Source organism: Sphingobium sp. GW456-12-10-14-TSB1 (assembly GCF_059424385.1).
In genome coordinates this window covers 2,032,470-2,086,242 of the sequence record NZ_JBWKZI010000001.1, presented here as the reverse complement: position 1 = coordinate 2,086,242, position 53,773 = coordinate 2,032,470, and the positions used below count along the sequence as shown (strand labels likewise).

At 63.6% G+C, this 53,773-nt stretch carries 63 protein-coding genes and 1 tRNA gene (2 of these 64 only partly in view); 32 read left to right on the top strand and 32 right to left on the bottom strand.

Annotation, left to right across the window (positions count from 1 at the left end; all coding sequences use genetic code 11):
- Positions 1-241: the 3' end of a type 1 glutamine amidotransferase domain-containing protein gene (locus AC07X9_RS10200; RefSeq protein ID WP_017181474.1), read on the top strand. 314 nt of this gene lie to the left of the window's left edge; the window shows 241 of its 555 coding nt (coding positions 315-555); its start codon lies off the left edge, out of view; it ends in the stop codon at positions 239-241.
- On the opposite strand, the gene AC07X9_RS10195 is transcribed toward AC07X9_RS10200, so the two are convergent.
- From AC07X9_RS10195 to AC07X9_RS10185, 3 genes are read right to left on the bottom strand one after another with little or no spacing between them, the layout of a single operon-like run.
- A complete protein-coding gene (locus AC07X9_RS10195; protein WP_017181473.1) occupies positions 231-911 on the bottom strand; it encodes a hypothetical protein in 681 nt (226 codons plus the stop codon). The genes AC07X9_RS10200 and AC07X9_RS10195 overlap by 11 nt on opposite strands.
- Positions 908-2,275 carry a putative O-glycosylation ligase, exosortase A system-associated gene (locus AC07X9_RS10190; protein WP_086485760.1) on the bottom strand — a complete coding sequence of 456 codons (1,368 nt, stop codon included), beginning with the start codon at positions 2,273-2,275 and terminating at the stop codon, positions 908-910. The genes AC07X9_RS10195 and AC07X9_RS10190 overlap by 4 nt, the downstream gene beginning before the upstream one ends.
- On the bottom strand, positions 2,268-2,390 hold the full coding sequence (locus AC07X9_RS10185; protein WP_017181471.1) for a hypothetical protein: 123 nt from the start codon (positions 2,388-2,390) through the stop codon (positions 2,268-2,270). Before AC07X9_RS10185 ends, AC07X9_RS10190 begins: the two co-directional genes overlap by 8 nt.
- Positions 2,391-2,480: 90 nt before the next feature.
- Here AC07X9_RS10185 and AC07X9_RS10180 point away from each other — a divergent pair, with 90 nt between their 5' ends.
- Both AC07X9_RS10180 and AC07X9_RS10175 read left to right on the top strand, forming a co-directional pair.
- On the top strand, positions 2,481-3,707 hold the full coding sequence (locus AC07X9_RS10180) for a TIGR04063 family PEP-CTERM/XrtA system glycosyltransferase (protein ID WP_017181470.1): 1,227 nt from the start codon (positions 2,481-2,483) through the stop codon (positions 3,705-3,707).
- A gap of 59 nt (positions 3,708-3,766) precedes the next feature.
- Complete coding sequence (locus tag AC07X9_RS10175; RefSeq protein ID WP_017181469.1) at positions 3,767-4,630, top strand: hypothetical protein; 864 nt, start codon at positions 3,767-3,769, stop codon at positions 4,628-4,630.
- A 4-nt stretch (positions 4,631-4,634) separates the two neighbouring features.
- Here AC07X9_RS10175 and AC07X9_RS10170 read toward each other — a convergent pair whose 3' ends face one another.
- Complete coding sequence (locus tag AC07X9_RS10170; RefSeq protein WP_017181468.1) at positions 4,635-5,006, bottom strand: hypothetical protein; 372 nt, start codon at positions 5,004-5,006, stop codon at positions 4,635-4,637.
- A complete protein-coding gene (locus AC07X9_RS10165; protein ID WP_026002103.1) occupies positions 5,003-5,188 on the bottom strand; it encodes a hypothetical protein in 186 nt (61 codons plus the stop codon). The genes AC07X9_RS10170 and AC07X9_RS10165 overlap by 4 nt, the downstream gene beginning before the upstream one ends.
- 115 nt (positions 5,189-5,303) lie before the next feature.
- Between AC07X9_RS10165 and AC07X9_RS10160 the strand changes: the two genes are divergently transcribed.
- Together AC07X9_RS10160 and AC07X9_RS10155 are read left to right on the top strand one after the other, a co-directional pair.
- Positions 5,304-5,972, top strand: coding sequence for a S24 family peptidase (locus AC07X9_RS10160; protein ID WP_017181467.1), 669 nt, complete (start codon positions 5,304-5,306; stop codon positions 5,970-5,972).
- 41 nt (positions 5,973-6,013) lie between these two features.
- Positions 6,014-6,931, top strand: coding sequence for an XdhC family protein (locus tag AC07X9_RS10155; RefSeq protein ID WP_017181466.1), 918 nt, complete (start codon positions 6,014-6,016; stop codon positions 6,929-6,931).
- Between the two features lie 171 nt (positions 6,932-7,102).
- Here AC07X9_RS10155 and AC07X9_RS10150 read toward each other — a convergent pair whose 3' ends face one another.
- The 12 genes from AC07X9_RS10150 to AC07X9_RS10095 form a co-directional block, all read right to left on the bottom strand.
- On the bottom strand, positions 7,103-7,288 hold the full coding sequence (locus tag AC07X9_RS10150; protein WP_017181465.1) for a YbdD/YjiX family protein: 186 nt from the start codon (positions 7,286-7,288) through the stop codon (positions 7,103-7,105).
- Entirely contained in the window at positions 7,285-9,333 is a 2,049-nt protein-coding gene (locus AC07X9_RS10145) for a carbon starvation CstA family protein (protein WP_026002102.1), read from the bottom strand. The genes AC07X9_RS10150 and AC07X9_RS10145 overlap by 4 nt, the downstream gene beginning before the upstream one ends.
- A gap of 69 nt (positions 9,334-9,402) precedes the next feature.
- Complete coding sequence (locus AC07X9_RS10140; RefSeq protein ID WP_017181463.1) at positions 9,403-9,807, bottom strand: DoxX family protein; 405 nt, start codon at positions 9,805-9,807, stop codon at positions 9,403-9,405.
- Entirely contained in the window at positions 9,804-10,106 is a 303-nt protein-coding gene (locus AC07X9_RS10135) for an alkylphosphonate utilization protein (RefSeq protein ID WP_026002101.1), read from the bottom strand. The genes AC07X9_RS10140 and AC07X9_RS10135 overlap by 4 nt, the downstream gene beginning before the upstream one ends.
- Before the next feature lie 60 nt (positions 10,107-10,166).
- The gene (gene yihA / locus AC07X9_RS10130; protein WP_017181461.1) at positions 10,167-10,805 is read right to left on the bottom strand and encodes a ribosome biogenesis GTP-binding protein YihA/YsxC; all 639 of its coding nucleotides are present in this window, start codon (positions 10,803-10,805) and stop codon (positions 10,167-10,169) included.
- Positions 10,806-10,950: 145 nt separating this feature from the next.
- The gene (yidC, locus tag AC07X9_RS10125) at positions 10,951-12,654 is read right to left on the bottom strand and encodes a membrane protein insertase YidC (RefSeq protein WP_017181460.1); all 1,704 of its coding nucleotides are present in this window, start codon (positions 12,652-12,654) and stop codon (positions 10,951-10,953) included.
- Positions 12,655-12,684: 30 nt separating this feature from the next.
- Positions 12,685-12,897 carry a membrane protein insertion efficiency factor YidD gene (gene yidD, locus AC07X9_RS10120; protein WP_017181459.1) on the bottom strand — a complete coding sequence of 71 codons (213 nt, stop codon included), beginning with the start codon at positions 12,895-12,897 and terminating at the stop codon, positions 12,685-12,687.
- Positions 12,894-13,289: a ribonuclease P protein component gene (rnpA, locus tag AC07X9_RS10115; RefSeq protein WP_017181458.1), complete on the bottom strand. Its 396-nt coding sequence runs from the start codon at positions 13,287-13,289 to the stop codon at positions 12,894-12,896. Before rnpA ends, yidD begins: the two co-directional genes overlap by 4 nt.
- 32 nt (positions 13,290-13,321) lie before the next feature.
- Positions 13,322-13,456 (bottom strand): 50S ribosomal protein L34, encoded by a 135-nt coding sequence (gene rpmH, locus AC07X9_RS10110; RefSeq protein WP_006959075.1) that lies wholly within the window; start codon positions 13,454-13,456, stop codon positions 13,322-13,324.
- Positions 13,457-13,728: 272 nt separating this feature from the next.
- Complete coding sequence (locus AC07X9_RS10105; RefSeq protein ID WP_017181457.1) at positions 13,729-14,496, bottom strand: DsbA family protein; 768 nt, start codon at positions 14,494-14,496, stop codon at positions 13,729-13,731.
- Position 14,497: 1 nt separating this feature from the next.
- Entirely contained in the window at positions 14,498-15,847 is a 1,350-nt protein-coding gene (locus tag AC07X9_RS10100) for a M48 family metalloprotease (RefSeq protein WP_017181456.1), read from the bottom strand.
- A gap of 128 nt (positions 15,848-15,975) precedes the next feature.
- Positions 15,976-18,681 carry an Rne/Rng family ribonuclease gene (locus tag AC07X9_RS10095; protein ID WP_037513987.1) on the bottom strand — a complete coding sequence of 902 codons (2,706 nt, stop codon included), beginning with the start codon at positions 18,679-18,681 and terminating at the stop codon, positions 15,976-15,978.
- 552 nt (positions 18,682-19,233) lie between these two features.
- Between AC07X9_RS10095 and AC07X9_RS10090 the strand changes: the two genes are divergently transcribed.
- Both AC07X9_RS10090 and AC07X9_RS10085 read left to right on the top strand, forming a co-directional pair.
- Positions 19,234-20,514, top strand: coding sequence for an N-acetylmuramoyl-L-alanine amidase (locus AC07X9_RS10090; RefSeq protein WP_017181453.1), 1,281 nt, complete (start codon positions 19,234-19,236; stop codon positions 20,512-20,514).
- A gap of 93 nt (positions 20,515-20,607) precedes the next feature.
- On the top strand, positions 20,608-23,142 hold the full coding sequence (locus AC07X9_RS10085; RefSeq protein ID WP_017181452.1) for a penicillin-binding protein 1A: 2,535 nt from the start codon (positions 20,608-20,610) through the stop codon (positions 23,140-23,142).
- 48 nt (positions 23,143-23,190) lie between these two features.
- On the opposite strand, the gene AC07X9_RS10080 is transcribed toward AC07X9_RS10085, so the two are convergent.
- Positions 23,191-23,826: a hypothetical protein gene (locus tag AC07X9_RS10080; RefSeq protein ID WP_140159586.1), complete on the bottom strand. Its 636-nt coding sequence runs from the start codon at positions 23,824-23,826 to the stop codon at positions 23,191-23,193.
- A 240-nt stretch (positions 23,827-24,066) separates the two neighbouring features.
- Here AC07X9_RS10080 and prfB point away from each other — a divergent pair, with 240 nt between their 5' ends.
- From prfB to AC07X9_RS10065, 3 genes are all read left to right on the top strand, one after another.
- Positions 24,067-25,194: a peptide chain release factor 2 gene (gene prfB / locus AC07X9_RS10075; RefSeq protein WP_017181450.1), complete on the top strand. Its 1,128-nt coding sequence runs from the start codon at positions 24,067-24,069 to the stop codon at positions 25,192-25,194.
- 1 nt (position 25,195) lies between these two features.
- A complete protein-coding gene (locus AC07X9_RS10070; protein ID WP_037513978.1) occupies positions 25,196-25,924 on the top strand; it encodes a class I SAM-dependent methyltransferase in 729 nt (242 codons plus the stop codon).
- A gap of 80 nt (positions 25,925-26,004) precedes the next feature.
- A complete protein-coding gene (locus tag AC07X9_RS10065) occupies positions 26,005-26,313 on the top strand; it encodes a PilZ domain-containing protein (RefSeq protein WP_017181448.1) in 309 nt (102 codons plus the stop codon).
- Here AC07X9_RS10065 and AC07X9_RS10060 read toward each other — a convergent pair.
- From AC07X9_RS10060 to AC07X9_RS10050, 3 genes are read right to left on the bottom strand one after another with little or no spacing between them, the layout of a single operon-like run.
- A complete protein-coding gene (locus AC07X9_RS10060; RefSeq protein WP_017181447.1) occupies positions 26,310-26,465 on the bottom strand; it encodes a hypothetical protein in 156 nt (51 codons plus the stop codon). The genes AC07X9_RS10065 and AC07X9_RS10060 overlap by 4 nt on opposite strands.
- 16 nt (positions 26,466-26,481) lie before the next feature.
- Complete coding sequence (locus AC07X9_RS10055) at positions 26,482-27,192, bottom strand: hypothetical protein (RefSeq protein ID WP_017181446.1); 711 nt, start codon at positions 27,190-27,192, stop codon at positions 26,482-26,484.
- Between the two features lie 31 nt (positions 27,193-27,223).
- On the bottom strand, positions 27,224-28,444 hold the full coding sequence (locus AC07X9_RS10050; protein ID WP_017181445.1) for a toxic anion resistance protein: 1,221 nt from the start codon (positions 28,442-28,444) through the stop codon (positions 27,224-27,226).
- A gap of 216 nt (positions 28,445-28,660) precedes the next feature.
- On the opposite strand from AC07X9_RS10050, the gene typA reads away from it, so the two are divergent.
- The 8 genes from typA (at position 28,661) to AC07X9_RS10010 (ending at position 35,345) form a co-directional block, all read left to right on the top strand.
- Entirely contained in the window at positions 28,661-30,478 is a 1,818-nt protein-coding gene (typA, locus tag AC07X9_RS10045) for a translational GTPase TypA (protein WP_017181444.1), read from the top strand.
- A 93-nt stretch (positions 30,479-30,571) separates the two neighbouring features.
- The gene (locus tag AC07X9_RS10040; RefSeq protein WP_017181443.1) at positions 30,572-30,739 is read left to right on the top strand and encodes a hypothetical protein; all 168 of its coding nucleotides are present in this window, start codon (positions 30,572-30,574) and stop codon (positions 30,737-30,739) included.
- A gap of 178 nt (positions 30,740-30,917) precedes the next feature.
- Positions 30,918-31,409, top strand: coding sequence for a response regulator transcription factor (locus AC07X9_RS10035; RefSeq protein ID WP_017181442.1), 492 nt, complete (start codon positions 30,918-30,920; stop codon positions 31,407-31,409).
- A gap of 65 nt (positions 31,410-31,474) precedes the next feature.
- Positions 31,475-31,822, top strand: a complete 348-nt coding sequence (locus AC07X9_RS10030) for a hypothetical protein (RefSeq protein WP_017181441.1) — start codon at positions 31,475-31,477, stop codon at positions 31,820-31,822.
- Positions 31,823-31,884: 62 nt separating this feature from the next.
- The gene (locus tag AC07X9_RS10025; RefSeq protein WP_100215182.1) at positions 31,885-32,304 is read left to right on the top strand and encodes a hypothetical protein; all 420 of its coding nucleotides are present in this window, start codon (positions 31,885-31,887) and stop codon (positions 32,302-32,304) included.
- The gene (locus AC07X9_RS10020) at positions 32,282-32,755 is read left to right on the top strand and encodes a winged helix DNA-binding protein (protein WP_017181439.1); all 474 of its coding nucleotides are present in this window, start codon (positions 32,282-32,284) and stop codon (positions 32,753-32,755) included. The genes AC07X9_RS10025 and AC07X9_RS10020 overlap by 23 nt, the downstream gene beginning before the upstream one ends.
- Positions 32,756-32,905: 150 nt before the next feature.
- The gene (locus tag AC07X9_RS10015; RefSeq protein WP_017181438.1) at positions 32,906-34,231 is read left to right on the top strand and encodes a NupC/NupG family nucleoside CNT transporter; all 1,326 of its coding nucleotides are present in this window, start codon (positions 32,906-32,908) and stop codon (positions 34,229-34,231) included.
- 67 nt (positions 34,232-34,298) lie between these two features.
- The gene (locus AC07X9_RS10010; RefSeq protein WP_017181437.1) at positions 34,299-35,345 is read left to right on the top strand and encodes a DUF1176 domain-containing protein; all 1,047 of its coding nucleotides are present in this window, start codon (positions 34,299-34,301) and stop codon (positions 35,343-35,345) included.
- A gap of 6 nt (positions 35,346-35,351) precedes the next feature.
- On the opposite strand, the gene AC07X9_RS10005 is transcribed toward AC07X9_RS10010, so the two are convergent.
- From AC07X9_RS10005 to gluQRS, 4 genes are all read right to left on the bottom strand, one after another.
- Complete coding sequence (locus AC07X9_RS10005) at positions 35,352-36,200, bottom strand: GGDEF domain-containing protein (protein WP_017181436.1); 849 nt, start codon at positions 36,198-36,200, stop codon at positions 35,352-35,354.
- A gap of 127 nt (positions 36,201-36,327) precedes the next feature.
- Positions 36,328-36,897 (bottom strand): cob(I)yrinic acid a,c-diamide adenosyltransferase, encoded by a 570-nt coding sequence (locus tag AC07X9_RS10000; RefSeq protein ID WP_017181435.1) that lies wholly within the window; start codon positions 36,895-36,897, stop codon positions 36,328-36,330.
- An 8-nt stretch (positions 36,898-36,905) separates the two neighbouring features.
- A complete protein-coding gene (locus AC07X9_RS09995) occupies positions 36,906-37,139 on the bottom strand; it encodes a twin transmembrane helix small protein (RefSeq protein ID WP_017181434.1) in 234 nt (77 codons plus the stop codon).
- Between the two features lie 10 nt (positions 37,140-37,149).
- Positions 37,150-38,064 carry a tRNA glutamyl-Q(34) synthetase GluQRS gene (gene gluQRS / locus AC07X9_RS09990; protein ID WP_017181433.1) on the bottom strand — a complete coding sequence of 305 codons (915 nt, stop codon included), beginning with the start codon at positions 38,062-38,064 and terminating at the stop codon, positions 37,150-37,152.
- A 94-nt stretch (positions 38,065-38,158) separates the two neighbouring features.
- Here gluQRS and AC07X9_RS09985 point away from each other — a divergent pair, with 94 nt between their 5' ends.
- Entirely contained in the window at positions 38,159-38,725 is a 567-nt protein-coding gene (locus tag AC07X9_RS09985) for an HNH endonuclease (protein WP_017181432.1), read from the top strand.
- Positions 38,726-38,757: 32 nt separating this feature from the next.
- On the opposite strand, the gene AC07X9_RS09980 is transcribed toward AC07X9_RS09985, so the two are convergent.
- Entirely contained in the window at positions 38,758-39,489 is a 732-nt protein-coding gene (locus AC07X9_RS09980) for a Crp/Fnr family transcriptional regulator (protein ID WP_026002098.1), read from the bottom strand.
- Between the two features lie 184 nt (positions 39,490-39,673).
- On the opposite strand from AC07X9_RS09980, the gene murA reads away from it, so the two are divergent.
- Together murA and AC07X9_RS09970 are read left to right on the top strand one after the other, a co-directional pair.
- Positions 39,674-40,957: a UDP-N-acetylglucosamine 1-carboxyvinyltransferase gene (gene murA / locus AC07X9_RS09975; protein WP_017181430.1), complete on the top strand. Its 1,284-nt coding sequence runs from the start codon at positions 39,674-39,676 to the stop codon at positions 40,955-40,957.
- Positions 40,950-42,476 (top strand): PAS domain-containing protein, encoded by a 1,527-nt coding sequence (locus AC07X9_RS09970; protein ID WP_017181429.1) that lies wholly within the window; start codon positions 40,950-40,952, stop codon positions 42,474-42,476. The genes murA and AC07X9_RS09970 overlap by 8 nt, the downstream gene beginning before the upstream one ends.
- Here the strand turns inward: AC07X9_RS09970 and AC07X9_RS09965 are convergent.
- The 3 genes from AC07X9_RS09965 to AC07X9_RS09955 form a co-directional block, all read right to left on the bottom strand.
- Entirely contained in the window at positions 42,424-42,858 is a 435-nt protein-coding gene (locus AC07X9_RS09965; protein ID WP_019053507.1) for a response regulator, read from the bottom strand. The genes AC07X9_RS09970 and AC07X9_RS09965 overlap by 53 nt on opposite strands.
- Positions 42,859-42,956: 98 nt before the next feature.
- Positions 42,957-43,184, bottom strand: coding sequence for a DUF2188 domain-containing protein (locus AC07X9_RS09960; RefSeq protein ID WP_017181427.1), 228 nt, complete (start codon positions 43,182-43,184; stop codon positions 42,957-42,959).
- A 3-nt stretch (positions 43,185-43,187) separates the two neighbouring features.
- Positions 43,188-43,805 (bottom strand): DNA-3-methyladenine glycosylase family protein, encoded by a 618-nt coding sequence (locus tag AC07X9_RS09955; RefSeq protein ID WP_017181426.1) that lies wholly within the window; start codon positions 43,803-43,805, stop codon positions 43,188-43,190.
- A 77-nt stretch (positions 43,806-43,882) separates the two neighbouring features.
- Here AC07X9_RS09955 and AC07X9_RS09950 point away from each other — a divergent pair, with 77 nt between their 5' ends.
- A complete protein-coding gene (locus tag AC07X9_RS09950) occupies positions 43,883-44,200 on the top strand; it encodes a 2Fe-2S iron-sulfur cluster-binding protein (RefSeq protein WP_017181425.1) in 318 nt (105 codons plus the stop codon).
- A gap of 103 nt (positions 44,201-44,303) precedes the next feature.
- Here AC07X9_RS09950 and AC07X9_RS09945 read toward each other — a convergent pair whose 3' ends face one another.
- Together AC07X9_RS09945 and AC07X9_RS09940 are read right to left on the bottom strand one after the other, a co-directional pair.
- A complete protein-coding gene (locus AC07X9_RS09945) occupies positions 44,304-45,023 on the bottom strand; it encodes a hypothetical protein (RefSeq protein WP_017181424.1) in 720 nt (239 codons plus the stop codon).
- Positions 45,024-45,057: 34 nt separating this feature from the next.
- On the bottom strand, positions 45,058-45,798 hold the full coding sequence (locus AC07X9_RS09940; protein ID WP_017181423.1) for a TrmH family RNA methyltransferase: 741 nt from the start codon (positions 45,796-45,798) through the stop codon (positions 45,058-45,060).
- A 103-nt stretch (positions 45,799-45,901) separates the two neighbouring features.
- Between AC07X9_RS09940 and AC07X9_RS09935 the strand changes: the two genes are divergently transcribed.
- Positions 45,902-45,988 (top strand) — tRNA-Tyr (locus AC07X9_RS09935).
- A 45-nt stretch (positions 45,989-46,033) separates the two neighbouring features.
- Here the strand turns inward: AC07X9_RS09935 and ubiG are convergent.
- A complete protein-coding gene (ubiG, locus tag AC07X9_RS09930) occupies positions 46,034-46,768 on the bottom strand; it encodes a bifunctional 2-polyprenyl-6-hydroxyphenol methylase/3-demethylubiquinol 3-O-methyltransferase UbiG (protein WP_017181422.1) in 735 nt (244 codons plus the stop codon).
- 94 nt (positions 46,769-46,862) lie between these two features.
- Here ubiG and AC07X9_RS09925 point away from each other — a divergent pair, with 94 nt between their 5' ends.
- The 9 genes from AC07X9_RS09925 to AC07X9_RS09885 all read left to right on the top strand — a co-directional run.
- Positions 46,863-48,128, top strand: a complete 1,266-nt coding sequence (locus AC07X9_RS09925; RefSeq protein WP_017181421.1) for an aspartate kinase — start codon at positions 46,863-46,865, stop codon at positions 48,126-48,128.
- Positions 48,129-48,241: 113 nt separating this feature from the next.
- Positions 48,242-49,255 (top strand): NAD(P)H-dependent flavin oxidoreductase, encoded by a 1,014-nt coding sequence (locus AC07X9_RS09920; RefSeq protein WP_017181420.1) that lies wholly within the window; start codon positions 48,242-48,244, stop codon positions 49,253-49,255.
- A 45-nt stretch (positions 49,256-49,300) separates the two neighbouring features.
- Positions 49,301-50,215 carry a hypothetical protein gene (locus AC07X9_RS09915; protein ID WP_017181419.1) on the top strand — a complete coding sequence of 305 codons (915 nt, stop codon included), beginning with the start codon at positions 49,301-49,303 and terminating at the stop codon, positions 50,213-50,215.
- 110 nt (positions 50,216-50,325) lie between these two features.
- On the top strand, positions 50,326-50,688 hold the full coding sequence (locus AC07X9_RS09910; RefSeq protein ID WP_017181418.1) for a DUF1428 domain-containing protein: 363 nt from the start codon (positions 50,326-50,328) through the stop codon (positions 50,686-50,688).
- Positions 50,689-50,710: 22 nt separating this feature from the next.
- On the top strand, positions 50,711-51,508 hold the full coding sequence (locus AC07X9_RS09905) for a VOC family protein (protein ID WP_017181417.1): 798 nt from the start codon (positions 50,711-50,713) through the stop codon (positions 51,506-51,508).
- Complete coding sequence (locus tag AC07X9_RS09900; RefSeq protein WP_017181416.1) at positions 51,505-51,996, top strand: VOC family protein; 492 nt, start codon at positions 51,505-51,507, stop codon at positions 51,994-51,996. Before AC07X9_RS09905 ends, AC07X9_RS09900 begins: the two co-directional genes overlap by 4 nt.
- The gene (locus AC07X9_RS09895) at positions 51,993-52,454 is read left to right on the top strand and encodes an SRPBCC domain-containing protein (RefSeq protein ID WP_017181415.1); all 462 of its coding nucleotides are present in this window, start codon (positions 51,993-51,995) and stop codon (positions 52,452-52,454) included. The genes AC07X9_RS09900 and AC07X9_RS09895 overlap by 4 nt, the downstream gene beginning before the upstream one ends.
- A gap of 136 nt (positions 52,455-52,590) precedes the next feature.
- Positions 52,591-53,529 (top strand): right-handed parallel beta-helix repeat-containing protein, encoded by a 939-nt coding sequence (locus AC07X9_RS09890; protein ID WP_026002097.1) that lies wholly within the window; start codon positions 52,591-52,593, stop codon positions 53,527-53,529.
- A gap of 137 nt (positions 53,530-53,666) precedes the next feature.
- Positions 53,667-53,773 carry the 5' portion of a hypothetical protein gene (locus AC07X9_RS09885; RefSeq protein WP_026002096.1) on the top strand. Its footprint extends 88 nt past the window's final position, so the window shows 107 of its 195 coding nt (coding positions 1-107); it begins with the start codon at positions 53,667-53,669; its stop codon lies off the right edge, out of view.

Below are 53,773 nucleotides of genomic sequence, written 5' to 3'. Positions count from 1 at the left end.
GCCGGTCGCGGCCATCTGTCACGGCCCATGGCTGCTGGTGGAGGCCGACGTCGTCAACGGACGGACGGTCACGTCCTGGCCATCGGTACGTACGGACCTGCGCAACGCGGGTGCCGAGGTCGTCGATCATACGGTCGTGGTGGACGGCAATATCATCACCAGCCGCAAGCCCGACGACATTCCCGCCTTTGTTGAAGCCTTGATCAAGGCCGTTGTGGAAACCGAAGCCGTTACGGCCTGACCCGCAAGCCGCCGCCCACCCGCCACGGGATCGGGCGGCGGCGAAGCGTTGAAATGTGCGCCAGCGCCAGCGTCGCGCAGACGATGGCGGCGGGCAAGGCTACCGGCATAGCGGCAGGTAGCAGAACAGCCGTGACAGCCGCCGCGACCAGTCCGGTCAGCGCCAGTCCCAACGCATGTGCCTCCCCATCGGGACCGCGCAACCAGAATAGACACGCGCTGATGCCGGTCATGAAGCCGATCATGTAACGGATCGCCTCCCCCGCAGCGCCAAGGCCGAGCATCACCAGCAGCACAAGCACCGCGCCAGCCGAGCGCCGCGACAGCCCCGCCAATATGTGGGTGCAAACCGGATATATCAGCAATTCGCTCAGCGACGCGGCGACCAGGATCGCCTGCGCCCGCGCGCCATCGCCTGCGATCAGAGCCACCGCCGCCGCCGCTGCCCATGGGATCAGCCGCGCCGGCGCCATGCGGATATGGCTTATCCAGTTGCTCCAGCCGTTGCGCATGGCCCATCGCCGGTCCGCCAGCCTTAGCTGAAAACCGCCGAGGATGAACAGGGCTTCGACCCCCCATGGCATAAGGCTGGGGGCAATCAGTGGCGACGCCAGCAGCAGGCCCAGCAACAACCCATGGACCAGCCCCAATGCGCGCAGCTCGCCGCTCATGCCAGCGCCCCGCGCGGCCGGTTCATCGCCGCGTTCAGGTCCGCTCGCGCCGCGGCCTTGCGCCTCCGGCTCAGATAGGTGTCGAGGCCGATCTGGAGCGCCAGCATCATGAAGATGAAGGGCTGATAAGCGATGCCCACGAACAGCGATCCGACCATGTAGACGATATGCCCTTGTTGCAGCGCCAGAGCGAACGGTGCGATCCAGGCTTCGTCCGGTCCCGCCCGTTTGCGATACAGGCGGCGGATCATTTCGGTGCGGATGAAACAGATGCCGTGGATCAACGCCCAGAGCAGGAATCCGAAATAGCCCTGCTCGCCCAGCATCTCGAAATAGGCGCTGTGATAGGCGCGGCCCTTGTCGGTCACCAATCGCCGCTCGATCCGCTTCGTGTCGCCGTCACCCACTTCGCTCTGGGCGAAATAGGTAAAGCTGTTCTGCAGATAATTGTCGAAGCCGCCGCCGCCCGGATGGGTTTTCACATAGTCGAGCGTCCACATCCACACCGCCACGCGGGTCGATGCGCTCTCGTCGCCCTGATGATTCTCGATCGTCTGCATCCGCTGGGTGAAACTGGCGGGCAGGAAGGGGATGGATATGAGCGCCGCCAGCAGCATCAGCGGCCCATAGACGAAGCGGCGCGGCGAACGCACCAGCATCAATCCCGCCAGGATGACGATGCAGACCAGGCCGGTGCGCGCTTCGGTGCCGATCGGCATCAGCATGCAGGCGAGGCACAGGCAGTAGCAAAAGGCTTTCACCCGCCAGTCGTCCGGCGCGAATATGGTGCCATGCCTGGACAGCCACAGGATCAGCGGGATCAGCGAAATGGCGACGCAGCTGATGATCGATCCTTCATACAGGCCGCTATTATTCTCGACCATCAGGTTCAGCACGCCATAGCCACCGCCCGACAGGGCGGTTTTCATGCCGCCATTGATGATGATCGTGCTGGCGCACAGGATCATGAAAACGGTCATCGCCTCGATTCGCAGGCGCGTGCGCAGGGTGAGCGGCAGGAAGATGCCCGCAATGATCGCCTTCCACACCCAGTTCCATTTGGTCATCGCCTCGACCGGGAAATCGGCGGTCGCGGTGGTATAGCCGCACCAGAGCAGCAGGATCAGCAGCAGCGCCTGCCGCGCGGAAAAGCGGCAATCCTTCTTGTCGTCGACGACCAGCCAGGCGCCCACCATCGCGGCGAAGGCAATGGCGGAGATCGGGATCGAATTGAGCAGGAAATAGGACAGGCGCTGGGGCGAGACGATGTCGATATAGGCGTAGACGGCGACCAGCAGAAACGGGCGCTTCAGCCCCATCAGGAAAAAGACGCCCAGAAAGGCGACGAAGAACAGGTCACGCATCGCGCGCGCGCTCCTCTGCTGGCGGATCGCGATCCAGATCCGCGCGCGGCAACAGCCGCCACGCGGCGAGCAGGATCACGCCATGGCTGATCAGCAGGGACAGGGTGTCGATCATTGGGTCTTGGTGGTTCCACTGGCTACCGCTCCTCCCTAACGCGACACAGTTGACGGGCCGTTAAACCTTTTGCGCCTAAGTCTATGGGCTATGACCCATATTCTTCATGTGCTGGATCACAGCCTGCCGCTGCACAGTGGCTACACCTTCCGCACGCGCGCCATCCTGCGCGCGCAGATGGCCAGGGGTTGGGAGGTGCGCGGCATAACCGGGCATCGCCACAGCGCATCGGGTCCGCTGGAGGAACTGGTCGACGGCCTTCACTTCCACCGCACCCCCGGCAAGCCCGCAACGGGTAATCCGGTGCTGCGCGAGTGGCGCGACATTGCCGCCCATGCCGACGCGATCGAGGCGCTGGTGCAGCAATGGCGGCCAGACATCATCCACGCCCATTCGCCGGTGCTCAACGCCATCGCCGCGCAGCGCGTGGCCAAACGCCACGCCATTCCCCTGGTCTATGAAATCCGGGCCTTCTGGGAAGATGCAGCGGTCGGCAACGGCACCGGGACGGAGGGCAGTCCGCGGTATTGGCTCACCCGCCAGCTCGAAACCCACGCCGTGCGCAATGCCGATGCGGTAGCGGTCATCTGCGAAGGTCTGCGCGCCGATCTGGCCACGCGCGGGATTGATCCGTCCAAGATCATCGTGTCGCCCAATGGCGTCGATATGGACCAGTTCGGTACGCCCGTGCCACGCGACCCCGCGCTCACGGCGCAACTCGGTCTTGAAGGGGCCGATGTCGTCGGCTTCATCGGCAGCTTCTACGATTATGAAGGGCTGGACGATCTGATCGCAGCCATGCCGCGACTCGTCCGCGCCCGGCCCAGGGCCAAGCTGCTGCTGGTTGGCGGCGGCCCGCGCGAACAGGCGCTGCGCGATCAGGCGCTCGCTTCGCCCTTTGCCGACCATATCGTCTTTGTGGGCCGGGTGCCGCACGATCAGGTCGAACATTATTACGCCCAGATCGACATATTGGCCTATCCGCGCAAGGCGATGCGGCTGACGGATCTCGTAACGCCATTGAAGCCGCTCGAAGCCATGGCGCAAGGTCAACTGGTCGCCGCCTCCAGCGTGGGCGGCCATCGTGAACTGATAGAGGATAGCGTCACCGGAACCTTGTTCCCGCCCGACGATCCGGCAGGCATGGCCGCCGCGCTCGCGGGCTTGTTTGCCGATCGCGGCATCTGGGAAGAACGGCGCGCGGTTGCCCGCGCCTTTGTCGAGCGTGAGCGTAACTGGTCGTCAAACATTTTGCGTTACGAACCTGTTTACCAGCGGCTGCTGGCGCGTCCCGCCCGGACGCGCGCGGCCGCCTGAGGCAAGGTTGGACAATCGAAGTGGCCATCAGGGCAGCACGAACAAGAGGGATCGCCATCATGGCGCTGGTCGGCCTGGCCGCAGCGCTGCTGGTGTTGTGGATTCCGGTCGGGCTGATCGAAATGGTCGTGGCGTCGAGCGGCCTGTCGGAAACCTTGCCCGCCGCCGCCCCGCCGCTGGGGCTCAAAGCCCGGCTGCTGCTGGCCGGTTTTACCGCGCTGATGGCCGTGGGCTTTGTGGGAATGATGCGTCGGCAGGACCGGCAGGCTGAACAGGAAGGACGCATGGTGCGCGTCCAGGGAGCAAGAAAAATGGGTTTCGCTTTTTCAAAACTGACCGCGCTGGCGCGGGGACGTATTGCCCCAGTCGATGACGCCACGCCGTCGCTGCGTCGCGCCGATGCCCATCCCGATGCACCCGCCCGCGCGCCCATTTTTGCGAGTCGCGATTTCAACGGCCTCGACATTTTCGGCCGTACCGATGCATTGCGCAGGCCATTGGCGACGCGCTCCGAACCTGAACAGGATGCTGTCGTCCCGTCCGAAGGTCTGGTCATGCCCAGTGCGCCCTTGCCGATGGCCGATGAAGATTTGCCCCAGCCGACCTTTCAGCGCCTGGCCGCCCCTGCCGTCGAGCCGGATGTCGCCAAGGAAGCATCGCAGGACACCGCGCCGGTCATGCCCGCGCGGCTTGATCCCATCCCGACCCAGGGCTTGTCGATCACCGAATTGACCCAGCGGCTGGAGCGCGGCCTTGCCCTGCGCAGCCGCGCGCCGGCGGCGGATGCCGGCACGGTGCGGGTTATCGCCGATATGCCGGTTGCGCCCGCCGTGCCGGTGCGGGACATGGTGGCGCAGGATGCCGACGATGCCCTGCGCGCGGCCCTGGGCGCGTTGCGCAGCATGGCTGGCCAGGGGCGTTAAGCCCCTACCAGTCCTCGATCGTCAGCGCCGACAGTTCCACCCACCATTCATCTGCTTCCTGTCGCGAATCGTCGATCGTGATGTCGGCGACGAAATGGCCCGGTACCTGCCATTCCGCGCTCTCTATCCCCTCGGCAAAGGCGCGGAAGCGCGTCGTCGCTCTGGCGCCGGACAGGCGTAGAGTGACGATGTGGCGGCGTCCTTCGAACAGGGCGCTCGCCCAGGGGCGACTCACCGCACGCTCGATCACCGTCGGCGCGCCCGCCCGCTGGAGCAGCTGCTCCAGCAGCCGGGGTAGGGGATCGCGATGGGATTTTCCTATCGGTTTGTTTTGGACCAGATTCTTGATGCCAAATCCATGATGGACGCTTGTCATTGGCTGATGCTCCTGCGATATGTGTTCATGAAATGTTCTACTCGTCTCCTTACGCGGTCGCCCGGCTCGCGCCCCTGGCGCAGGTCGAAAACCAGCCGTGGATCGCGCGTGCTGGCGCGACCAAAGGTGGTTGGCGGCATGTCATGTTGGCGAAGGAATCGTTCGATCGCGTGCAACAGCATCGGCTTCTTTCTCCTCTTTCGGTCCGACTCACCCGCTGCAAGTCGATAGGCATATTCCTATCTCTAAGCCATTTTCCTACTTGTCTAGGAAAATTCCTATCATTATGGATTGGATATGGATGAATCGCAGAACGCCCGGATTGCGCTGGATCGGCTGATTGCCGAACGGGGGGAAAATTATGCCGATCTGTCCCGGCTGATCGGTCGCAACCCCGCCTATATCCAGCAGTTCATCAAACGTGGCACACCGCGTAAACTGGATGAGGCGGACCGGCATGTGCTGGCCCGCTATTTCGGTGTCGCTGAACAGATGTTGGGTGGCAGCGCCGCGCCGGTGACGGTCCCCGCCCGCACGCGCGGCATGCCTGCCGTCGTGGCAGTGCCGCGCCTGGCGCTGGGCGCGTCGGCAGGCGTCGGCACGCTGGACGAAGATGAGCGCACAGCCGGTGTGATGGCGTTCGACGCGCATTGGCTGCGTCATCTGGGGGTGCGGCCGCAGCGCGTTTCGATCATCCGGGTCGATGGCGAATCGATGGCGCCCACGCTTAGCGATGGCGATGACATCATGGTCGATCATGACGATGACGCCACCCGGTTGCGCGATGGCGTGTACGTCTTGCGGCTCGACGGCGTGCTGATGGTCAAACGGATCGCGATGGGGCCGTTGCGTGGCCGCTTCAGCGTCGTCAGCGACAATCTCCATTATCCCGACTGGACTGACATTGATCCGGCGCTGGTGGATATTGTCGGTCGCGTCGTCTGGACTGGCAGGCGTCTGGTCTAGCGCGGGCAGCCTACCTATCTTGGCGCCAAAGGAGTCCCGATTTGAACGACAATGGCGCGGTGATCCGCAAGGGCGTCGAATGGCGCGGTGCAAAGCTGGCGCTGGCGACGGTGGTATCGACCTGGGGGTCCGCGCCGCGCCCGCGCGGCAGCCATATGATCGTGCATCAGGATGGCCGCTTTGAAGGCAGCATTTCCGGCGGCTGCGTCGAAAGCGATGTGCTGCACCGCGCTGCCGAGGTGATTGCCGGGCGCGCCGCCCATGTCGCCACCTATGGCGTGGCCGATGGCGATGCCTGGGACGTCGGTTTGCCCTGCGGCGGCGAGATCGCGGTCCTGATCCAACCGGTGGGCGCAGACGGTTTTGCGCCCGACCTGTTCGACCGGATCGAGGCCGCCAGCGCGCGGGGCCGGGCGCTGACTTTGGCGACCGACCTTGCGACCGGGGTCACCCGCGAACAGGCAGGCGAGGGCGATTTCCTCAACCGCTATGACCCGCCCCGCCGCCTGCTGATCGTCGGCGCGGTCCAGATCGCCCAGTCGCTGGTGCCGCTGGCGCAGGCGATCGGCGTGACGCCGGTGGTGATCGACCCGCGCGGGCGGTTCCTGACGGCCGAGCGTTTCCCCGGCGTCGAACTGGACGATCGCTGGCCCGACGAAGCCATCACCGCCCGCTTCCCCGGCGAATCGACTGCCGTTGTGACGCTCAGCCACGACATCAAGATTGACGATCCGGCGCTGGAAGCGGCGCTCCGCGCATCAACTGGCTATGTCGCGGCGCTCGGATCGCGCAAGAGCCACGCCGCGCGGCTGGAACGGTTGGCGGCGCAGGGTTTTGATGCAGGCGATCTGGCGCGCATTGACGGTCCGGCGGGGCTGGACATCGGTGCCATCGGCGCGGCGGAAATCGCGCTGTCGATTACCGCTGGCATGGTCGCGGGCTTTAACGCGCGCCGCTAAAACAGAATGCCCCCTGCCGCAAGGGATGGGGCAGGGGGCATATCCCTCAAGCTGTCGGGCACAAAGGACGTCGCGCCCTAGCAAGCTGACCGTACAGATCAATCATAATATATAATCAAACGGTAACTTTATGTCCCATATTGAAATTTTACAATAGTATTATTACTCGCCCTAGCAGCATTTTCCGCCATTTTTGCCGCCATATCGCGCTTCCTGCCGATCGCGAAAAAACTGCGTCCGGTCCATCGCCGGCTGGTCGGGATGGTGGGTCAGCATGTGGCGCAGATAGGCGTCATAGTCGGGCATGCCGACCATCAGCCGCGCGGTCTGTCGCAACAGGCTCAAAAACCCGCTCATTCCGCAGGCACCAGTTGTGCCGGGATTTCGCGCGCCGTCGGCGCCGCGATTCGCCGCGCGGCGATGCAGGTGCGGATGGTGAAGAACAGCAGCGCCAGCACCACCGCCAGGAACAGCGCGACCAGCGCCGCATCGACCCGGTCATTGAAGATGATTCGCTGCATTTCCGGCATCGATTTGGCCGGGGCCAGCACTTCGCCCGCCTGCACCGCTGCGCTGAACTTGGCGGCATGGGCCAGAAAGCCGACCTTGGCGTCAGCGGAAAATAGCTTCAGCCACCCCGCCGACAGGGTGCAGACCAGCAGCCAGGCGGTCGGGATCATCGTGACCCAGGCGAACCGGTCGCGCTTCATGCGGAACAGCACCACCGTCCCCAGCATCAGCGCGATGGCGGCCAGCATCTGATTGGAAATGCCGAACACCGGCCAGAGCGTATTCACCCCGCCCAGCGGATCGGTGACCCCCTGATACAGGAAGAAGCCCCAGGCAGCGACCGTCAGCGCGGTGGCGACGATGCCGGGGACCATGCTCTTGCTTTCCTTGAAGCTCGGTGCCGCCAGCGCGATCAGATCCTGCAACATGAAGCGCCCGGCGCGGGTGCCTGCGTCCACGGCGGTCAGGATGAACAGCGCCTCGAACAATATCGCGAAATGATACCAAAAGGCCTTCATCGCCGGACCGCCGACGACATGGCTGAATATCTCCGCCATGGCGACGGCCAGCGTCGGCGCGCCGCCCGCGCGGCTGATGATGCTATGTTCGCCGACATCCTTGGCCGTCTGGGTGATCAGGTCGGGCGAGATCGGAAAGCCCATCGCTGTCACGGCGGCGGACGCGCTGGCGGCGTCGGTGCCGATCAGCGCGGCCGGGCTGTTCATCGTGAAATAGATGCCGGGGTCCAGGATCGACGCGCCCACCAGCGCCATGATTGCCACAAAGGCTTCCATCAGCATCGCGCCATAGCCGATCATCGGCGCATGCCCTTCGCTGGCGATCAGCTTGGGCGTCGTGCCGCTGGAAATCAGCGCATGGAAACCCGACACCGCGCCGCAAGCGATGGTGATGAACAGGAAGGGGAAAAGGCCGCCTGACCAGACCGGCCCGCCGCCCTCCACAAACTGCGTCAGCGCCGGCATCTTCAGCGGCGGCGCCATGATGACGATGCCGACCGCCAGCGCCGCGATCGCCCCGATCTTGAGGAAGGTGGACAGATAGTCGCGTGGCGCCAGCAACAGCCATACGGGCAATATGGAGGCTACCGCACCATAGCCGATCAATATCCAGCAGAGCGTCAGCGGCGTGAAGGTGAAGATCGGCCCCCAGAAGGGCGACGCTGCCACCGACTGGCCATAGACGATCGCGGCCAGCAGCCCGACCAGCCCCAGCAGCGACACTTCACCGATCCGCCCCGGCCTGATCCAGCGTGTATAGGCGCCCATCATCATGGCCAGCGGCACGGTCGCCGCGACCGTGAACATGCCCCAGGGACTTTCCGCCAGCGCCTTGACCACGATCAGCGCCAGCACCGCCAGGATGATGACCATGATCATGAACGCGCCGAACAGCGCGATCGTCCCGGCCCATTGCCCCATTTCCATGCGGATCAACTCGCCCAGCGATTTGCCGTCGCGGCGCATCGACACGAACAGGATCATGAAATCCTGCACAGCCCCTGCCAGCACGACGCCGACGATGATCCATAATGTGCCGGGCAGATAGCCCATCTGCGCCGCGAGCACCGGCCCGACCAGCGGTCCCGCGCCCGCAATCGCTGCGAAATGATGACCGAACAGGACCGTGCGGTCGGTCGCGACATAGTCCAGCCCGTCGGCGCGGCGCAGCGCCGGGGTAGGGCGCGAAGGATCGAGCCGCATCACCTTGCTGGCGATGAACAGCGCATAATAGCGATAGGCGACCAGAAAGCAGCTGACCGCCGCGACGACGATCCACAGCGCATTGACGGCTTCGCCCCGCGACACCGCGACGACGCTCAGCGCTACCGCGCCGATCACGGCCATCGCTATCCAGGGAAGATGCCGGTTCATCATGCTCTCTCACGCTCGTCTGCAGGAAAAGACGACAGTAGGGCGCTGGACCGGAAAGACAATCTTTCGCTAATGCCGCCGGGCAAAGGGCCAGTCGATGATATGGGCCGCCCACAGCGCCCACCAGATGATGACCGGCTGCAACGCCAGGCGCGGGGCATGATAGGCCCAGCCCAGATGCACGCCGCCAATGGCTATATCATGGACGGCATGGTTGATATTGGCAGGCCAGACGCACAGCGCATAGAGCGCCAGGCCGATCCCCGCCGCCTTGCGCAACGCCGGCACCATCAATCCGGCGGCTCCCGCCAGTTCAGCCAGTCCCGTCAGGAAAATCACCGTGGCGGGGAAGGGCACCCAACTCGGCGTGATCGCGATGAAGCCGCCGGGCGACCGCAAATGCGCGATCCCCGCGACCAGATAGGCCAGCGCCAGCACCCATCGCGCGATCCGCCGGGGGCGGCTTTCACTCACCGCTTGCGGACAAATTCGGCGCGCAGCACCAGGCCCTTGATCCCGTCAAACTTGCAGTCGATTTCCTGCGCATCGCCCGTCAGCCGGATCGACTTGATCAGCGTGCCGCGCTTCAGCGTCTGGCCAGCGCCCTTGACCGTCAGATCCTTGATCAACGTCACCTGATCGCCGTCGGCCAGCAGATTGCCGACCGAATCGCGCACTTCGACACTGTTCGGCTCACTGTCGGCCTGCTTCACATCGGCGGCGCTGATCCATTCGCCGGTCGCTTCGTCATAGACATATTCATCGTCGGCCATGGTCATGCGCTCCTGTTCGTTGCGCCGTCCATAGGCGCTCGCGCCATCAAGCGCCAGCGATCAGCCGATCGTCACGGCTTCCAGCACCGCCGCGCGCAGTTCGGGAATGCCCATGCCCTTCTCGCTGGACGTGGCGATGATGTCGGGATGGGCGGCGGGACGCTTGCGGATCGCTTGCGCGGTCTGCTCGGTCACGGCGGCCAGTTCGCTCGCCTTGATCTTGTCCGCCTTGGTCAGGATGATGCGATAGCTCACCGCCGCGCCGTCCAGCATGTCCAGCATGTCGGTATCGACTTCCTTGATGCCATGGCGGCTGTCGATCAGCACGAGCGCGCGCTTGAGCGCGGCCCGCCCGCGCAGATAGTCGTTCACCAGGAACTTCCATTTGCGCACCACATCCTTGGGTGCCTTCGCATAGCCATAGCCGGGCATGTCGACCAGGCGGAAGCGCAGCGGATCGCCCACGTCAAAGAAGTTCAGTTCCTGCGTCCGCCCCGGCGTATTGGATGTCCGCGCCAGATTGTTGCGGTTAGTGAGGGCGTTGAGCAGCGATGATTTGCCGACATTGGACCGGCCGGCAAAGGCGACCTCATTGACCGCCATGTCGGGCAGAAATTCCAGCGTCGGCGCGGACTTCAGGAAGGTGATCGGCCCGGAAAAGACCTTGCGCGCTTCCTCGATCAGGTCAGGGGATTCCATGTCGTTCACCTTTCAAATCCTCCCCCACAGGGGGAGGGGGACCGCGCCCGAAGGGCGTGGTGGAGGGGTGTCACCCTCGCGATAGGGGGACACCCCTCCGTCCGGCCTGCGGCCAGCCACCTCCCCTTGCAGGGGAGGATGATACTTACTTCGCGACTGCCGTGCTCAGCACGGGGTGGCGGCGGTACAGCCACCATTGCTGGGCCATCGACAGGCAGTTGTTGGTGATCCAGTACACCAGCAGGCCAGCCGCGAACGGGGCCATGATGAACATCATCATCCACGGCATGATCGAAAAGATCTGCTGCTGCATCGGGTCCATCTGCGCGGGGTTCAGCTTGAACTGGAAATACATGCTGATGCCCAGCAGCAGCGCCAGCACGCCGATCCCCAGGAAGGATGGCGGGGTGAAGGGCAGCAGGCCGAACAGGTTCAGGATATGTAGCGGATCGGGCGCGGACAAATCCTTGATCCACAGCACGAACGGCTGATGCCGCATTTCGATCGTCAGCATCAACACCTTGTAGAGCGCGAAGAAGATCGGAATCTGGATGAAGATGGGCAGGCACCCGGCCAGCGGGTTGACCTTCTCCGTCTTGTACAGCGCCATCATCTCCTGCTGGAGACGCGGCTTGTCGTCCTTATACTTCTCCTGCAGCGCCTTCATCTTGGGCTGCACCGCGCGCATTGCCGCCATGCTGGCGAACTGGCGCTGGGCGACCGGGAACATCAGGCCGCGGACCACGAAGGTCAGGCAGATGATCGCCACGCCGAAATTGCCCAGCGTCTCGAACAGCCAGTGCAGCAGGGCAAAAATCGGCTGCTCGAACCAATAGAACCAGCCCCAGTCGATCGCGCGGTCGAACAGCTTGACGCCACCACGCTCATAGGCCTGGAGCGTCTTGACCTCCTTGGCCCCGACGAACAGGCGCAGCGTCTGCGTGACCGACTTGCCGGGCGCCAGCATGGTCGAATCAAGCGCGACGTCGGCCTGATATTGGGTGCCAGCACCCTTGCGGAACTGGGCTGCGACATCGGCATCCTTGCCAGGCACCAGCGCCGACAGCCAATATTTGTCGGTAAAGCCGATCCAGCCGCCCTTGGACTGGAAATCGCGGGTGGACGGACCTTCGTCGAGATCCTTGTAATTCACGTCATAATTGGCCGCGTCGTTGAACACGCCCATCGGGCCGATATGGATGGTCCAGGTATCGGGGTCCTTGGGAATGCTCCTGCGGCTGATATAGCCATAGGGCTTTACGCCGACCGTACCGGCGCCGCTGTTCGACACTTTCTGCGCGGCGGTGATCATGTAATTTTCATCGACGCTCAGGCGAATCTCGAACGTCTGGCCAACGCCATTATTCCAGGTCAGGGTAACGGGGCTGGTCGGGGTCAGTTCGCTGCCCTGCGCGGTCCAGACCGTATCCTTGTTCGGCGTTTTCAGCCCTTCGCCCTGCCATCCGAAGCCGGCGAAATAGGCGTCCTGCGTACCGGCGGGCGAATAGAGGCGGACGTCGGGCGAATCCTTGGCGATGGTTTCCTTGTAGGTCGGCAGCACGATGTCATCGATGCGCGCACCTTTCAGGTTGATCGACCCGTCCAGCTTGGGCGTGCGGATGGGAATGCGCGGGCTTTCCTTCAGCACCACGGCGCGATCGCGAATCGCCGCCACGCTGTCTGCGGCCGGGTCCGCTGCCGGGTTGGCGACAGGCGTCGTCTTGCCACCTTCGATCTTCGTTGCGGGTGGATTGGCCGCTGGAAAGAAATAGGTGGACACATAAGGCCAGCCGAACAGGATCGCAGCGGTCAGCAGCACCGCCAGAATGATATTCTTCTTGTCGTCCACGTTGTTCGGCTCCGCCGTCTTATATCTGTGTCAGGGGACCGGGTCGTAGCCCGAACCGCCCCATGGGTGGCATCGCATTAGCCGCTTCCCTGCCAGCCAGCTACCCTTGATCGCGCCATATTTGCGCACGGCCTGGATCGCATATTCCGAACAGGATGGGGCATAGCGGCAGGAAGGGGGCAGGATGCGCGAAGGGCCGATCTGCCAGAAGCGCGCGATCAGGATGAGCAGGCGGGCCATCATGCGCCGACCTTGCCTTTGCCCCGGCCATGACCTGCCCCCACGCCATGGCGCGACGGCGCATCACCGGCCTGCGGCGCGCGCGCAATCTTGCGCAGCGCCTTTTCCAGCTCGGTGCGCAGCAAGGCGAAATCACGTTCCTTGCCGCCATCGCGGCCAATCAGCACATGGTCGGCACCGGCATAGCCATGCAGCGGCAGCAATTCCCGTGCGAGAACGCGAAAGCGGCGCTTCATCCGGTTACGGATGACGGCGCCGCCAATCTTTTTCGTGACCGTGATGCCGAATCGCATCGCCGGATCGCCATCGTCGCGGTCGCGCACCAGCAGGACGAATCCCGGCATGGGTGCGCGCTTGCCGCGATTGGCCGCCAGGAAATCGGCCCGCTTGCCCATGATGGCAGGCGCAGCCGAAGGCGGCCCTTCGATCAGGCGCTCAGGCTCTTGCGGCCGCGCGCACGACGGGCGCGGATGATGTTGCGGCCGCCGGGGGTCGCCATGCGGGCGCGATAACCGTGACGGCGCTTCCGAACTAGATTGCTCGGCTGAAAAGTGCGCTTCATCGTTCATTCCTCAAAAAACAACTAGAGAATCGGGCGTGACAAAAAAGGGCCGCCAAAGCAGCGGCCGCATGGTCAGGGGGCGTCCGATAGGCAAATGGGGGTGGGAAGTCAATGGGGCGAAGCCCGATCTTGCCGAACCGAAATCCTCCCCTGCAAGGGGAGGGGGACCGCTGGCGTAGCCAGTGGTGGAGGGGTATCACCCTCTCGATAGCGCGACACCCATCCGTCTGGCCTACGGCCATCCACCTCCCCTTAAAGGGGAGGATGGCCCATTACTTCCCCCGCGCCGCCGCCACGCCGCTCTTCAGCGCGTCAAAGCCGACCGCGCCATTCAACACCTGGTCGCCGATGACGAAGGTCGGCGTGCCGCTCGCCTGCAATTTCTGCGCGAGCGCGATGTTGGACTGGATTTCGGCGTCATATTTGTTCGACGCCATCGCTGCTTCCGCGTCCGCTTTGCTGATGCCGGCCTTCGCCGCCGCCGCGACGATCGTGTCGCGCGTCACTTTGCCAGCGCCATAGAGCGCCTTGTGATAGGCCATATATTGGCCGCGCTCGGCCGCCAGAAGCGATACTTTGGCCGCGTCGCTGCTTTCTTCCGACAGGATCGGCAGTTCGCGATAGACGATCTTCACCTTGGCGTCCGACCCCACCAGCTTGGCAAGATCCGGCAGCGATGCGCGGCAATAGCCGCAGGCATAGTCGAAAAATTCGACCACGGTGACATCGGCATTGGCCGCGCCTTCCCACGCCCCGGCATAGGGTTTTTCCAGCGCCATGCGATTGTCCGCGATCGTGCTGGACATGCGTTTCGCCTGCAATCTCTCGATTGCCTGCGGGATGATTTCGGGATGCTCCAATATATAGTCATGAACGATCTTTTCGATCGCGCTCTTGTCCGTGGTGGTCACGGCGGCGGGGGCCTGCACGGCCAGAGCGATCCCGGCGGCTGCCGCGATAAAGGCGAAAGCGCCAAGGGTCATCTGGATCATCCTGTTGGAAAGGGCCGCGCGGAATGTCGGCCGGTTGTGCTGCGTCATTTTATCGTTTCTTCCGCTGCTGCTCGATCGCGGCGCGCGATACCATCGCGATATCCTGCGCCCGCAGATAGTCAACTGTGCCCGGCTTCAACCCCTGCATCGCCGCGTCCGCACTGCGCAGCGCCATCGGATGCTGGCCCATCATCGCGTATCGCTCCGCCGTCGCCAGCGCCGCGCGTGGCGTATCGCCCCGCCGTTCATAGACGACGCCCAACTGATACCAGGCGAAGGGATTTTCCCGGTCGCGCGCCACTGCCAGGCGCAAAACCTGCTCGGCCTCGGCAAAATTCGCCTCATCCTCGGTCGCGATCAGCGCATGGGCCAGCAGCACGGAAATCAGCGGCTGGTTGGTCAGCCGCACCGCTTCGCGCAGCGGTGCAATCGCGTCCTTGGGGCGGCCGCTTTCCAGCAATATCTGGCCTTTGAGCTCCAGAAAATAGGGATCGTCCGGCATCGCCGCCAGCAGTGCGTCGGCTTCATGGAGCGCGCGTTGCGGATAGGCGCTTTTGTGCCAGGCATAGGCCCTGGCATAATGCGCCGGGATCGACTGGTCGCTTTCGGGATATTTGATCAGGGTCTGGGCGGGTTCCGACACGAAGCCGACCAGCTTGGCCTTGATCCGCTCGAACCGCGCCTCCAGCGCCTTGTCGACCGGCTTGTCCCACGCCGGATCGACCGTATAGACCTCGCGCAGCACATTGATGCGTTCCCCTGACAGAGGATGGGTGCGGCCATAGCTGTTATCCTGCGGTATCGCGAGGCGATATTCCTGATTTTGCAGCTTCTTGAAAAATTCCAGGCTTCCCCGGCCACTGATGCCCGCCGTGCTCAGATAGCGCGCGCCCGCCAGATCGGCGGAGCTTTCCTGACCGCGCGAAAAAGCCAGGAATTTGGACATCGCCGCCTGCTGGCCGAGGCCCATAATCCCCATGCCCGCTTCCGCGCCGCCCGCCGCGATGGCGGCGGCCCCCAGCACCAGGCTGAGCAAAGTCACGCCGGTCGCTTCGCGAATCCCTTCGCCAAAGCGGACGATATGGCCGCCCTCTATATGGCCCAGTTCATGCGCTACCACGCCCTGCAACTGGTTCACATTGTCGGCCTGCGCGATCAGCCCGCTATGCACCCACACATATTGGCCGCCAGCGACGAAGGCGTTGATTTCGGGATCGTTGATGACCAGCACCTGGACATTGCGCGGGGCCATGCCCGCCGCCTTGACGAGCGGCGCGGACATGTCGGCCATGAACGCCTCGGTCTCGGCATCGCGCAAGATGCTCTGCGCCAGCGCCGGGCGCGCCATCAGCATGAACACGCCCAGCAGAAGGGCAAGCCATCGGATCAATCGGACCATCACGCGCCGCCCATGCCATGCAGGCCATGAACCGCCGGTGAAGCGGCGCGCCAAACGAAAAACGCCGCTGCCGACCGGGCATGACCGGATAAGCAGCGGCGCTTGTTCATGGGCGAGCGATCCGGCTTTTATTGGCCGAACGTACGCTGCCACCAGCCGCGACGCGGCGTGCCATCGTCATTGACGCCTTCGGATTCGCTCTCCGCCGCGACAGGCTCGGCGGCAGGCGCTTCCTCGGCCGGAGCCGGTGCCTCGACGGCAGGCGCGGCTGCTTCGGCTTCCGCTGCGACATCGGCCTTCTTGCGACGGGTGCGCTTGGGCTTGGCAGGGGCTTCTTCGGCAACCGGCGCCTGGGCCGCGGCCGCTTCCGCCGCAGCGGCATCAGCCTCGATCTGCGCCTTGGTGCGACGACCACGGCGGGGCTTGGCTGGCGCCTTCTCGGCGACGACCTCTACCGGGGCTTCGGCTGCAACCTCGGCGGGCGCTTCCTCGGCGACGGCTTCGGTTGCGGGCGCGCTGTCGGCCTTGGGCTTGCGGGCGCGGGGACGACGACGGGTCTTGGGCGCTTCCTCGGCGGGCGCTTCCTCGACCGCAGCCTCTTGGGCCACGGCGTCTTCGGCGACAGGCGCGTCCTCGGTCACCGCCTCGGCAGTTTCCGCGTTCGCATCGGTTGCAGCTTCACCGCCTTCACGACGACGGCGACCGCCACGGCGACCACGGCGGCCACGACGACGGGCAGCGCCTTCTTCCTCGGCTTCGACGGGAGTGACGGCGGCTTCCGCCTCGCCATCGCTATCCTCGTCCGCTTCATCGGCGCCCGCCTCCTGTGCCTCACCGGCATCGTCCGCAGCTTCGCCCTCGACGCGATTTTCATCGCGCTGGCCGCCACGGCGGCGACGGCGGCGACGGCGACGGCGGTTGCCATCGCGATCCTCGCCCCGGTCACCCCGCTCGGAACGGTCGCGCTCAGAGGCGGCCTCTTCCTCTTCCTCGGCTTGCGGCTCTTCTTCTTCCTCTTCTTCCTCGATCAGGTCGAGTTCGTCGTCATCCTGATCCATCGGTGCATAGGTCACGACGCGTTCGGGGCGCGGGCCGCTCGGCTCGACCGACATGCGTGCGCCCTCCACCTCGCCATCGGGCAGGACGATGATGCTGACGCCGTAGCGCTGCTCGATCTCGTCCAGTTCGCGACGTTTGTTGTTGAGGACGTAGAAGGCGGCTTCCTGGCTGGCGCGCAGCGTGATGATGCTGCCGCGACCCCGCGCCGCTTCCTCTTCCAGCATGCGCAGCGCAGACAGGCCCGCCGACGATGCGGTGCGGACCAGGCCGGTGCCTTCGCAATGCGGGCACTGGCGGGTCGATGCTTCCAGCACGCCGGTGCGCAGGCGCTGGCGGCTCATTTCCATCAGGCCAAAGCCCGAAATCCGGCCGACCTGAATGCGCGCGCGATCGTCCTTCAGCGCTTCCTTCATCGCCTTCTCGACCTTGCGGATGTTGGAGTTCATCTCCATGTCGATGAAGTCGATGACGACCAGACCAGCCATGTCCCGCAGGCGCAACTGACGCGCAATCTCGCGCGCCGCTTCCAGATTGGTCGCAACGGCGGTCTGCTCGATGCCATGCTCGCGGGTCGACCGGCCGGAGTTGATGTCGATCGACACCAGAGCCTCCGTCGGGTTGATCACCAGATAGCCGCCCGATTTCAGCTGCACGACCGGGTTGTACATGGCGGCCAGCTGATCCTCGACACCGGCGCGCTGGAACAGCGATACCGGGTCGGCATAGCCCTTCACCTTGCGCGCATGGCTGGGCATCAGCAGGCGCATGAAGTCCTTGGCGGCCTTGTAACCATGCTCGCCCTCGACAATGACTTCCTCAATATCCTTGTTGTAGATATCGCGGATCGCCCGCTTGATCAGGTCGCTGTCATTGTGGATCAGCGCCGGGGCGGCCGACTTCATCGTATTTTCGCGAATTTCGTCCCACAGGCGGGCGAGATAGTCGAAGTCGCGCTTGATCTCGACCTTGGTGCGCTGAAGGCCGGCAGTCCGCACGATGCAGCCCATCGACGAAGGCAGCGCCATGTCGGCGATGATCGACTTCAACCGCTTGCGGTCCGCCGCATTGCTGATCTTGCGCGAAATGCCGCCGCCGTGCGACGTGTTGGGCATCAGCACGCAGTAACGACCGGCCAGCGACAAATAGCTGGTCAGCGCCGCGCCCTTGTTGCCGCGCTCTTCCTTGACGACCTGGACCAGCAGCACCTGGCGGCGCTTGATGACGTCCTGAATCTTGTAGCGGCGGCGCAGCGCCATCCGCTTGCGGCGCAGTTCGTCGGCGGCATCGTCGCCACCCCGGCTACGGCCACGCCCGCGACCATTGCCGCGCCCGCCTTCGCCTTCGGCCTGTTCGCCGCTCTCCTGCTCGTCATGCGCATCGTCATCATCATGATGATGGGTCGCCTCGACGGTTTCGACGCTGCCGCCTTCGCCGTCCTCGTCATCCTCATCGTCCAGATCGGCGCGCAGCGCAGCCTCTTCCTCGGCATGGGCGCGTTCTTCGCGCAACAGCGCTTCGCGGTCCTCACGCGGGATCTGATAATAGTCGGGATGAATTTCGCTGAAAGCGAGGAAGCCGTGACGGTTGCCGCCATAATCGACGAAGGCGGCCTGCAACGAAGGCTCGACCCGCGTTACCTTGGCCAGATAGATATTGCCCTTGAGCTGCTTGTGCTCAGCGGACTCGAAGTCGAATTCCTCGATCCGGTTACCCTTGACGACCGCGACACGGGTTTCTTCCCGGTGGCGCGCATCGATCAGCATACGCATTGTCATGTAATAGTCTCCGGCGTGGACGGGCTGCGGCACTTGGCCGCGCCGCCACGCGATAGTGAAGGGACGGCCGCGTGCGCGCCGAAAGGGGCGCAGGTTGCGACATCGTCCAGGTTTGAAGGAAATATTGCGCGTCTGCTGCGTCGGCAGGGCCGGACAATTCGCCGGGCCGGACCATCCACGCCGCATCGCCCGTTACCGGGGCAAGCGTGGAATGGAATTCATGCCTCATGCAGCGTCAACCTGTTACTGGCATCCTGTGGCGCGCAGGGTGCGCGCCGATGCCGCTCTTGTTTCCCCGCATCGCCACCGTGAAACAGGCTAGTCTTGCGGGAATATGAATGGGTAGCAGTCAAAGACCCACGGGGCAACGGCTGCCTGAAATATTATGTCTTGTTCGCGTCTGTTCAAAAATGGCCGGAGCAAAGCCCGTTCCAAACCAGCACCCGTATCGCCGCTCGTGCTGAAAATCCCGTTAACCGTCTCATTTTACGGAGCCACAACAGGCTTTGCTTAATCCGGGGTTTAGCGTGGGGACGCTGAACGGATAAGCGCATGACATTTGGCTGGACGGCCCGCATCCATGCGATGCACAAGCGGCGCATGTTACAAAGCCTTGCCCTTGCAAGCACTCTGACGATGGCGGCGCCCGGCAGCGCCGGCGGCATTTATGCCGTCGATGTACGCGACGATCGCGTCATTGTTCGTTTCGACGATCGGGTCGATGGCGCGTCAGCCTTCCTGCTTGATACGCCGCGCCGTATCGCGCTCGACATCAGCGGCGCGCAGATCAGTCGCGGCCAGTTCGCGCCCGGCAATGGCACGATCGCCGCAGTGCGTCAGGGCCAGTTGAGCGAAAGCACCGCCCGCGTCGTTCTCGATCTCGCCAGCCCGGCGACGCTGGGCGATGCGCAGATCGCGCCCGACGGCAAATCGCTCAGCTTCTCGCTCAAGGGCGCGACCGACAGCGTCTTTCGCACGGCGGTGGGCAGGGGCCGCACCAATTTCGACGCGCCCGCCAATATGAGCGCCCGACCGCGAAAGCGACTCCATTCGATCACCGTGCCGATCCCGTCCATGGCGCGCGGCGTCGCGCTGCCGCCGATCGAGGGCGCGCGTGACGGCACCCGTCCCCTGATCGTGATCGATGCGGGCCATGGCGGCCATGATCCGGGCGCGATCAACAAGGATAATGGCAAGCGCGAAAAGGATGTGACGCTGGCCATCGCCCAGGCGATCCGCGACCAGTTGGTCAAGTCGGGCCGTGTGCGCGTGGCGCTGACCCGCGACGATGACAAATATCTCGTGCTTCAGGAACGCTATGGCATCGCCCGCAAGCTGGGCGCAGACCTGTTCATTTCGATCCATGCCGACGCAGCGGAAAATGCCGACGCGCATGGGGCGACCGTCTATACATTGTCCGAAACCGCTTCCGATCGCGAAGCGGCGCGTCTGGCGGCGCGGGAGAATAAGGCGGACATCATCAATGGCGTGAACCTTGGCGGCCAGTCGGGCGACGTCTCCTCGATCCTCATCGACCTGACCCAGCGCGAATCGATGAACATCTCGGCCAATTTCGCGCGTCTGCTCCAGCGCGAAGCATCGCCCTATGTGGCCTTCCGCAGCGCCTATCACCGCTTTGCTTCCTTAATGGTGCTAAAAGCGCCCGATACGCCATCGGTCCTGTTTGAAACCGGCTATATCAGCAATGCCGAGGATGCGGCCTTTCTCGCCTCGCGCGAGGGGCAGCAGAAAATCGCCCGCGGCGTCGCCCGCGCGATCGAGGTTCACTTCGCCCGCAAGCTTGCGATGCACGGCGGCGCGGCCGGGGGCTGATCGCGCCAAAACGCGTCGCTGGCGGGGAAGGGGGGCAGGTTCGACGATCTGCGCTGGCCTTGGCGGCAATTTGACCTTAGAGCCTGATCCGTCATGGAAGAGGCCCGTTCCAATCCGCCCGCATCGTCCTTTGCCTATCGCCTGCGTCGCGACGCAGGGGGCGTGCTGGATCGTCTGCGCCCGCTCTGGCAGCGCCGCCTGTTTCGCTGGAGCGCGATCCTGCTGGGCGGCTTCCTGCTCTTTTGCGCGCTGTTCTGGCTGATCTTCGCGCGCGGCTTGCCCGACGCGGCGACGCTGCTGGAATATGAGCCGCCGCTGCCTACCATCGTGCGCGACATTAATGGCCAGCCGGTTCACAGCTATGCCCGCGAACGGCGCGTCCAGCTGCAATTCAGCGACTATCCCCCGCAACTGATCCACGCCTATCTGGCGGCGGAGGATAAGACATTCTTTGACCATCATGGCGTCGACTTCCCCGGTTTCGCTGGGGCCGTGCTTGATTATGCCAGCAAATTGGGGTCTGGCCAGCGCGCCCGCGGCGGATCGACCATTACGCAGCAGGTGGCCAAGAATCTGCTGATCGGCGACGAATATTCGCCCACGCGCAAGGTGAAGGAGATGATCCTGGCGTGGCGCATGGAAAATGTGCTGACCAAGCAGCAAATCCTCGAACTCTATCTCAACCAGATATTTCTGGGTCGAAACGCCTATGGCGTACAGGCTGCCGCGCGCGCCTATTTCGACAAGGACGTCGCCGACCTCAAGCTCCACGAAATGGCCTATTTGTCGATCCTGCCCAAGGGGCCGGCCAATTACCGCCCCGAAAGCCCGACCGGTCATGCCCGCGCGATCGAACGGCGCAACTGGGCGCTGGGCGAAATGGTGAAGAATAATTGGATCACCCCTGCACAGCGCGACGCGGCGGTGGCCCAGCCGCTCGGCACCGTTGCCGCGCACGGCTCCGGCTTCGACGCGCGGGCAGGCGGCTATTATATGGAAGAAGTGCGCCGCCGCCTGATCAGCCTGTTCGGCGAAAAGGCGAGCGATGGTCCCAACAGCGTCTATGCCGGTGGCCTGTGGGTGCGCAGCCCCTATGATCCGGTGGTGCAGGAAAGCACCAAGAATGCGCTGCGCGGCGGGCTGTTGCGTTTCGACGCCGGGCGCGGCTGGTCCGGCCCGGTCGGTCATATCAAGATAGACAATGGCTGGGAGCGGGAACTGGCCGCCAGCTATATCGACGTCGATTATGCAGATTGGCGCGTCGCCGTCATCGTCAGCCGCACATCGACCGACGCGCAGCTTGGCTTTGCCGACGGCAGCACGGGCACTCTCCCCGCCAGCGCCGCGCAGAGCCCCTATCGCAAAACAGGTGGTCCGGCCTTCTCTGCAATGAAGCCTGGCGACCTGATCGTCGTTGCGCGCAATGGATCGAACTGGGCGCTGCGTTCCATCCCCGAAGTGTCGGGCGGCATGATGGTGGAGGAGGTTCATTCGGGCCGTATCCGCGCGATGCAGGGCGGCTTTGATTCGCGCCTGTCCTCCTACAACCGCGCCACCCAGGCGCTGCGCCAGCCCGGTTCGACCATCAAGCCCTTCGTCTATGCCGCCGCGCTCGACAGCGGCATGACCCCGGCCTCGATCATCGTCGATGGGCCGCTGTGCGTCTATCAGGGCGCGGGCCTTGGCCAGAAATGCTTTCGCAACTTCTCCGGCGGCAGCGCTGGACCGCAGACGATGCGCTGGGGCGTCGAACAGTCGCGCAACCTGATGACCGTGCGGGCCGCCAGCCAGACGGGCATGGAGCGGGTCGTCCGCACCATCAAGGGCATGGGGATTGGCGACTACCAGCCCTATCTGTCCTTCGCGCTGGGCGCGGGTGAAACCACGGTCGAACGCATGGTCAATGCTTATGCGGCGCTCGCCAATCAGGGGCGGCAATTCCCCTCGCGCGTGATGGATTATGTGCAGGACCGACGTGGCAAGGTCATCTGGCCCGAACGCTGGCGCGCCTGCGATGGCTGCAACATGGCCAATTGGGACGGCAAGCCGATGCCGCGCTTCGGTTTTGAGGGCAAGCAGGTGATGAACCCGATGACCGCCTATCAGGTCGTCCACATCGCCGAAGGCGTGGTCCAGCGCGGTACCGCCACCGTACTGGCCGACCTTAAGCGTCCGCTCTTCGGCAAGACCGGCACCACCAACGGCCCGACCAATGTCTGGTTCGTCGGCGGATCGCCCGATCTCGTCGCTGGCGTGTATATCGGCTATGATCAGCCGCGCAGCCTTGGCGGCTGGGCGCAGGGCGGCCGCATCGCCGCGCCGATCTGGAAGGCGGCGATGGCTCCGATCCTGGAAACCATGCCAAAGACGCCCTTCATCGCCCCTGCGGGCATCCGCATGGTCGCGATCGACCGGCGGTCGGGCAAGCGCGTGTACGGCGCCTGGCCGACCAGCGAACCCAAGGCGGCGGTCATCTGGGAAGCCTTCAAACCCGAATCCGAACCCCGCCGCACGATCCGCAAGGAAGAGGCCGAAGAGCAAGCCAAGGTCGCCGCCACCCGCGCCGCCAGCCGCACCAGAGCGCGCACCGACAGCGAATTCCTGTCCGATCAGGGCGGGATTTATTGAGGAAAGATTAGAAGGTCTGGCGTAGCCGTACCCAATGATGATCTGCCATCAACCGGGCAGGAACATGAAGATGTAAGTCGGCGCTTTATACTCAAAATTCGGGGAAAGCGCGCAATCTTGAGGTGCCACGCCATAGGCCGCCCTGTCGACGCAGTTCAAGGCGGAGGCAATGTTTGTCATCAATGCGACGCGTCCGACTCCGACCATACGGTCGGTGCCGTTTCCGCCCTTGGACTGAGCAGCGGTCGTTATATCTCGCTGGAACAGAAGCTGGCCGTTGTCGATTCGGGTTAAGCTCCATCCCATCGTGACGCTGGCACGGCTGGAGAAGGAAATCTTGAACGGCGCATCCATGTCAATCCAGCGTGGCGACAAGCGAACCTTGGCTTCGGCATCCGTAGTGGCCAGCATGTTCAGCTTATTCATTGTTTCGCGCAGTGCTTTCTCAAAGCTGGACCGCTTTGCTGCCCCTGCCAGGCCCAGTGTCGCTTTTCCGCCCACGACACCGGGCATATCCGCCACTTGCTCCAATGCTATGCGACGATATAGCGGATGGTCCGGTTTCAATGGTGCGGGAGCCGATGGAGAAAATGAAAATCCGATAGGCGACAACGGTACACCGCCAGATGCCAATGCCGATTGCGGAGCCAAAGCCAGAAGGGCGAACATGGGAAGAATGCGCATTCGGCAGCGACTATCGTTGAGGCATTGCTATCCTTTTGCGGAACATCATTAATGCGTCCGCCCGCAGCGCTTTTTGACCCTCTTGCGACGAAATGCATCGGAACCGTTCGGGCTGAGCCTGTCGAAGCCCTGTTCTTCTTGACGAACAGCGATTTACGCAAGAAAGGACGGCCCTTCGACAAGTTCAGGGCGAACGGCTAGAGAGCCTTCCCTTTTGGGCCGAGTTTTTGGAGACCACCCATGCGCGCCGAAGCGCTGCAATATATTGACCGCATCGACGCCGCGCTTGCCCTGCTGCGCCAGTCGCTCGACTGGGACCGCGCGCTGCGCCGCCTTGACGAGTTGAACGCGCGCGTCGAGGATCCGACCTTGTGGGACAATGCCAAGCTGGCGCAGGAGGTCATGCGGGAGCGGACCAGGCTGGACAGCGCCATCGGCGCGACCCGTGCCATTGCATCGGAAAAGTCCGACACTGCCGAACTGATCGAAATGGCGGAAGCCGAAGGTGACGAGGACATGGTGTCCGAAGCCATCGCGGCGCTGAAGGCGCTGGCCGACCGCGCGGACGAGGACAAGATCAAGGCGCTGCTGTCTGGCGAAGCCGATGGCAGCGACACCTATCTGGAAATCCATGCCGGTGCTGGCGGTACCGAAAGCCAGGATTGGGCCGAAATCCTCAGCCGAATGTATCGCCGCTGGGCCGAACGGCGCGGTTACAAGGTCGAACTGGTCGATTATCAGGCGGGCGATCAGGCGGGCATCAAGTCCGCGACCTTCCTGATCAAGGGCGAGAATGCCTATGGCTATGCCAAGACCGAAAGCGGCGTCCATCGCCTGGTCCGCATCAGCCCCTATGACAGCGCCGCGCGCCGCCATACCAGCTTCTCGTCGGTATGGGTCTATCCCGTGATTGACGATGATATCGACATTGAAGTCAAGGAATCCGACCTCAAGATCGACACCTATCGCGCGTCCGGCGCGGGCGGGCAGCATGTCAACACGACCGATTCGGCCGTCCGCATCACCCATATTCCGTCCGGCATCATCGTCGCGTCGCAGAATGACCGTTCGCAGCACAAGAACCGCGCAACCGCGATGAACATGCTCAAGGCGCGCCTCTACGAAGCGGAACTGGCCAAGCGCGAAGCCGTGACGGCTGGCGAATATGCCGCCAAGACGGAGATTGGCTGGGGGCACCAGATCCGTTCCTATGTGCTGCAACCCTATCAGCTGGTGAAGGATCTGCGCACCGGGGTCACCTCGACCGCGCCCGACGACGTGCTGGACGGCGCGCTTGATCCCTTCATGGCCGCAGCGCTCAGCCAGAAGGTGACTGGCGAGAAGGTCGATGTCGAGGATGTCGACTGACATGAGCATGCGGGCGGTTCTGGCGGGCGTGCTTGCCTTGCTCACCGCCTGCGACCGCCTGTCGCCCGGTAACGAAACGGAGCGTTCCCCCGCTGCCGCGCCTTTCCCGCTCGCGGACCGCCCGGTGGCCCCGATCGTGTCGACCCGCTGGTCGAGCGAGGAGGCCCGCGACCGGGTGAATGAGGCGGAGGATATCATGGACCGCGCCGGAATCCGTCCCGGCATGACCGTCGCGGATATTGGCGCGGGCGAGGGCTATTATACCGTGCGGCTGTCCGCCCGCGTCGGCAAGAGCGGACGGGTGCTGGCAGAGGATATCATGCCGGAAGTGATCGAGGCGCTGTCGCGCCGCATCACGCGCGAAAAGCTGGACAATGTCAGCGTCAAGCTGGGCGCGCCCGAAGATCCCCGCCTGCCGGTCAACAGCTTCGACCGCATCTTGATGGTGCATATGTATCATGAGATTGCCGAACCTTATGCCTTTCTCTGGCACCTCAGCCCGGCGCTGAAAAAGGATGGCGAACTGATCGTCGTCGATTCCAACAGGCCGACCGAACAGCATGGCACGCCGCCGCGCCTGCTTGCCTGCGAACTGACGGCAATGGGTTTCCGATTGGAGGAGGTCATCCCCAAGCCGAGCGCAGGGGGCTATTTCGCCCGTTTCCGCCGCATCGCAGCTCGGCCCGACCCGTCCAGTATCGTCACATGCGCCTATCGCAGCGAAAATTAGGGTTAACGCCGCCCTGATCCTTTCTGGTGATTGGCTGTTGCTCGCAACTGCAATATGACGGTGTCGGGGAGATTCCAATCATGACCGACCATGCATCGCTCGCCCCCTCCGGGACCAAACCCCGCATCGCCGCGCGGCACAAGATGTTCGAGCCGGTGGTGCTGCACCTGCGCGGTATGCCGCTGCGCGCACATATATTGGATCTCTCGACAACCGGCGCGCTTGCCCATTGCGATCGTCCGCCGTCCACGGGCGATCGCGTCATGATAGAGACGAAAGGGATCATGGTCGTCGCCCATGTCGTCTGGGTCCGCGCCAAGCGTTTCGGCGTGCATTTCGACATCGCCTTGTCCGACGCCATGGTGGCCGGCCTTTTAAACGGCCTTTAGTCCCTGCGCCGCCAGCGCCGGAATAGCGAAACCCCCAATATCCCGCTGCCCACCACCGCCGCGATGGCACCGCCTGCGGACGCCAGCGCCCACGCGCCTGCCGCCAGCAACCCGGTCAGGAAATCGACGATGATAAGGGTGAGGTGGATCATCCGGGGAAGGATCGGGCTATTGCCCCAATTCCTTCGCCTCCTGATATTTCAACTCCAGAAAGCGGTTTTGCGTCGCCAGCTTGTCCAGATCGCCGCTGGCCAGGCTCTCGCTCATCCGCCCGATCTCCGCGTCGATTACCGCCAGCCCCTCGACCAACTGCTTTTCGGGCACCCGGCCATTGCGTTCCTCGCGCCGCAACGGCTGCGGGATCGACTGATAGCCTGTCACCAGTTCGGGCAGATGATCCGCCAGCAGCCTGCGCACTTCCAGCGCAGCGGGGTCTTGCGGTCCCAGCTTTTCCAGTTGTGGCGACAATATCTCCAGCTTCGTGCCGATACTGTCGACCAGTGTTACTGCCGGAGCCGGCAGCGCCTTGCGCTGATTTTCCAGCCAGATTTCGGTCTGGAGCGGCAGGGCGGTGAGCGGCGTTTCCGCCAGTGCCTCGGTCCGCACGCGGGTTTCCGTCGGCAGCAGGCCGATCAGCAACAATGCAGCGATCACCACCCCCAGCGCGATCATCACGCCGGTCGTCCCCAGTGGCACGACAAAGCCCGCGACCGCGCTGCCCAATATCACCGCCAGCACCGCCCAGAAGGCATATTTGACCTTGCGGATCAGCCCCGCATTGCGCCGCTGCCGCGCCCGCGCGGTCAGGCTCTGCCCGCGCTCGCTATGACGCCGCAGCACCGCTTCGGCATCGGCCAGCACGCGATCGGACCGGCTCATAACGACCACCGGATGTTGCTGGTGAACATCTTCATCCCTCGATCGCACTCAGCAGGGGATTGTCGGCCCGCGCTTCCTTCGACGCCTGCGCCTGACCCTCGGCCCTTGCGATATAGCCCTTGGACTTTTCGACCTCGTTCGACAGCGTCGTCACCGTCGTTTTCATATTCTCCAGCGCCTTGAGCTTGAACGTGTCGATATTGTCCATCGTGTCGTAGATATTCTGGAACGCGCGCTGCAACGTCTCGATCGGGATCGTGCTCGATGCGGCCTGCTCGTGAATCTGGGCGGTCTGGCTCTTGAGCAATTCGCCGGTCGAATCGATCATGTTCGCAGTCGTCGTGTTCAGCGCGCTGATCTGCTCCAGCACCAGCCGCTGACCCACCAGCGCCTGCGCCACCGTCACAGCGGTGCGCAGCGCCGCGACCGTCGTGGTGGACGCGCGGTCGACGCCCTTGACCAGTTCGACATTATTCTTCTTCACCAGATCGAGCGCCAGATAGCCTTGCACCGTCACGGCCATCTGGGTCAGCAGATCCTGCGTGCGCTGGCGAATGTAGAACAGCGCGCTCTCGCGGATCGCCTTCGCCTTGGTCGGGTCGGTCGAATCCAGTTCCAGCGCCTTGGCTTCCAGCCGCGCGTCCATCGTCTTGCTGATGTGGATCATCTGTTCCAGACGGCCCATCGTCGCCCACATATTCTGCCGCTCGACATCGATCGCGGCATTATCCTTGATCAGCGTGTCCTTGCCGCTGGCCAGCGATCCCAGGATGGAATTGATGTGGCTCTGCGCACTTTTATAGCTGTCGAAATAGTCACGCATCTTGTTGCCGAACGGGATGATGCCGAACAGCTTTTTGCGGCTGGTCAGGCTGCCGCGCTTGCCGGGGTCCAGATCCTCGACCGTGCGGCGCAGTTCGGCCAGGTCCGCGCCGACCTTGCTGTCGCTGTCCATCGCCCGCACCGGCCGGTCGAGGAAACGGTTGCTATGCCCCGCGGCCTCGGCAATTTCCTTGCGCCCCATATTGGTCAACTGGTCGACCCGCGCGCCGAACGCGGGCGAATTGGAATCCTGCGCCACAAGATCGTCGATGAAGGCGTCAACCTTCTCGTCCAGCTTGGATTTCTTCTCCGCATCGATCGGCACCAGCCCCGCTGCCCGCTCCGCGCTCACGACAGGCACCGGATCGGGCGGCGTCAGGTTGAACGGATCGCTGGAGGATGTCGTTGTCGCAGTAGCGGTCGTGGCCATGATATCTCCCTTGGTGTCATATTGATATAGAACACCCGCGCTTCAAGGCGCAATCGACAGGATAAACATAGGGGCCGTGCCGTCCAGTGGGAAGCGCGCCATATGTCGCGCCTGCCACGCGCCCTTGCCGCAACGCATCATTTCCTGTAGGGGCGCGCCCGAAGCCTCTGTGTGACCTTGTGTCGGCCAGGGGAGCCCATATCCCAAAGGCAAGACATGTCCCTGCGTAATATCGCGATCATCGCGCACGTCGATCACGGCAAGACCACCCTCGTCGATCAGCTTTTCCGCCAGTCCGGTACGTTCCGCGACAATCAGCGCGTTGAAGAGCGGGCGATGGACAGCAACGATCTCGAAAAAGAGCGCGGCATCACCATCCTGGCCAAGCCGACCTCGGTCGAATGGGAAGGCACCCGCATCAACATCGTCGACACGCCCGGCCACGCGGACTTTGGCGGCGAAGTCGAACGCATCCTCTCGATGGTCGATGGCGTCGTCCTGCTGGTCGATTCGTCGGAAGGCGCGATGCCGCAGACCAAGTTCGTCACCGGCAAGGCGCTGGCGCTGGGCCTGAAGCCGATCGTCGTCGTCAACAAGGTCGATCGCCCCGACGAACGGATTCAGGAAGTGCTGGACGAAGTGTTCGATCTGTTCGTGTCGCTCGACGCGACCGATGAACAGCTTGATTTCCCCGTCCTCTATGCGTCGGGCCGCAATGGCTACGCCAACGAAGATGCGTCGATGCGTTCAGGCACGCTGACCCCGCTGTTCCAGAAGATCGTCGACCATGTGCCGCCGCCAGCGCTCGACGTCGATGCGCCCTTCACCTTCCTGGTGACCCTGCTCGATCGCGACAATTTTCTTGGCCGCGTGCTGACCGGCCGCGTCACCAGCGGCAAGGTGCGCGCCAACCAGGCGATCCACGCGCTCGACATGGACGGCAAGATCATCGAAACCGGCCGCGCGTCCAAGATCATGGCGTTTCGCGGCCTCGACCGCGTGCCTGTCGAAGAAGCGCAGGCCGGTGACATTATCAGCCTTGCCGGGCTGGCGGTCGCAACCGTGGCGAACACGATTGCCGACGTTTCCGTGACCGAACCGATCCAGGCCCAGCCGATCGATCCGCCGACCCTGTCGATGCGCTTCGCCGTCAATGATTCGCCCATGGCCGGCCGCGAAGGCTCCAAGGTGACGAGCCGCATGATCCGCGATCGTCTGGAGCGCGAAGCCGAATCCAACGTCGCGATCAAGGTGACGGAATCGGAAGACAAGGACAGTTTCGAAGTGGCTGGCCGCGGCGAACTTCAGCTTGGCGTGCTGATCGAAACGATGCGCCGCGAAGGGTTTGAACTGTCGATCAGCCGCCCGCGCGTGCTGTTCGACACGGACGAGGACGGCAACAGGACCGAGCCTTATGAAACCGTCATGATCGACGTGGACGATGAATTTTCCGGCACGGTTGTCGAGAAGATGAACCTGCGCAAGGCGGAGATGACCGACATGCGCCCGTCGGGTGGCGGCAAGACCCGCATCACCTTCTCCGCCCCGTCGCGTGGCCTGATCGGCTATCATGGCGAATTTCTGTCGGACACGCGCGGCACCGGCATCATGAACCGCCTCTTCGAAAAATATGGTCCGCACAAGGGTCCGATCGAAGGCCGCAAGAATGGCGTCTTGATCTCCAACGGATCGGGTGAGGCCAATGCCTACGCCCTGGGCCCGCTCGAAGAACGCGGCATCCTGATGGTGGGCGTTGGCGAAGCGTTGTATGAAGGCATGATCATCGGCCAGAACGCCAAGACCGAAGATCTGGAAGTCAATCCGATGAAGTCGAAGGCGCTCACCAATTTCCGCGCCAGCGGCAAGGATGACGCGGTCCGCCTGACGCCGCCCTGGAAGATGACGCTGGAACAGGCCATCGCCTATATCGACGACGATGAACTGGTCGAAGTCACGCCCAAGACCATTCGCCTGCGCAAGCGTTACCTCGATCCGAACGAGCGCAAGCGCATGAGCCGGTCCAAGGCAGCCTGATCAAGCCTTCCCCTTTGCGGGGGACCGACCGGCCAGACCGGCACGGGGGCGGGCGGCAACGCTCCGCCCCCATATTTTTGAAGGAGCCGGAACATGGCCGACCTCTATCTCAAAGCCCTGACGTCCGAGCGCCGCGCTCTGTGGGCCGAATGCCGCCTCAAGGGATTGGTCAAGGACACGCCCCAACGTCAGCGAATCGTCGAGATCGATGCGCTGCTCGCCGCGCACAAGGCGAAACAGGACGGCAAACCGCGCGCCTGATCGTCGGGACCACGTACCTACGTACGTAACTAGATTGCATATCACTACCCTCTCATGTCACTTTAGCCACTAGCGCAAACCGAATCGCAACCTTGCGGGTGTGATATGCTTTGGCTGGACCTTGTGATGCCTGTAGCTTGTTGACGGGCAAAAGCGTCCACGCAGGAGGAACGAAGGAGTGGCCGAAACCCTGCCAGCCTTGAGCGAGGGTGAAAAGCAGTGCCTGCGGCTGGTGTCGCAGGGCTTCAATTCCAAGGAAATCGCGCGACAGCTGCATGTGTCGGAACATACGGTAGATCAGCGCGTCCGCACCAGTTTGCGCAAGTTCGGCGTCCCTTCCCGCAAGGAAGCAGCCCGCCTGTTTGTTTCGATTGAGCAACCACAGCCCCAAACTGGCACATATCAGCCTTTGATACATCAATCGCAGCGGCTTGCTTCCGATGCATCTCCTGCGTCATCCATCGCTCAGCCGGACAGGCCGGATGAGCAGACGGAACGAAAAGGGTTCCTGCGACGCATCCTCGCCTTCGGCCCACCGCTAGGGGGATCGATCAATGAACTGAGTATCGATGGCCGCATATTGGCGATGATCCGCGCCGCCGTACTGACCGGCGTTGGTGTCGTCACTTTGCTGCTGCTCATTGCCGGGGCCTTCAAGGCACTGGCCTGATCCTTCCTGTATCGCCACGCTGAAAACGCACCGCCTCGCATGGCGCCGTGCGAAGGAGATGACTTGTGCTCAATCTTGATCCCGCAAAGACCCAGGCCGTCGCCGATCAGACCAAGCAGGCTTTTGCCTCGCTGGACGGCGCGCTGGTCGATACCGCGCACCTCACGACCGCTTTTCTCGCTGCCGCTCAGGATTCCGGCCTTACCGCCGCCGAAAGCCAGCGCATCATCCTGCGCATCCATGAAAGCGCGACCAAGATTATCGAAGGGCGCAGCGACATGATCCGCGCGACGGCCCTGCTGACCCGTTGCATCGAACAAAGCCAGCATGCAGTCACCGCCTTCGGATGCCCGTTGGGAATGGACGCGCCCGCTCAGGACGATGTGCAGCGCCACCTGACCCTGGTCGCTTGACCAGGTGGAGCCGTCGGCATTGGATACACGTTTGATTTCTCCCCCCTCTCAACGGTGATCAAATGCTGGCGGCTTCTTTTTGGCTTTTGATGCTTTTAACCTGCGCCTTCGCACTGGCCTTTGGGGGGCGGGACGGGCGGCGCTTCGTTGTCATTTCGGCGGCGGCGGTGGTGCTCACCATTCCCGCCCAGCTCGCCGGGTCGTGGCAGGCGACGCAATATTGGCTGATGACGGTCGACCTGTTCACCTTTGTCGCATTGCTCTGGCTGATGCTGCAAAGCCAGCGCTACTGGCCGGTATGGGTCTCCGCCTGTCAATTGATGACGGTGCTGTCCCATGTCGCGACCCTGCTGCTGCAAAGTTTTTCAGACCGCATCTATGAAGGGCTGAGTACGGTCTGGATCATTCCCCTCATGCTGTTTGCCATCGTCGGCATCGAACTTGATCGAAAGTCGCTCCATGACCGCGCATATTCCGCCTGAGAGCATCGTCCCCAGCCAGGAGGCGGCCGACCTGATCGTCGCGCTGCAACGCTGTCTCTCCAATGTGCATGCCCGGCAGGAGGATGCAGCGGTTCTGGATGGCACTGGGGAGGGTCATCTGGCCGCGCTTTCGCGCTATATCGAAGCTCGGCGCGCGCGTGCCACGCTGCTAGGTCCGAACCTGTTCAGCGACCCCGCCTGGGACATACTGCTCCTCCTCTATCAGTCCGGGCTGAACGGGCGCGCGCTGACACTGGAGCAACTGAGCGAACAATCGCGCCTGTCGATGAGCGTCATCGTCGGGCAAGTCGGCGTTCTGGAAAGGCGCGGTCTTCTGGAGGAACATCAAACCTCGCCCAACAGCCGCCGACGCCGCGCCGTGCGTCTTTCGCCGCTGGCGGTAGATGCCATGTCCTCCTGGTCGTCGCTCGCGTTCGACGCAAACGGCTGACGCGCCCACCGGCGCCATTCGCCCGACATTGCGAGGGTGTTCGCCGCCACCGGGGCGATCGGGAAGAACAGCTATCCCTCAACTCAGGCTGGCCATGCCCGCGCTCCGCTCATATAGTCGCGCGCAACATCCTTCCCGCGAAAGCCTTTCATGCATCTTCTTATCGGTCTTGCGGGCATCCTGCTCATCCTTGCCATCGCCATTGCCCTGTCGTCCGACCGTCGCGCCATCCGGCTCCGCGTCGTCGGCGCGGCCTTCCTGTTGCAGGCGGGCATCGCCCTGATGGTTCTCTATGTTCCTGCCGGGCGCGCGGTCATTGCGGGCATGTCGAAGGGGGTGTCCAATCTTCTTGGCTATGCGCAGGCGGGCACCAATTTCATCTTCGGCCCGCTTGCCAGTCCCGAAATCGGCGGGGCCAGCTTCGCCATCGCTGCGCTGCCCGTCATCATCTTCTTCGCCAGCCTCGTGTCGATCCTCTATTATCTGGGGGTCATGCAGTTCATCGTCCGCTGGGTCGGCGGCGCGATCGAGGCGGTGACCGGCGTGTCGAAGGTGGAAAGCCTGTGCGCCGCCGCCAATATCTTCGTGGGGCAAAGCGAAAGCCCGCTCGTCATCCGCCCCTATCTGGCGGGCCTCACTCCGCCGCAATTGTTCACGGTGATGACCAGCGGCATGGCAGGCGTTGCCGGCACGATCCTCGCCGCTTACGCATCCATGGGGATCAAGATCGACTATCTCCTCGCCGCCAGCTTCATGGCCGCGCCCGGCGGACTGCTGATGGCCAAGATCATGATGCCGGATGTGCGACTGCCCGTGCAGGGCGAATTGCCGCTGGGTGACGATCCCGACATTCATCTGCCCGAAACCCGGATCAGCGGGGCAGGGCCCGCCGCCTTGCTGCCCGAAGGAACGCCGGGCGAACCCATGCCGGTCGCCAGCCATGACGAGGAAAAGCCCGCAAACATCATCATGGCCGCCGCGCAAGGGGCGCAGACCGGCGTGAAACTCGCCGTCGCGGTCGGCGCGATGGTGCTGGCCTTCGTCGCGCTGGTGGCGCTGGCCAACGGCATATTGGGCGGCATCGGCAGCATGTTCGGCTACCCGACGCTCAGCTTCCAGCAACTGCTGGGCTATGTCTTTTCGCCGGTCATGTATCTGCTCAATATCCCTTGGGAGGAAGCGCAGGTCGCAGGCGGCCTGTTCGGCACGAAGGTCGTGCTCAACGAATTCGTCGCCTATATCAATCTGGGCCAAGTGCAGGGCGCGCTGTCCCCGGCCAGCATCGCCATCGTCACCTTCGCCCTGTGCGGCTTCGCCAATTTCAGCTCGATCGCGATCCAGATGGCGGTGACCGGCAACCTCGCCCCCAACCAGCGCCCGATGATCGCCAAGCTTGGCCTCAAGGCGCTGGTCGCGGGCAGCCTTGCCAACCTGATGAGCGCCGCGCTGGCGGGACTGATGCTCAGTCTACGCTGATCGGTCATTATCCACCCGCAACGTTTGACTCTATCGCTGCCCGCATAAATCTATTATGGTTAACCCCATGGGGGCAAAGACAGTTTTCGCGGCCGCGCTGGCGGTTTCGCTCGGATCGCCAATGGCCGTGGCGCAAGCGCCAAAGCCGGGCCGGTTGGAAACCTATAAGGACTGGACGATCGGCTGCGACAATCGCAACCGATGCGAAGCGGTCTCGCTGTTGCCCGAAGGCAGCGATCTGCCCGACATACCGTTGATGATCGGCATCGTCCGCGCCGCTGGACCCGATGCCCAGACCGAAGTCTGGATCAGCCGGGAGGGCAAGGGCCAGGCCGACGTCACCCTGTCCGTCGATGGCCGCAAGATCGCCAGCGCCATTGCCCGCGATGGCGAAGCCACGATCCGCGGGCCGCAGGCATCTGCGCTCGCCATCGCCATGGCGCGGGGCACGAGCATGGAGGTGCGCGCGGGCGCAAGGCTGCTTGGCCGTCCCTCGCTCGCCGGATCAGGCGCGGCGCTGCGCTATATGGACGCGCGGCAGGGCCGGGCAGGGACCACGACCGCGTTGGTCGCGACCGGCACGCTTGGCCCGACGGCTGTAAAACCCGCGCCCGTAGCACCCACCATTCGTCGCGCGCTCGTCCCGGCCGGACCAGCGCCCGCCGCCCTGTGGCGTGAGGAACTGACCGCGCTCGGCAAATATACCGGCTGCACCGATGACATGCGCAGCGATCAGACCCCGGATCTGCAACGCCTCTCCAAAACCGAAACCCTCATCCTCGTCCCCTGCGGATCGGGCGCCTATAATTTCTCGTCCGTGCCGGTCATCGCCACTGGCGTTCCGGGCCGCCGATCCTTTCGCTTTGCCGCTTTCGATTTCAAGCCGGGCTGGAGCGAGGAGGCGGGCCATCCCATGCTGGTCAATGTCGGCTGGAGCCCGGAAAAGTCCCGGCTGGACAGTTTCGCCAAGGGCCGTGGCCTGGGCGATTGCGGCGGCAGCGAAGCCTATGTCTGGGACGGCCAGCGCTTCCGCCTGATCGAGGCGACCAGCATGGGCGAATGTCGCGGCGCCTGGCACTGGATCACGACCTGGACCGCGCGCGTCGTCGAATAGACGGCGTCACACCATCTGCACGACCGGCCCCGCGCGACAGATGCGGTCGCGCCCGGACTGTTTGGCGTCATAGAGCGCCGTGTCCGCCGCGCTCAATGCGCCGTCCACGGCATCTCCGGCCCAGCGGGACAGACCGGCGGAAAAGCTGATCGGGCGGCCATGAATCCGGCCGATCGGGTCCAGCCGCATCTGGTTGGCGATACGCGCCAGCGACCAGCAGGCTTCATCCTCTGCCGCGCCATGAAAGAAAACCACAAATTCCTCGCCACCCCAGCGCGCGACCAGATCGACGCGGCGCAACAGCGCGGACAGGCGGTCGGCAAAGGCGGCCAGCACCCGGTCGCCCTCATCATGGCCCAGCTGGTCGTTGACCTGCTTGAAATGATCAATGTCGATGATCGCGACACAGCCGCGGCGCTGGTCGTGGGGCAGGGCGTCGAGCTGCGCCAGAAAGCCGCGCCGGTTGGCAACCCCCGTCAGCGGGTCTTCATGCGCGGCGACATGCAGGTCGTCGATCTGCGCCCGCGTCGTGCTGGCGGCGCGATGGACCCCGGCATAGAGCGTCTGGATCACGTCGCCGACTTCCGGAAGCGCGGCATCCGCCTTGCCGTTGAACGTCTCCGCCAGCGCATGAATGGGGTTGAGCAACGCCCCCATGCCAATCAGCGCGATCGCTGTGCCAAACAGCGTCATCAGCGTCAGCAGGACAAATTCGGTCAGCGCGATCCGTCCGGTCATTAGCCCCCAACCACAATAGCCCAGCAGCGGCAAATGGGTGGCGATGAAACAGAGGGTGAAGAGGCGCAGGCGCAGCGAGCGCGGAAAAATGAATGACGTCGCGAGATAGAAATGCATGAAAGGCCCCGTAATTGCGAATGGTGCGCAAAGTCGGGGGGGGCGACTGAATGCTTTCCCAACAAACAGGGTTAATTTGGCCAGGTGGGACGAACCGTGCCGTAGCTGAGTCAGACGGGGGCGATTGTCAGCGCGATCCGCCCGGCACCCATTTGATATCGGTAGCGCCATTATCATTCACGCGGCGCGCCAGCACGAACAGCAGGTCCGACAGCCGGTTGAGATAGGCCAGCGCCTGCGGGTTCAGGGCCACGTCCGTCGCGGCTGCGGTTGCGCTGCGTTCGGCCCGGCGCGTGATCGCACGGGCCAGGTGGATGGCGGCGGCGGCAGGCGATCCGCCGGGCAGGATGAAGCTGTCGAGCGGGGCCAGATCGGCATTCATCGCGTCGATATGCTTTTCCAGTCGCTCGACCTGGCTGGCAATGATCCGCAAGGCCCATGGTTCGTCCGCACCATCGGGGACAGGCGTCGCGAAATCCGCGCCCAGATCGAACAGATCGTTCTGGATCGTCGTCAGCCAAGCCGCTTCCGGCCTGTCGGCCATCGCAATGATCGCCAGCCCGATCGCGCTGTTGGCCTCATCAACGTCGCCCACCGCCTGCATGCGCGGCGCATGCTTGGGCAGTCGCGATCCATCGACAAGCCCGGTGGTCCCCGCATCGCCGGTACGGGTGTAGATCTTGTTCAGCTTGACCATGGAATCGGCTAATTGCCCTTGGACAAGAGCAGGATGGCGACGATGATGATCGCCGCCGCCTGAAACAGCACGCGGTTCAGCATCATCTTATTCTGTTTGAGCCGCGACGGGCTTGGCCCGCTGCCTTCGGGCGCGTTCAATTCCTCCTTGGTGACCTGAAGGAAGGAGATGATGCCGCGGATCAGCGCAAACAGCGTTGCGCCCATGGCTAGGATGAGGGCGATGACAAGGACGGTGTTCATGGCCTGTAACCTAGGCGCTTGCAGGCCCGATGCCAACCGGAAAGCGTCCACCCCTAAGGTCAGCGACCAGTGCCGCGGCGTCCATACCCTGAGCGCGCAGGTCCGCCAGCGCAATCGACCCGCTTCGCTTGGCCAGGCGCCTGCCATCGGCATCCACGAGCAAAGGATGATGGATATAGGCTGGAGAGGGCAGGTCGAGCAGCGCCTGCAACAGGCGATGCACATCCGTCGCCCCCAGCAGGTCGTCGCCGCGCAGCACATGGCTGATCCCCATCGCGGCATCGTCCAGCGTGCAGGACAGATGATAGCTTGCCGGCGCGTCCTTGCGCGCCAGCACCACGTCGCCATGGGTGAGGGGCTCGGCCTTGTGCAACGCCTGTGCCTCCATCTGCGGGTATGACAGCGGAGAAAAGGACATCGCCTGCCATGTCACTGCGCCTGCCCGCGCCACGGCTTCCTGCATATCGATCCGCCACGCATGCGCCTCCCCCGCGCCAATCCGCCGCGTCCGCTCCTCCTCGCTCAATCCCCGGCACGTCCCCGGATAAACCGGCCCTTCCGGCCCGTGCGGCGCGCTCGTGCTGGCGGCAATGTCCGCCCGCGTACAGAAACAGGGATAGAGCAGCCCCATGTCGCGCAGCCGTTCCAGCGCCGCGTCATAAGTTGGCAGCCGCCGCGACTGGAAAACCACCTCGCCATCCCAGCCTATTCCCAGCCAGGTCAGATCCTCGATCATCCCCGCGACATGCTCCGCCCGGCTGCGCGTGCCATCAATATCCTCGATCCGCAGGCGGAACGTGCCGCCCGCCGCTCGTGCCATGTCATGCGCCAGCAGCGCCGACCATGCATGGCCGACATGCAGCCGCCCGGTGGGGCTTGGCGCGAAGCGGGTAACAACATGCTGTGGTGCGACGGATGATGTCATACAGGCTCTTGACGGGCGATATTGGTTAATGCTGTCATGCGGGTGTCATGTTGCTGGTTGATCAGCGACGTCGGCAAGGGGGTAGAGGCTTTCTATGTACCATCCCGACCTTATACGGCATCCGGAAAACTGTCCGGCATTGGTTTTGAACGCAGATTACACGCCGCTCAGCTATTATCCGCTGAGCCTGTGGCCGTGGCAGACCGCGATCAAGGCGGTCTTTCTCGACCGGGTCGACATCATCGCCTCCTACGCGCGGCAGGTGCACAGCCCCAGTCTGGACATGAAAATCCCGTCGGTCATCGCGCTCAAACATTATGTGAAGCCGTCCGAACATCCCGCCTTCACCCGCTTCAACCTGTTCCTGCGCGACAAGTTCGCCTGCCAATATTGCGGCAGCACCAGCGATCTGACCTTCGATCATGTCGTGCCGCGCCGTGCCGGTGGGCGCACCACATGGGAAAATGTCGCGACCGCCTGTTCGCCCTGCAACCTTAAAAAGGGCGGGCGCACACCCAAAGAGGCAGGGATGCAACTCCACGTTCAGCCGATCCGCCCGACCAGCTGGCATTTGCAGGAGCATGGTCGCGCCTTCCCGCCCGGCTATCTGCACGAAAGCTGGCACGACTGGCTCTATTGGGATGTCGAGCTGCTGGCGTAACGGCACGGCATTTGCCGCGCTGCCTGCTTTTATCAGACCGGCAACCAGTCCAGGTCCATATCCTTGTGCCGGTTGGTATAATGGCCGATTTCCTCCAGCCGCCCCATCTGGTGCAGCGTGATGCGACCGTTGGAGCGGCTGATCAGCCCTTCCTGTTCCATCTGGCGGATCATGCGGTTCACATGCACCGATGTCAGGCCGATCGAATCACCAATCTCCTCCTGCGTCAGCTTCAGGTCGAAACTGTCGCTGACGCTGTCGTCGGTTACCCGCAGCCGGTCGAACATGTCGAGCAGGAAGGAAGCGACCCGCGCCTTGGCCGATGTGCGGCCCAGCGACGCCAGCCGATCGGTCATCGCCACCCGCTCCGCATTGGACAGCAGGAACAACAGCGCGGCAACCCGCGGATATTCCTCCAGCAACCGGCGCAGCGCATGCTTGTCGAACGGGCACACCACCACGTCGGTCAGCGCGACCAGCGATTCGGGGGCCTTGCTGTAAATGGTGCTGGCCGACCCGATGAAATCGCCGGGGAAATAGACGCGCAATATCTGGCGGCTGCCGTCGGGCAGGATGACAAAACTCATCACCCGTCCTTCGCGCAGCACGAACAATTCGGTAACCGTATCATTGACACGCTGGATCATCCCGCCTCGCTTCATTTTGCGAGGATTTTCCTCCAGCCGGGCCAGGGCCGCCTTTTCCGCGTCGGACAGCGGCACATGCTTGGCCAGCCTTTCTGCGAAACAACTCGTTACCACCAATAAACCTCTTAAAAATTCTCGTTACGATGGCAAAACGCCCGAAGCGCCTTTTGGCTGCATTTTGGTTAACCGCACTAAACTCGATCAAGGTCTGATTAATTGTTTCCGGTTTACGGCAGGGCCCCATAATTCGGCGCCGGGTTACCTTGCACGGCGCGCGTTTGCCGCTATTAACCCTGACCTAATGGACCGCATCATCATCCGCGGCGGCAAAGTGCTCAACGGCCGCCTTCCCATCTCTGGCGCGAAAAACGCAGCGTTGACATTGCTGCCTTGCGCCTTGCTGACTGACGAGCCGGTGACGCTGCGCAACCTGCCGCGCCTCGCCGACGTCGACAGCTTTGGTCATCTGCTCAACCAGTTGGGCGTTTCGACCATGATCGAAGGGGCCAGGCCGGAAGATTTCGGCCGGGTCATGACCATGCGGGCCGGGCGCGTTACATCGACCGAAGCGCCCTATGACATAGTGCGCAAGATGCGCGCCTCGATCCTGGTGCTTGGCCCCCTGCTGGCGCGCGCGGGCGAAGCGCGGGTATCGCTGCCCGGCGGCTGCGCGATCGGCAACCGGCCGATCGACCTGCATCTCAAGGCTTTGGAAGCCTTTGGCGCGATTATCGAGATTGCGGCGGGCTATGTCCGCGCCAGCCTGCCCGACGGCGGCCTGCCCGGCGGCATCTACACTTTCCCGGTGGTCTCGGTCGGTGCGACCGAAAACGCCCTGATGGCCGCAGTTTTGGCCAAGGGCACCTGCATTCTGGAAAATGCGGCGCGAGAGCCTGAAATCGTCGATCTGTGCCGCCTGTTGCTGGCCATGGGCGCGGATATCGAAGGCGTCGGCACCGACAAGCTCGTCATCCATGGTCGTGAGCGGCTCCATGGCGCGACCTACCGCGTCATGCCCGACCGGATCGAGGCGGGCAGCTATGCCTGCGCCGCAGCGATCACCGGCGGGTCGCTCGACCTGATCGGCGCCAATGGCGAGGATATGCACGCGATCATCGCCGCGCTGCGCGACGCAGGCGTGCAGGTGGACGTTCACAAGGATGGCATTCGCGTCTCTTCCGACGGCAAGCTCAAGCCGCTGACCCTGTCGACCGCGCCGTTCCCGGCCTTCCCCACGGATATGCAGGCGCAGTTCATGGCGATGCTGACCATGGCGGATGGCGCATCGGTGCTGACCGAAACCATCTTTGAAAATCGTTACATGCATGTGCCTGAACTGGCGCGCATGGGTGCTGACATCGCGGTCAACGGGCGCACGGCGGTCGTGCGTGGTGTCGACAGGCTGGTCGGCGCGCCGGTGATGGCGACCGATCTGCGCGCGTCGATGAGCCTCATCCTGGCGGGTCTTGCGGCGGAAGGCGAAACCCAGGTCAATCGCGTCTATCATCTCGATCGCGGTTATGAGCGGCTGGAGGAAAAGCTCTCCGCCGTCGGCGCCGATATCGAACGCGCCAGCGATGGCTGACCATAGCGGTCTGGGCACCGATCGCGGGGCGCTCCTGGCGCTCTATGATCTGGATGCCGGCGGGTTTCGTCATCTGGACGAGATTACCGCCTTCGCCTCCACGCTTTGCGATGCGCCCATCGCTCTGGTCAGCATCGTGGAGGAAGCGCGCCAGCGCTTTCTGGCGCGCACCGGCCTCGACGCGGAAGAAACGCCGCGCGACGTGTCCTTCTGCGCGCTGGCCATGCTCGGCGACGATATTTTCGTCGTGCCCGATGCCTGCGGGGATCCGCGTTTTGCGGACAATGCCCTGGTTACCGGCCCACCGCATATCCGCTTTTACGCCGGCGCACCGCTGATCGACAGCGCTGGCGTGCCGTTGGGCGCCCTGTGCGTCATCGATACGCAGCCCCGCGCTGATCTGACCCCGATCCAGCGGCAGGGGCTGACCCTGCTGGCGCGGCAGGTGATGGTCGAGCTGGAGGGGCGTCGTCGCGACCGCGATGTCATAGCGCGCCAACGCCAGGACGCAGCAGCCATTGCCGACAGCGATCGCATGTTCCGTACCTTGGCGGACACCATGCCGCAGATGGTCTGGTCGACCCTGCCCGATGGCTATCATGATTATTATAATGCCCGCTGGTATGAATATACCGGCGTCTTGGCCGGATCGACCGATGGCGAAGGGTGGAATGACATGTTCCATCCTGACGATCAGGAACGCGCCTGGGGCCGCTGGCGCAAATCGCTGGAAACCGGCGAGCCTTACGAAATCGAATATCGGCTGCGCCATCATAGCGGCGACTATCGCTGGACGCTGGGCCGCGCCCTGCCGATCCGCGACGGGGCCGGCACCATATTGCGCTGGATCGGCACCTGCACCGACATCCACGAACAGAAATTGATGATGGAAGAGCGCGAGATGATCGCGCATGAGCTATCCCATCGGATCAAGAATATCTTTTCGGTGATCGCCGGGCTGATTGGTCTGTCGGCGCGCCAGCACCCGGAAATCGGCGCCGTTGCCGAAGATTTGCGCGATCGCATTCTTGCGCTCGGCCGCGCCCATGATTTCGTTCGCCCGCACAGCGCTGAATCCGCGCCGCAGGTCGGGCAGGGGCAGGGGCTGCTTTGGGGCATATTGGACCAGATTTTCGCGCCCTATAATTCGCGGGATCGCTCGCGTATCGCGCTGTCGGGCGACAATGTGCCGATTGATGATCGCTCGGCAACGCCTCTGGCGCTGCTGTTCCATGAACTGGCGACCAATGCCGCCAAATATGGCGCGCTGTCGGTGCCGGATGGCCGGATAGCCCTGCATATTGCGCGTGAAGGGGCGGATGTGCGTATCGACTGGCAGGAATTGGGCGGGCCAGCGGTTCAGTCGATGCAGCCGGACGGTTTTGGCAGCCGCCTTATCACCTTGAGCGTGGAGCGGCAGCTGGGCGGGCGGATCGCGCGGGACTGGTCTGCTGACGGGCTGAAACTCAGCCTCTGGATACCAACCCGCTCGATGAGCCGCTCTGTAGGAACGGAATAAAGCCTGCAATCTCTGCGGCGTGCAATTCGGGCTCTTCCGCCGCGGCCAGTTGCAGCGCGGCGGAAATGCTTTGCGAACGAAACGGCTTCGTGATGACGCCGAGCGCTGCGACCGACGCCTCGCCGATTTGCGACGGATTGGCGGTCACATAGATAACACGAATGCCATAGCGGCTCGCCAGCTCCATGCCGATGATCGGCCCGGTTGGCCCATCGCGCAGATTGAGGTCGACCAAAGCTATGTCGCAGGATTCCGCGCAGGCCAGCGCAGCCGGACGATCGGCAGCAATCGCGCTGACATCGAATCCCGTCTCCTCGACAATCTGTTCAATCTCTAAAGCGACGAAAATCTCGTCCTCAACTATCAAAACTCTCTTGCTCATTCCTGGGGCCTGTATGATTTAGGACAAGAAATGCTCCGCTGCCCGCGCGGTTCCCCCCAGGCGACAAGAATCCCTTGGCGATGGGCCGACAGGCAGCATCATCCCTGCACGCTGCTCCAGATGGTCTCGAAATTGGTGGCGTCCTTCATCAACAGGACAGAGGCTGGATAGCCGCCCTCGCTGGCCTTGCGCGCGGTATCCGTCGCACTCTCCACCGCCGCTGCCTGCGTGTCGAACGGGCCATAATAGGTGTTGTTCAGGTTGATTTTCCAAACGCCCTCATGGGTCAGGACGATGTAGCGGGCATGGGGCAGGGTGGGGGACATGGATTACAAAACCTCTGTATTATAATGATGCCACGCCATGATGGCGGCGGCGCCGCGATGCGGACGCCAGGCTTCGGCAAGCTGGCGGGTTGCCTTTTCGCTTGGTCGTTCGGGCAGGCCCAATATCCGGCCCACCTCTATTTGTACTGCCAGATCACCCGCAGGCCAGATGTCGGGCCGTCCTTCGGCAAAGAGCAGATAGATTTCCGCCGACCAGCGGCCAATCCCCTTGATCTGGATAAGCTGCGCAATCGCTTCCTCATCGTCGGCGGGCAGGGCGTTCAGATCCAGCGCCCCGCTCAGCACCATTTCCGCCAGGCTGCGGGCATAGCCCTGCTTTTGGCGCGACAGGCCGCAGGCGCGCAGCGCGTCATGATCGCGCGCCAGAAGCGCATCGGGCGCGCAGCCTGCGCCAAGGTCCGCCTCCAGCTTGCGCCACACCGCCGCTGCCGCCGCCACGCTGACCTGCTGACCGACGATCGTGCGCAGCAGCGTCTCATAGCCCGGCTCCCGCTGGCGCGGCTCAGGATAGCCAACCCGCGCCAGCGCCGCGACAAATCCCGGCTCGATCGCGGCGATGGCGTCCAGACTGCCGCGCAACGTCTCTGCTGTCGTCACCATCTGTTGTTTCCTTCCACCCTTGATTTCCCGACGTCTGTCCGTCAGAGCGGCGAAGAAAATTCTTGGGGACTGGATAGATGCCGAAACTGATTGTGGTCAACCGTGCGGGCGAAGAACAGGCTGTCGATGGCGACAATGGCCTGTCGGTGATGGAAGTCATCCGCGACAACGGCTTTGATGAACTGCTGGCCCTGTGCGGTGGCTGCTGCTCCTGCGCGACCTGCCATGTCTATGTCGACCCCGCCTTTGCCGATTCGCTTCCCGCGATGAGCGAGGATGAAAATGACCTGCTCGACAGTTCGGACCATCGCAACGACACCAGCCGTCTGTCCTGCCAGGTCGTTTTGACCGACGCGCTGGACGGCCTGCGCGTCACCATCGCGCCGGAAGATTGATTTTAGACCGCACCGGCTGACGCCTCCACCCGGCCTCCCGCTCAGTATATATTGCGGTAGGTCGGGCAGACCTGCGGGCCGGTGCGGCTCCGTTCCGTAAAACTTACCGTTGCAGCCGCAACGTGGCGGCGGGCGCCTCGCTGGTCAGCGGGGTAACCCGCCAGACGATACGCTTGCCATTGGCCAACGTCTGCGCGCCATCTTCCTGATTCTGGCTGATAATCTCTGCATCGCTCGTCAGTGTGAAGCTGCCGTTCAGTGCCTTGGCCGCCGCTTCGCCCGGCCCGCCAGCGCCCAGCGATGGACCCTGGCTCTTGTCAAATCCGTTGGCAAAGCCCGGCGCCTTCACCCGCACCCGATCATCCCCGCGCAATTCCACCGCGACGAAGGGCAGCACGATCTGCGCGTCGATGTTGAAGGGAAACAGGAAGGCATGGGTCAGCCGACCGCTGATCGCATAATCGATGTCGAATATGCGATTCCCCATATAACGTACTGATTTAAAACCTTTTTCTTTCGTCAGTGCGTCGGCGATCGCGCGCATTTGCGCATCGTCACCATTGTCGGCTTCACTGTCGAACTTCTCCGCCGCAATTTGCAACAGCTGCGCTGGCGCGGCCTCTTCATCCTCGCTCGCCGGTTCAGGGATGCCCATCGCCCCCTTGCCGCTGTCAGACGCGATGATCTCGCCCTTATAGGCAAAGCTGAAACTGCGGTCGGCCCGAATATCGAGCGAGGAATCGAACTTGCCCGGCGTCACCAGGCACGCCGATAGCGCCATCACCCCCGGCAATGCCAGCATCCAACGCAACAGACGATTCATGGCGACGTCCCCCCAGAGCCGCCCGGTCGGCTGCCTACCGGCTGGCGGCGGCGTACAGGGCGATGGCCGCGGCGTTGGATACGTTCAGGCTCTCCATCCGCGGACTGATCGGCAGTTTAGCCAAAATGTCGCAATGCGCCATGCTGTTGTGGCGCAGCCCTTCGCCTTCGGCGCCCAGCACCAGCGCCACCCGCGATTCGCCGATCGCGTCGCCCAGATTGGTATCGGCCTCGCCATCCAGCCCGATCCGCCAGTAGCCCGCCTCGGCAATTTCGTCCAAAGCGCGCGCCAGGTTGACCACCCGCACCCATGGCATGATTTCCAGCGCGCCGGACGCCGCCCGCGCCAGCACCCCCGATTCGGGCGGTGCGTGCCGGTCCTGCGTGACGATGCACAGCGCATCGAACGCGGCGGCGGAGCGCAGGATGGCGCCAACATTATGCGGGTCCGTCACCTGATCCAGCACCAATATGGGCCGCGTGTCGTCGCGCCCTTCGTCCAGCACGTCGCCCAGCCAGACATCGTCCAGCGGCTCGACTTCCGCGACGATGCCCTGATGGGGCGCGTCGGACGGGACCATGCGGCCCATATCGGCCACATCGGCATAGACGATCGGCAGCACCGGGGGCAGATCCAGCGCGCTCAGCGCTTCGCGGGTGCCCCATATCTTGCGCACGACGCGGTTGGGATTGGCCAGCGCCGCGGTGACGGCGTGACGACCATAGAAGCGCGGGAACGCGCCCTTGGGCTTGGCGGAACGATGACCTCTTTTCATGGAAGCGCTCTTTTCACATCCGACCATTGACAGGCAAGCCTCCTTTCGCCATTGAGCCGCCTCCAGCGCGGGAAAGAAGCTTTTTCCTGACCGCGACGGGTATGGACAGGTGGCCGAGTGGTTAAAGGCAGCAGACTGTAAATCTGCCGGGCTACGCCCTACGTTGGTTCGAACCCAACCCTGTCCACCACCCTTTTCATCGGGTGGTGCGTATCAGTCGCTCCCTGCAACAGCTTTATCTTTGGTGCCGCACGGTCAGCAGATAGTTGATCGCCTTGTTCTCCGACAAAGTGAAGCCGCGCCCCGGATCGAAGCTCAGGCCGCTACTGTCGATCACCTCCAGCCCGGCCTGCTCCAGCAACGCGGTCAGTTCGTCCGGCGTGATGAACTTGCCCCAGTCATGCGTTCCCTTGGGAATGCCGCCTATGCTCTCGCCGATCGTGATCATGGCCAGGCGGGAGAGGGGGGTACGGTTGGGCGTGGACAGGATCATGAGGCCATCGGGCGCCAGCTTGTCCGCCAGTGCGCGAACGAACGCGGCGGGATCGGCGACATGCTCGATCACCTCCATCGACGTCACCAGATCAAATCCCCCGTCCGCCACCGCTTCCACCGGCGTCGCACGATAATCGATCGCCAGACCCTGCGGCGCGGCATGGGCGCGCGCCGCCGCGATATTCTCCGGCGCGGCGTCCAGCCCGGTCACGCTTGCCCCCAGACGCGCCAGCGGTTCGGCCAGCAGCCCCGCACCGCACCCCACATCCAGCGCACGCTTGCCGGCAAGCGGCTCGAAATCATGCGTTTTGCCAGGCCAATGCGCATCGATCGCGGCGCGAATATAGGCTAGCCGCACCGGGTTCAGCTTATGCAGCATCGCGCTGCTGCCCTGCGGGTCCCACCAATCGGCCGCCATCGTGCCGAAATGGGCGGCCTCTTTGGGGTCGATGGTCGATGTCGCGTTGCTTGCCATATCCGTATCCGCTGCTAAAGAAGCGCCGTTTCGCCCTTCTGGGACATTTTCTGTCTCACTCCTATTCCTTTTGACAGGCAGGTTCGACAAGCAAATGGCGCGCATCGTGATGAAATTCGGCGGCACCTCCATGGCGGGGATGGAACGAATTCGCAACGTGGCTGCGCGGGTCAAACATGTCGTGGCCCAGGGCCATGAAGTCGCTGTCGTCGTGTCCGCCATGGCGGGCGAGACGGACCGGCTGGTCGGCTTCTGCAAGGAAGCATCCGCTCTTTATGACCCGGCCGAATATGATGTCGTCGTCGCCGCCGGTGAACAGATCACCAGCGGCCTGCTGGCGATGACATTGAAAGCCATGGATGTCGACGCGCGCAGCTGGCTTGGCTGGCAGCTGCCGATCAAGACGATCGAGGCCCATGCCAAGGCGCGGGTCAGCAGCATCGATACCGACGCGCTGCTCGCCGCGATGGGCGCGGGCCAGGTGGCCGTGATCCCCGGCTTTCAGGGCATGATGGCCGATGGCCGCGTCTCGACGCTGGGCCGAGGCGGCTCGGACACCTCTGCCGTCGCGGTCGCCGCCGCGATCAAGGCGGATCGTTGCGACATCTATACCGATGTCGATGGCGTCTATACCACCGACCCGCGCATCGTGTCGCGCGCACGCAAGCTTGACCTCGTCACCTATGAGGAGATGCTGGAACTGGCCTCGGTCGGCGCGAAGGTGCTGCAAACCCGGTCGGTCGGCCTCGCCATGAAGGAAGGCGTGGTCGTGCAGGTCTTGTCCTCCTTCGATGATCCCACCCAGACCGACCTGCCCGGCACGCTGATCGTCAGCGACGAGGAACTGGAAGCCAAGCGCAAGGAAAACAAGATGGAACGTCAGCTCATCACCGGCATCGCCCATGACAAGAATGAGGCGAAGATCATCGTGACCCGCGTGCCTGACAAGCCGGGTGCGGTCGCCAGCATCTTCACGCCGCTGGCGGACGCGGCGATCAACGTCGACATGATCATCCAGAATGACTCCAAGGATAATGAAGAGACGGACGTCACCTTCACCGTCCCGCGCGCTGACCTGGCGCGCAGCGTCGACATCCTTGAAGCCAACAAGGACGCGATCGGCTTCCGCCGCATCATCACCGACACCGAAGTCGCCAAGATCAGCGTCGTGGGCGTGGGCATGCGCAGCCACGCCGGTGTCGCCGCCACCATGTTCAAGACGCTGGCCGATCGCGGCATCAATATCGAAGCCATCTCCACCAGCGAGATCAAGGTCAGCGTGCTGATCGACGAGGATGAAACCGAACTGGCCGTCCGCGTGCTGCACACCGCTTATGGTCTCGACGCGCCGACAGCGTAAAATTTGTTCCCCTCCCGCTTGCGGGAGGGGCTAGGGGAGGGCGTGTGTCGCCGTCTCCTTTACAGGCCCTCCCCCGACCCCTCCCGCAAGCGGGAGGGGGGAAAGAATGACATATGACCAACGCCAAACTCACTGCCCTCATGGCCCGCGGCACGCAGTTTCTGGGCTGCGACACCGCCATTTTGTGCGGGGCGATGAGCTGGGTGTCGGAACGGCATCTGGTGGCGGCCATATCCAATGCCGGGGGGTTTGGCGTGATTGCCTGCGGCGCGATGACGCCCGCCCTGCTGGATGCGGAAATCGCCGCGACCAAGGCGCTGACCGCCAAGCCTTTCGGCGTCAACCTCATCACCATGCACCCGCAACTGTTCGACCTGATCGACGTCTGTGCCAGGCATGATGTCACCCATGTCGTGCTGGCGGGCGGCTTGCCGCCCAAGGGCAGTATCGAGGCGATCAAGGCCAAGGGCGCGAAGCTGATCTGCTTCGCCCCCGCTCTGGCGCTGGCCAAGAAACTGGCCCGCTCCGGCGTCGATGCGCTGGTGGTGGAGGGCAATGAAGCGGGCGGCCATATCGGCCCGGTTGCGACCAGCGTGCTGGCGCAGGAAATCCTGCCCGAAATGAGCGGCCAGTTGCCGGTGTTCGTCGCGGGCGGCATTGGCCGGGGCGAAGCGATCGCCGCCTATCTGGAAATGGGGGCTGCGGGCGTGCAATTGGGCACCCGCTTTGCCTGCGCCACCGAAAGCATCGCCCATCCCGCCTTCAAAAAGGCCTTCTTCCGCGCGTCGGCCCGCGATGCCGTCGCCAGCGTCCAGATCGACCCGCGCCTGCCGGTCATCCCCGTGCGCGCGCTCAAAAATGCGGGCATGGACAATTTCACCGCCAAGCAGCGCGAAGTCGCCAACCTGCTCGATGCCGGTGCGGTCGACATGGGCGAAGCACAGTTGCAGATCGAACATTTCTGGGCTGGCGCACTGCGCCGCGCGGTGATCGACGGCGATGTCGATGGCGGGTCGCTGATGGCGGGCCAGTCGGTCGGGATGGTGACCAAGGAAGAACCCGTAGCCGACATCATCGCGCAACTGATGGCGGAGGCCGCAGTGGCGCTGGAGCGACGGGCTGCCTGAATTCGCGCGATGAACGGTTAATCCAGCATATTTCCTCCGGCCGGAATGCCCGGCATGACGGTGCGCAGCCCATCGGAGAAATTGATGATCGTCCTGCGCCGTTTTTATGGCCGTCTTTCGCTTGTGTCGCTGGCCGTGCTGGCGGCCTGTTCGACCCCTGTCGCGCCGCCCCCGCCACCCACGCCGCCGCCGCCGCTGGTCGAAACGGTCAGGCCGCGTCCGCCCATGGGCGCGGTGGAAAATATGAGCATCCCGGAAATTCAGGATGGCAAATATCTGACCCCCAATCGCAAGGTCACGTCGAACACGGCGCTATGGCATGTCCGCATGGCACTCAACGTCGCGGCGCTGTCCTGCCGCAGCTCTGCCGATCTTGCGCGTCTGCAATATAATCGCCTGCTGCATGTTCACGGCCCCATATTGACGCAGGCCAACGAAGCGGTCGATCGCAATTACAAGGTCGCCTATGGCGCCGCCGGGTTCGGCGCGCGCGAACGGCTCAACACCACCGTCTATAATTTCTTCTCGCTGCCGCCCGTCATGAAAAGCTTTTGCCCGGTGGCCGAAGCGGTGGGGGCCAAGCTGTTGGCGATGCCATCCAGCGCCCTGCTGGACTATGCACCGACCGCACTGGCCGAACTCGAAAAACCGTTTCAGGATTTCTACGCGGCCTATGCGGATTATCTGCGGCGGCTGGCCGAATGGCAATCGCGCTTTGGCGGAACGGTGACCGTATGGGCGGTGCCCAGCCCGCTGCCGCCACCACCCGTGCCGCCGGGCGAGGCGCCCCGCCAGGGCTTTGCCCCCAGCGTGACGAGCGCGATCCAGCAAAACCTGCCGCCACCGCCCGATGCGGCACCTGCGGCACAGCCGGCCCGTCCGCCTGCCGCAGCGCCAACCCAGCCCGCCACGTCGGGCCCAAAGCTGATGGTTCAGCCGCTGCCGACCAATACCGAATGAGCGTCCCCCGCCGTTGCGCATGAGCAGTGGCGGGCGCATCATGACCGGCGAGTCGTTTGACGGTTAGCCCGCCATGCCGGCGCATCGCGGGGCCAAGGAGGAGAGAGACGATGGCCTATATGGACGGTTTCGTGATCCCGGTGCCCAAGGGCAACAGGCAAGCCTATCGCGATCTGGCCGCCATGGCCGCGCCGATCTTCATCGAACATGGCGCGATCCGCGTGGTCGAATGCTGGGGTGACGATATAAAGCCGGGCAAGGTCAACGACTTCCGCACGGCCGTGATTGCCGAGGAAGGGGAAGATGTCGTGTTCTCCTGGATCGAATGGCCCGACAAGGAAACCCGCGACGCCGGATCGGCCAAGGTCATGGCCGACGAGCGGATGAAGCCGGAGGATGGGCAGGACATGCCGTTCAGCGGCGCACGCCTCATCTATGGCGGCTTTTCGGTACTGGTCGACGAAAAGGCCTGAGCCGCCGAGCGGGAGATGGACAATGACTGATCGCAACGGACAGTTTTTCTGGGTCGAGCTGATGACCAGCGACCCGCAGGCGGCGCTCGCTTTCTACAGCGATGTCATAGGCTGGACCACTATGCCGTTCGGCGAGGATGGCGGCTATACGCTGGTCGTCGGCAGCGCCGGGCCGTTGGGCGGGGTGATGGCCATTCCGGATGAGGCCAGGGATTGCGGCATGACCCCTTGGTGGGGTGGCTATATCGCCTCGGCCGATGTCGATGCGGATGCCGCGCGGCTGGTCGCGGCCGGGGGCAGCATCAAGCGCCCGGCGGAAGATATTGCGGGCGTTGGCCGTTTCGCGGTGATGGGCGATCCGGGCGGCGCGACCTTCATGCTGCTCAAAGGCTCCAGTCCCGACGGCGTGGAAGCGTCGTCGCCCATGGCGCTGGGCCATGTCGGCTGGCACGAACTTTACAGCGGCAATTTCGACGCCGACATGGCCTTCTACACCGGCCAGTTCGGCTGGGCCAAAGGCGACGCCATGGATATGGGCGACATGGGCGTCTATCAACTCATCTCCCAGACCGGCGGTGGCGATTTTACGAGCATGACGGGCGGCATCATGCCTCTCCCCAAAGAAATGCCCGTGCCGCTCTGGCTCTTCTACTATGTCGTGGCCGACATTGACGCCGCGGCGCAGCGCGTCACCGCAGGCGGCGGCACCATTCTCAATGGCCCGTCGGAAGTGCCCGGCGGCAGCTGGATCATCCAGGCGCGCGACCCGCAGGGCGCGATGTTCGCGCTGGTAGGCGCGCGCGGGGCGGAAGCGGCATGACGAACATTGCGCCCTGCCTCTGGTTCGACGGTCAGGCGGAGGAAGCGGCGCATTTCTACGCCTCCGTCTTTGGCGGATCGGTCGATCATGTCAGCTACTATCCGCAGGAAAATCTTTCCCCATCGCCCGCGGCGGGGGGCAGCGTCCTGCTGGTTGAATTCACCCTGTTGGGTCTGCGTTATCAGGCATTGAACGGCGGGCCTCAATTCCCGTTCACCGAAGCGGTGTCGCTGTCGGTCGCGTGTCAAGATCAGGCAGAACTGGACCGCTATTATGACGCGCTGACCGCCGATGGCGGATCACCTGCGCCCTGTGGCTGGCTCAAGGACAAATATGGCCTGTCCTGGCAACTGGTGACGGAAGGGATCATGGCCAATTACCACAGCGGCGATCAGGCCGGGATCGACCGCATGATCAAGGTGATGATGACGATGCAGAAACTCGACACTGCCGCCATGCAGGCGGCCTTCGATGGGGACGCGGCATGAGCGAGGGCGCGCATGAACTGTCGGTCAGTTGCACCATCGCAGCCCCGCGCGCGACATGCTGGGCGGTGTGGACCGACCGCAAGGCGGAATGGTTCTGTCCCAAACCGTGGCGGGCCGAAGTCATCGAGGAAGATTTGCGCCCCGGCGGCCGCAGCGCGGTCCAGATGTTCGGACCCGATGGAGAGGAAACCGGCCCGATGGAGGGTGTCTTTCTGGAGGTGGTGCCGGGCGAACGGGTTGTCACCACTGACGCCTATGCCGCAGGCTGGGTTCCGCAAACGCCCTTCATCACCGCCATCTGGACCTTCGCGGACGAGGGCGAAGCCACCCGCTTCACCGCCACCGCCCGTCATTGGGACGCAGAAGCCAAGGCCCGCCATGAGGCAATGGGCTTCCATCCCGGCTGGGATCAGATGATGGCGCAGTTCAAGGCCTTGTGCGAGGGCGCGGCGGGATAACGCCCTTCGCTGACGTCGCTACGGCCTCACCGCAGATCGCAACCTTTATCCGCTACTCTGTCCCATAGCGGGGCAGGGCGGCGTTAACTCCGTTCCTCCCTTGGTCGCTGCGTCGCGCGCGCCTATCCTTGCCACCATGCGCATCCTGTCCACCAGTCTCCTCGTCTCCGCCGCCATCGCCTCGACCGCGCTGGCGCAGGGCAATCCCGCCCCTTTCACGCTTGCCGAATCGGGCCGCGCCTTTGGCTCGCTGGCCGATGCGCTGGGCGCGATCGGCGATGGGCGCGGCACGGTGGTCGTCGCGCCGGGCACCTATCACCAATGTGGCGTCCAGCAGGGCGGCGATGTCACCATCCGCGCCGCGACGCCCGGCACGGTGATTTTCGACGGCGTCCCGTGCGAGGGCAAGGCGGCCCTGGTGCTGCGCGGGCGGGCGAGCACGGTCGACGGCATCATCTTTCAGAATATCCGCGTGCCCGACGGCAATGGCGCAGGCATCCGCCTGGAAAGCGGCAACCTGACCGTCCGCAACAGCCTGTTCCGCAATAGCGAGGAAGGCATATTGACCGGCGATTATGATGGCGGGCAGGTCAGCATCGACAAATCGACCTTCCGTCATCTGGGTCGTTGCGACCGCGATCTGGATTGCGCCCATGGCGTCTATATCGGGCGTCTGGCGGCACTGACCGTCACCAACAGCCGGTTCGACCTTGGCGATGGCGGCCATTATCTCAAGACCCGCACCGCCCGCGTCACCATCACCGGCAACAGCTTCGACGATAGCGGCGGCAAGCTCACCAATTACATGATCGACCTGTCCAACGGCGCGAGCGGCGTCATCAGCGGCAATGAGATGGTGCAGGGCAAGGACAAGGATAATTGGTCCGCCTTCATCACCGTCGCCCCCGAAGGCCGCGAACATGGAAGCGCGGGGCTGGTGATCGAAGGTAACAAGGCAGGCTTCGTGCCGGGATTGGAGCGCAATTCCACCTTCGTCGCCAACTTCACCGACGACGCGGTGCGGATCGGCGCGAATGACCTTGCCCCCTCGATGAAGGTCAAGGAGCGGCGATAGAGGATTGTCCCAGCCCTCGTCCGGGCTGAGCCTGCCGAAGCCATGTCCTTCTCGTGCCGGAGGACGACTATTCGACAGGCTCAGTATTGGCGGGATATGGGGTTGTGTCGAACAATGGGTCGTCGGATACTGCAATCATGCGAACCACCTATGACAGTGCCACCGTCCGGCTTTACCATCTGGGTGACGATGGCGGCGCGACGACATTGATGTACGGCCCTTTGAGCGAAGCGCTGCGCGTGGC

Bases quoted from the DNA above. Each gene is read 5' to 3' on its own strand.
- AC07X9_RS10195 (WP_017181473.1), bottom strand. From the start codon at position 911: ATGAGCGGCGAGCTGCGCGCATTGGGGCTGGTCCATGGGTTGTTGCTG.
- AC07X9_RS10190 (WP_086485760.1), bottom strand. From the start codon at position 2,275: ATGCGTGACCTGTTCTTCGTCGCCTTTCTGGGCGTCTTTTTCCTGATG.
- AC07X9_RS10185 (WP_017181471.1), bottom strand. From the start codon at position 2,390: ATGATCGACACCCTGTCCCTGCTGATCAGCCATGGCGTGATCCTGCTC.
- AC07X9_RS10180 (WP_017181470.1), top strand. From the start codon at position 2,481: ATGACCCATATTCTTCATGTGCTGGATCACAGCCTGCCGCTGCACAGT.
- AC07X9_RS10175 (WP_017181469.1), top strand. From the start codon at position 3,767: ATGGCGCTGGTCGGCCTGGCCGCAGCGCTGCTGGTGTTGTGGATTCCG.
- AC07X9_RS10170 (WP_017181468.1), bottom strand. From the start codon at position 5,006: ATGACAAGCGTCCATCATGGATTTGGCATCAAGAATCTGGTCCAAAAC.
- AC07X9_RS10165 (WP_026002103.1), bottom strand. From the start codon at position 5,188: ATGCTGTTGCACGCGATCGAACGATTCCTTCGCCAACATGACATGCCG.
- AC07X9_RS10160 (WP_017181467.1), top strand. From the start codon at position 5,304: ATGGATGAATCGCAGAACGCCCGGATTGCGCTGGATCGGCTGATTGCC.
- AC07X9_RS10150 (WP_017181465.1), bottom strand. From the start codon at position 7,288: ATGAGCGGGTTTTTGAGCCTGTTGCGACAGACCGCGCGGCTGATGGTC.
- AC07X9_RS10145 (WP_026002102.1), bottom strand. From the start codon at position 9,333: ATGAACCGGCATCTTCCCTGGATAGCGATGGCCGTGATCGGCGCGGTA.
- AC07X9_RS10135 (WP_026002101.1), bottom strand. From the start codon at position 10,106: ATGGCCGACGATGAATATGTCTATGACGAAGCGACCGGCGAATGGATC.
- yihA (WP_017181461.1), bottom strand. From the start codon at position 10,805: ATGGAATCCCCTGACCTGATCGAGGAAGCGCGCAAGGTCTTTTCCGGG.
- yidD (WP_017181459.1), bottom strand. From the start codon at position 12,897: ATGATGGCCCGCCTGCTCATCCTGATCGCGCGCTTCTGGCAGATCGGC.
- rnpA (WP_017181458.1), bottom strand. From the start codon at position 13,289: ATGGGCAAGCGGGCCGATTTCCTGGCGGCCAATCGCGGCAAGCGCGCA.
- rpmH (WP_006959075.1), bottom strand. From the start codon at position 13,456: ATGAAGCGCACTTTTCAGCCGAGCAATCTAGTTCGGAAGCGCCGTCAC.
- AC07X9_RS10105 (WP_017181457.1), bottom strand. From the start codon at position 14,496: ATGACGCAGCACAACCGGCCGACATTCCGCGCGGCCCTTTCCAACAGG.
- AC07X9_RS10100 (WP_017181456.1), bottom strand. From the start codon at position 15,847: ATGGTCCGATTGATCCGATGGCTTGCCCTTCTGCTGGGCGTGTTCATG.
- AC07X9_RS10095 (WP_037513987.1), bottom strand. From the start codon at position 18,681: ATGACAATGCGTATGCTGATCGATGCGCGCCACCGGGAAGAAACCCGT.
- AC07X9_RS10090 (WP_017181453.1), top strand. From the start codon at position 19,234: ATGACATTTGGCTGGACGGCCCGCATCCATGCGATGCACAAGCGGCGC.
- AC07X9_RS10085 (WP_017181452.1), top strand. From the start codon at position 20,608: ATGGAAGAGGCCCGTTCCAATCCGCCCGCATCGTCCTTTGCCTATCGC.
- AC07X9_RS10080 (WP_140159586.1), bottom strand. From the start codon at position 23,826: ATGCGCATTCTTCCCATGTTCGCCCTTCTGGCTTTGGCTCCGCAATCG.
- prfB (WP_017181450.1), top strand. From the start codon at position 24,067: ATGCGCGCCGAAGCGCTGCAATATATTGACCGCATCGACGCCGCGCTT.
- AC07X9_RS10070 (WP_037513978.1), top strand. From the start codon at position 25,196: ATGAGCATGCGGGCGGTTCTGGCGGGCGTGCTTGCCTTGCTCACCGCC.
- AC07X9_RS10065 (WP_017181448.1), top strand. From the start codon at position 26,005: ATGACCGACCATGCATCGCTCGCCCCCTCCGGGACCAAACCCCGCATC.
- AC07X9_RS10060 (WP_017181447.1), bottom strand. From the start codon at position 26,465: ATGATCCACCTCACCCTTATCATCGTCGATTTCCTGACCGGGTTGCTG.
- AC07X9_RS10055 (WP_017181446.1), bottom strand. From the start codon at position 27,192: ATGAGCCGGTCCGATCGCGTGCTGGCCGATGCCGAAGCGGTGCTGCGG.
- AC07X9_RS10050 (WP_017181445.1), bottom strand. From the start codon at position 28,444: ATGGCCACGACCGCTACTGCGACAACGACATCCTCCAGCGATCCGTTC.
- typA (WP_017181444.1), top strand. From the start codon at position 28,661: ATGTCCCTGCGTAATATCGCGATCATCGCGCACGTCGATCACGGCAAG.
- AC07X9_RS10040 (WP_017181443.1), top strand. From the start codon at position 30,572: ATGGCCGACCTCTATCTCAAAGCCCTGACGTCCGAGCGCCGCGCTCTG.
- AC07X9_RS10025 (WP_100215182.1), top strand. From the start codon at position 31,885: ATGCTGGCGGCTTCTTTTTGGCTTTTGATGCTTTTAACCTGCGCCTTC.
- AC07X9_RS10020 (WP_017181439.1), top strand. From the start codon at position 32,282: ATGACCGCGCATATTCCGCCTGAGAGCATCGTCCCCAGCCAGGAGGCG.
- AC07X9_RS10015 (WP_017181438.1), top strand. From the start codon at position 32,906: ATGCATCTTCTTATCGGTCTTGCGGGCATCCTGCTCATCCTTGCCATC.
- AC07X9_RS10010 (WP_017181437.1), top strand. From the start codon at position 34,299: ATGGGGGCAAAGACAGTTTTCGCGGCCGCGCTGGCGGTTTCGCTCGGA.
- AC07X9_RS10005 (WP_017181436.1), bottom strand. From the start codon at position 36,200: ATGCATTTCTATCTCGCGACGTCATTCATTTTTCCGCGCTCGCTGCGC.
- AC07X9_RS10000 (WP_017181435.1), bottom strand. From the start codon at position 36,897: ATGGTCAAGCTGAACAAGATCTACACCCGTACCGGCGATGCGGGGACC.
- AC07X9_RS09995 (WP_017181434.1), bottom strand. From the start codon at position 37,139: ATGAACACCGTCCTTGTCATCGCCCTCATCCTAGCCATGGGCGCAACG.
- gluQRS (WP_017181433.1), bottom strand. From the start codon at position 38,064: ATGACATCATCCGTCGCACCACAGCATGTTGTTACCCGCTTCGCGCCA.
- AC07X9_RS09985 (WP_017181432.1), top strand. From the start codon at position 38,159: ATGTACCATCCCGACCTTATACGGCATCCGGAAAACTGTCCGGCATTG.
- murA (WP_017181430.1), top strand. From the start codon at position 39,674: ATGGACCGCATCATCATCCGCGGCGGCAAAGTGCTCAACGGCCGCCTT.
- AC07X9_RS09970 (WP_017181429.1), top strand. From the start codon at position 40,950: ATGGCTGACCATAGCGGTCTGGGCACCGATCGCGGGGCGCTCCTGGCG.
- AC07X9_RS09965 (WP_019053507.1), bottom strand. From the start codon at position 42,858: ATGAGCAAGAGAGTTTTGATAGTTGAGGACGAGATTTTCGTCGCTTTA.
- AC07X9_RS09960 (WP_017181427.1), bottom strand. From the start codon at position 43,184: ATGTCCCCCACCCTGCCCCATGCCCGCTACATCGTCCTGACCCATGAG.
- AC07X9_RS09955 (WP_017181426.1), bottom strand. From the start codon at position 43,805: ATGGTGACGACAGCAGAGACGTTGCGCGGCAGTCTGGACGCCATCGCC.
- AC07X9_RS09950 (WP_017181425.1), top strand. From the start codon at position 43,883: ATGCCGAAACTGATTGTGGTCAACCGTGCGGGCGAAGAACAGGCTGTC.
- AC07X9_RS09945 (WP_017181424.1), bottom strand. From the start codon at position 45,023: ATGAATCGTCTGTTGCGTTGGATGCTGGCATTGCCGGGGGTGATGGCG.
- AC07X9_RS09940 (WP_017181423.1), bottom strand. From the start codon at position 45,798: ATGAAAAGAGGTCATCGTTCCGCCAAGCCCAAGGGCGCGTTCCCGCGC.
- ubiG (WP_017181422.1), bottom strand. From the start codon at position 46,768: ATGGCAAGCAACGCGACATCGACCATCGACCCCAAAGAGGCCGCCCAT.
- AC07X9_RS09925 (WP_017181421.1), top strand. From the start codon at position 46,863: ATGGCGCGCATCGTGATGAAATTCGGCGGCACCTCCATGGCGGGGATG.
- AC07X9_RS09920 (WP_017181420.1), top strand. From the start codon at position 48,242: ATGACCAACGCCAAACTCACTGCCCTCATGGCCCGCGGCACGCAGTTT.
- AC07X9_RS09915 (WP_017181419.1), top strand. From the start codon at position 49,301: ATGCCCGGCATGACGGTGCGCAGCCCATCGGAGAAATTGATGATCGTC.
- AC07X9_RS09910 (WP_017181418.1), top strand. From the start codon at position 50,326: ATGGCCTATATGGACGGTTTCGTGATCCCGGTGCCCAAGGGCAACAGG.
- AC07X9_RS09905 (WP_017181417.1), top strand. From the start codon at position 50,711: ATGACTGATCGCAACGGACAGTTTTTCTGGGTCGAGCTGATGACCAGC.
- AC07X9_RS09900 (WP_017181416.1), top strand. From the start codon at position 51,505: ATGACGAACATTGCGCCCTGCCTCTGGTTCGACGGTCAGGCGGAGGAA.
- AC07X9_RS09895 (WP_017181415.1), top strand. From the start codon at position 51,993: ATGAGCGAGGGCGCGCATGAACTGTCGGTCAGTTGCACCATCGCAGCC.
- AC07X9_RS09890 (WP_026002097.1), top strand. From the start codon at position 52,591: ATGCGCATCCTGTCCACCAGTCTCCTCGTCTCCGCCGCCATCGCCTCG.